Annotated in this window: 55 protein-coding genes (1 of these 55 running past the window's edge); 48 read left to right on the plus strand and 7 right to left on the minus strand. The window is 47.7% G+C overall.

Annotated elements, in window-relative coordinates; translation table 11 throughout:
• Positions 1 to 123: 123 nt before the first annotated feature.
• Positions 124 to 744, minus strand: coding sequence for a transcriptional repressor LexA (gene lexA / locus ACO9K6_RS17650; RefSeq protein WP_424768867.1), 621 nt, complete (start codon positions 742 to 744; stop codon positions 124 to 126).
• A 157-nt stretch (positions 745 to 901) separates the two neighbouring features.
• On the opposite strand from lexA, the gene ACO9K6_RS17655 reads away from it, so the two are divergent.
• The 5 genes from ACO9K6_RS17655 (at position 902) to ACO9K6_RS17675 (ending at position 4,049) form a co-directional block, all read left to right on the plus strand.
• Positions 902 to 1,276 (plus strand): LysM peptidoglycan-binding domain-containing protein, encoded by a 375-nt coding sequence (locus ACO9K6_RS17655; RefSeq protein ID WP_424768868.1) that lies wholly within the window; start codon positions 902 to 904, stop codon positions 1,274 to 1,276.
• Positions 1,277 to 1,477: 201 nt separating this feature from the next.
• Positions 1,478 to 1,669 carry a DUF896 domain-containing protein gene (locus tag ACO9K6_RS17660; protein WP_424768869.1) on the plus strand — a complete coding sequence of 64 codons (192 nt, stop codon included), beginning with the start codon at positions 1,478 to 1,480 and terminating at the stop codon, positions 1,667 to 1,669.
• 46 nt (positions 1,670 to 1,715) lie between these two features.
• Positions 1,716 to 2,705: an aldo/keto reductase gene (locus ACO9K6_RS17665; protein ID WP_424768870.1), complete on the plus strand. Its 990-nt coding sequence runs from the start codon at positions 1,716 to 1,718 to the stop codon at positions 2,703 to 2,705.
• A gap of 27 nt (positions 2,706 to 2,732) precedes the next feature.
• Positions 2,733 to 3,242 carry a hypothetical protein gene (locus ACO9K6_RS17670; RefSeq protein WP_424768871.1) on the plus strand — a complete coding sequence of 170 codons (510 nt, stop codon included), beginning with the start codon at positions 2,733 to 2,735 and terminating at the stop codon, positions 3,240 to 3,242.
• Positions 3,243 to 3,266: 24 nt separating this feature from the next.
• Entirely contained in the window at positions 3,267 to 4,049 is a 783-nt protein-coding gene (locus tag ACO9K6_RS17675; RefSeq protein ID WP_424768872.1) for an HAD family hydrolase, read from the plus strand.
• Positions 4,050 to 4,133: 84 nt separating this feature from the next.
• Here the strand turns inward: ACO9K6_RS17675 and ACO9K6_RS17680 are convergent, their stop codons facing one another.
• A complete protein-coding gene (locus ACO9K6_RS17680) occupies positions 4,134 to 4,682 on the minus strand; it encodes a 1,2-dihydroxy-3-keto-5-methylthiopentene dioxygenase (RefSeq protein ID WP_424768873.1) in 549 nt (182 codons plus the stop codon).
• Positions 4,683 to 4,826: 144 nt separating this feature from the next.
• On the opposite strand from ACO9K6_RS17680, the gene metH reads away from it, so the two are divergent.
• From metH to ACO9K6_RS17765, 17 genes are all read left to right on the plus strand, one after another.
• Positions 4,827 to 8,267, plus strand: coding sequence for a methionine synthase (gene metH, locus ACO9K6_RS17685; protein ID WP_424768874.1), 3,441 nt, complete (start codon positions 4,827 to 4,829; stop codon positions 8,265 to 8,267).
• A gap of 117 nt (positions 8,268 to 8,384) precedes the next feature.
• Positions 8,385 to 9,311, plus strand: coding sequence for a ribonuclease Z (rnz, locus tag ACO9K6_RS17690; protein WP_424768875.1), 927 nt, complete (start codon positions 8,385 to 8,387; stop codon positions 9,309 to 9,311).
• 403 nt (positions 9,312 to 9,714) lie between these two features.
• Positions 9,715 to 12,000, plus strand: coding sequence for a DEAD/DEAH box helicase (locus tag ACO9K6_RS17695; RefSeq protein WP_424768876.1), 2,286 nt, complete (start codon positions 9,715 to 9,717; stop codon positions 11,998 to 12,000).
• Positions 11,997 to 13,292, plus strand: a complete 1,296-nt coding sequence (locus ACO9K6_RS17700; protein ID WP_424768877.1) for a ribonuclease H-like domain-containing protein — start codon at positions 11,997 to 11,999, stop codon at positions 13,290 to 13,292. The genes ACO9K6_RS17695 and ACO9K6_RS17700 overlap by 4 nt, the downstream gene beginning before the upstream one ends.
• A 32-nt stretch (positions 13,293 to 13,324) precedes the next feature.
• On the plus strand, positions 13,325 to 14,137 hold the full coding sequence (locus ACO9K6_RS17705) for a TIGR01457 family HAD-type hydrolase (protein ID WP_424768878.1): 813 nt from the start codon (positions 13,325 to 13,327) through the stop codon (positions 14,135 to 14,137).
• A gap of 41 nt (positions 14,138 to 14,178) precedes the next feature.
• Positions 14,179 to 14,991 carry an Fpg/Nei family DNA glycosylase gene (locus ACO9K6_RS17710; protein WP_424768879.1) on the plus strand — a complete coding sequence of 271 codons (813 nt, stop codon included), beginning with the start codon at positions 14,179 to 14,181 and terminating at the stop codon, positions 14,989 to 14,991.
• Positions 14,992 to 15,034: 43 nt separating this feature from the next.
• Positions 15,035 to 15,376: a cyclic-phosphate processing receiver domain-containing protein gene (locus tag ACO9K6_RS17715; protein WP_424768880.1), complete on the plus strand. Its 342-nt coding sequence runs from the start codon at positions 15,035 to 15,037 to the stop codon at positions 15,374 to 15,376.
• Positions 15,377 to 15,692: 316 nt separating this feature from the next.
• The gene (locus ACO9K6_RS17720) at positions 15,693 to 16,709 is read left to right on the plus strand and encodes an SAM-dependent methyltransferase (RefSeq protein WP_424768881.1); all 1,017 of its coding nucleotides are present in this window, start codon (positions 15,693 to 15,695) and stop codon (positions 16,707 to 16,709) included.
• A gap of 266 nt (positions 16,710 to 16,975) precedes the next feature.
• Complete coding sequence (locus tag ACO9K6_RS17725) at positions 16,976 to 18,316, plus strand: serine/threonine-protein kinase (protein ID WP_424768882.1); 1,341 nt, start codon at positions 16,976 to 16,978, stop codon at positions 18,314 to 18,316.
• A 379-nt stretch (positions 18,317 to 18,695) separates the two neighbouring features.
• A complete protein-coding gene (locus ACO9K6_RS17730) occupies positions 18,696 to 20,252 on the plus strand; it encodes an ABC-F family ATP-binding cassette domain-containing protein (protein WP_424768883.1) in 1,557 nt (518 codons plus the stop codon).
• Positions 20,253 to 20,259: 7 nt separating this feature from the next.
• A complete protein-coding gene (gene chrA, locus ACO9K6_RS17735; protein WP_424768884.1) occupies positions 20,260 to 21,471 on the plus strand; it encodes a chromate efflux transporter in 1,212 nt (403 codons plus the stop codon).
• Between the two features lie 85 nt (positions 21,472 to 21,556).
• Positions 21,557 to 22,255 (plus strand): response regulator transcription factor, encoded by a 699-nt coding sequence (locus ACO9K6_RS17740; protein ID WP_424768885.1) that lies wholly within the window; start codon positions 21,557 to 21,559, stop codon positions 22,253 to 22,255.
• The gene (locus ACO9K6_RS17745) at positions 22,252 to 23,610 is read left to right on the plus strand and encodes a HAMP domain-containing sensor histidine kinase (RefSeq protein WP_424768886.1); all 1,359 of its coding nucleotides are present in this window, start codon (positions 22,252 to 22,254) and stop codon (positions 23,608 to 23,610) included. The genes ACO9K6_RS17740 and ACO9K6_RS17745 overlap by 4 nt, the downstream gene beginning before the upstream one ends.
• A gap of 26 nt (positions 23,611 to 23,636) precedes the next feature.
• On the plus strand, positions 23,637 to 24,497 hold the full coding sequence (locus ACO9K6_RS17750) for a carbon-nitrogen hydrolase family protein (RefSeq protein WP_424768887.1): 861 nt from the start codon (positions 23,637 to 23,639) through the stop codon (positions 24,495 to 24,497).
• Positions 24,498 to 24,539: 42 nt separating this feature from the next.
• A complete protein-coding gene (locus tag ACO9K6_RS17755) occupies positions 24,540 to 25,199 on the plus strand; it encodes a GNAT family N-acetyltransferase (protein WP_424768888.1) in 660 nt (219 codons plus the stop codon).
• A 17-nt stretch (positions 25,200 to 25,216) separates the two neighbouring features.
• Positions 25,217 to 25,891, plus strand: coding sequence for a GNAT family N-acetyltransferase (locus ACO9K6_RS17760; protein ID WP_424768889.1), 675 nt, complete (start codon positions 25,217 to 25,219; stop codon positions 25,889 to 25,891).
• Complete coding sequence (locus ACO9K6_RS17765; protein WP_424768890.1) at positions 25,888 to 26,664, plus strand: MBL fold metallo-hydrolase; 777 nt, start codon at positions 25,888 to 25,890, stop codon at positions 26,662 to 26,664. The genes ACO9K6_RS17760 and ACO9K6_RS17765 overlap by 4 nt, the downstream gene beginning before the upstream one ends.
• 114 nt (positions 26,665 to 26,778) lie before the next feature.
• Here ACO9K6_RS17765 and ACO9K6_RS17770 read toward each other — a convergent pair whose 3' ends face one another.
• A complete protein-coding gene (locus ACO9K6_RS17770; RefSeq protein WP_424768891.1) occupies positions 26,779 to 27,417 on the minus strand; it encodes a thiamine diphosphokinase in 639 nt (212 codons plus the stop codon).
• Positions 27,418 to 27,641: 224 nt separating this feature from the next.
• Between ACO9K6_RS17770 and ACO9K6_RS17775 the strand changes: the two genes are divergently transcribed.
• Together ACO9K6_RS17775 and ACO9K6_RS17780 are read left to right on the plus strand one after the other, a co-directional pair.
• Complete coding sequence (locus ACO9K6_RS17775) at positions 27,642 to 28,283, plus strand: trimeric intracellular cation channel family protein (RefSeq protein WP_424768935.1); 642 nt, start codon at positions 27,642 to 27,644, stop codon at positions 28,281 to 28,283.
• Positions 28,280 to 28,783: a low molecular weight protein-tyrosine-phosphatase gene (locus ACO9K6_RS17780; protein WP_424768892.1), complete on the plus strand. Its 504-nt coding sequence runs from the start codon at positions 28,280 to 28,282 to the stop codon at positions 28,781 to 28,783. Before ACO9K6_RS17775 ends, ACO9K6_RS17780 begins: the two co-directional genes overlap by 4 nt.
• 70 nt (positions 28,784 to 28,853) lie before the next feature.
• Here ACO9K6_RS17780 and ACO9K6_RS17785 read toward each other — a convergent pair whose 3' ends face one another.
• Positions 28,854 to 29,591, minus strand: coding sequence for an alpha/beta hydrolase (locus tag ACO9K6_RS17785; protein ID WP_424768893.1), 738 nt, complete (start codon positions 29,589 to 29,591; stop codon positions 28,854 to 28,856).
• A 291-nt stretch (positions 29,592 to 29,882) separates the two neighbouring features.
• On the opposite strand from ACO9K6_RS17785, the gene pdhA reads away from it, so the two are divergent.
• The 11 genes from pdhA to ACO9K6_RS17840 all read left to right on the plus strand — a co-directional run bounded on the left by pdhA (position 29,883) and on the right by ACO9K6_RS17840 (position 42,465).
• Entirely contained in the window at positions 29,883 to 30,950 is a 1,068-nt protein-coding gene (pdhA, locus tag ACO9K6_RS17790) for a pyruvate dehydrogenase (acetyl-transferring) E1 component subunit alpha (protein ID WP_424768894.1), read from the plus strand.
• A 20-nt stretch (positions 30,951 to 30,970) separates the two neighbouring features.
• Positions 30,971 to 31,948 (plus strand): alpha-ketoacid dehydrogenase subunit beta, encoded by a 978-nt coding sequence (locus ACO9K6_RS17795; RefSeq protein ID WP_424768895.1) that lies wholly within the window; start codon positions 30,971 to 30,973, stop codon positions 31,946 to 31,948.
• 15 nt (positions 31,949 to 31,963) lie between these two features.
• Positions 31,964 to 33,283, plus strand: coding sequence for a dihydrolipoamide acetyltransferase family protein (locus ACO9K6_RS17800; protein WP_424768896.1), 1,320 nt, complete (start codon positions 31,964 to 31,966; stop codon positions 33,281 to 33,283).
• Between the two features lie 3 nt (positions 33,284 to 33,286).
• Positions 33,287 to 34,702: a dihydrolipoyl dehydrogenase gene (gene lpdA / locus ACO9K6_RS17805; protein WP_424768897.1), complete on the plus strand. Its 1,416-nt coding sequence runs from the start codon at positions 33,287 to 33,289 to the stop codon at positions 34,700 to 34,702.
• A gap of 111 nt (positions 34,703 to 34,813) precedes the next feature.
• The gene (locus ACO9K6_RS17810; RefSeq protein WP_424768898.1) at positions 34,814 to 35,299 is read left to right on the plus strand and encodes an acyl-CoA thioesterase; all 486 of its coding nucleotides are present in this window, start codon (positions 34,814 to 34,816) and stop codon (positions 35,297 to 35,299) included.
• 54 nt (positions 35,300 to 35,353) lie between these two features.
• Complete coding sequence (locus tag ACO9K6_RS17815) at positions 35,354 to 36,316, plus strand: thymidylate synthase (RefSeq protein ID WP_424768899.1); 963 nt, start codon at positions 35,354 to 35,356, stop codon at positions 36,314 to 36,316.
• 36 nt (positions 36,317 to 36,352) lie between these two features.
• Positions 36,353 to 36,856 (plus strand): dihydrofolate reductase, encoded by a 504-nt coding sequence (locus ACO9K6_RS17820; protein ID WP_424768900.1) that lies wholly within the window; start codon positions 36,353 to 36,355, stop codon positions 36,854 to 36,856.
• A gap of 233 nt (positions 36,857 to 37,089) precedes the next feature.
• Entirely contained in the window at positions 37,090 to 38,577 is a 1,488-nt protein-coding gene (locus ACO9K6_RS17825) for a glutamate synthase subunit beta (protein ID WP_424768901.1), read from the plus strand.
• 96 nt (positions 38,578 to 38,673) lie between these two features.
• Positions 38,674 to 38,991, plus strand: a complete 318-nt coding sequence (locus tag ACO9K6_RS17830) for a hypothetical protein (RefSeq protein ID WP_424768902.1) — start codon at positions 38,674 to 38,676, stop codon at positions 38,989 to 38,991.
• A 53-nt stretch (positions 38,992 to 39,044) separates the two neighbouring features.
• Positions 39,045 to 40,172, plus strand: coding sequence for a hypothetical protein (locus tag ACO9K6_RS17835; protein ID WP_424768903.1), 1,128 nt, complete (start codon positions 39,045 to 39,047; stop codon positions 40,170 to 40,172).
• A 34-nt stretch (positions 40,173 to 40,206) separates the two neighbouring features.
• Entirely contained in the window at positions 40,207 to 42,465 is a 2,259-nt protein-coding gene (locus tag ACO9K6_RS17840) for a type IA DNA topoisomerase (RefSeq protein ID WP_424768904.1), read from the plus strand.
• Between the two features lie 87 nt (positions 42,466 to 42,552).
• Here ACO9K6_RS17840 and ACO9K6_RS17845 read toward each other — a convergent pair whose 3' ends face one another.
• Positions 42,553 to 43,287: an HAD family hydrolase gene (locus tag ACO9K6_RS17845; RefSeq protein WP_424768905.1), complete on the minus strand. Its 735-nt coding sequence runs from the start codon at positions 43,285 to 43,287 to the stop codon at positions 42,553 to 42,555.
• Between the two features lie 146 nt (positions 43,288 to 43,433).
• Between ACO9K6_RS17845 and ACO9K6_RS17850 the strand changes: the two genes are divergently transcribed.
• Positions 43,434 to 43,571 (plus strand): hypothetical protein, encoded by a 138-nt coding sequence (locus ACO9K6_RS17850; RefSeq protein WP_424768906.1) that lies wholly within the window; start codon positions 43,434 to 43,436, stop codon positions 43,569 to 43,571.
• Between the two features lie 61 nt (positions 43,572 to 43,632).
• Here ACO9K6_RS17850 and ACO9K6_RS17855 read toward each other — a convergent pair whose 3' ends face one another.
• Positions 43,633 to 43,857, minus strand: coding sequence for a hypothetical protein (locus tag ACO9K6_RS17855; RefSeq protein WP_424768907.1), 225 nt, complete (start codon positions 43,855 to 43,857; stop codon positions 43,633 to 43,635).
• 159 nt (positions 43,858 to 44,016) lie between these two features.
• Between ACO9K6_RS17855 and ACO9K6_RS17860 the strand changes: the two genes are divergently transcribed.
• The 9 genes from ACO9K6_RS17860 (at position 44,017) to ACO9K6_RS17900 (ending at position 52,200) form a co-directional block, all read left to right on the plus strand.
• Complete coding sequence (locus ACO9K6_RS17860; RefSeq protein ID WP_424768908.1) at positions 44,017 to 44,742, plus strand: phosphonate ABC transporter ATP-binding protein; 726 nt, start codon at positions 44,017 to 44,019, stop codon at positions 44,740 to 44,742.
• Positions 44,739 to 45,254, plus strand: a complete 516-nt coding sequence (locus tag ACO9K6_RS17865) for a GNAT family N-acetyltransferase (RefSeq protein ID WP_424768909.1) — start codon at positions 44,739 to 44,741, stop codon at positions 45,252 to 45,254. The genes ACO9K6_RS17860 and ACO9K6_RS17865 overlap by 4 nt, the downstream gene beginning before the upstream one ends.
• A 14-nt stretch (positions 45,255 to 45,268) precedes the next feature.
• Positions 45,269 to 45,880: a DUF3298 and DUF4163 domain-containing protein gene (locus ACO9K6_RS17870; RefSeq protein ID WP_424768910.1), complete on the plus strand. Its 612-nt coding sequence runs from the start codon at positions 45,269 to 45,271 to the stop codon at positions 45,878 to 45,880.
• Positions 45,881 to 46,148: 268 nt separating this feature from the next.
• A complete protein-coding gene (locus ACO9K6_RS17875; RefSeq protein WP_424768911.1) occupies positions 46,149 to 46,814 on the plus strand; it encodes an MOSC domain-containing protein in 666 nt (221 codons plus the stop codon).
• A gap of 22 nt (positions 46,815 to 46,836) precedes the next feature.
• Positions 46,837 to 47,814 carry a phosphotransferase gene (locus ACO9K6_RS17880; RefSeq protein WP_424768912.1) on the plus strand — a complete coding sequence of 326 codons (978 nt, stop codon included), beginning with the start codon at positions 46,837 to 46,839 and terminating at the stop codon, positions 47,812 to 47,814.
• A 2-nt stretch (positions 47,815 to 47,816) separates the two neighbouring features.
• The gene (locus tag ACO9K6_RS17885; RefSeq protein ID WP_424768913.1) at positions 47,817 to 48,740 is read left to right on the plus strand and encodes a polysaccharide deacetylase family protein; all 924 of its coding nucleotides are present in this window, start codon (positions 47,817 to 47,819) and stop codon (positions 48,738 to 48,740) included.
• A gap of 18 nt (positions 48,741 to 48,758) precedes the next feature.
• Positions 48,759 to 49,718, plus strand: a complete 960-nt coding sequence (locus ACO9K6_RS17890) for an AAA family ATPase (RefSeq protein ID WP_424768914.1) — start codon at positions 48,759 to 48,761, stop codon at positions 49,716 to 49,718.
• Positions 49,719 to 49,729: 11 nt separating this feature from the next.
• A complete protein-coding gene (locus ACO9K6_RS17895) occupies positions 49,730 to 50,866 on the plus strand; it encodes a DUF58 domain-containing protein (protein ID WP_424768915.1) in 1,137 nt (378 codons plus the stop codon).
• Positions 50,863 to 52,200 (plus strand): DUF4129 domain-containing protein, encoded by a 1,338-nt coding sequence (locus ACO9K6_RS17900; protein WP_424768916.1) that lies wholly within the window; start codon positions 50,863 to 50,865, stop codon positions 52,198 to 52,200. The genes ACO9K6_RS17895 and ACO9K6_RS17900 overlap by 4 nt, the downstream gene beginning before the upstream one ends.
• Before the next feature lie 58 nt (positions 52,201 to 52,258).
• Here ACO9K6_RS17900 and ACO9K6_RS17905 read toward each other — a convergent pair whose 3' ends face one another.
• Positions 52,259 to 53,248 carry a YpdA family putative bacillithiol disulfide reductase gene (locus ACO9K6_RS17905; protein ID WP_424768917.1) on the minus strand — a complete coding sequence of 330 codons (990 nt, stop codon included), beginning with the start codon at positions 53,246 to 53,248 and terminating at the stop codon, positions 52,259 to 52,261.
• 208 nt (positions 53,249 to 53,456) lie between these two features.
• Here ACO9K6_RS17905 and ACO9K6_RS17910 point away from each other — a divergent pair, with 208 nt between their 5' ends.
• The 3 genes from ACO9K6_RS17910 to ACO9K6_RS17920 form a co-directional block, all read left to right on the plus strand.
• Positions 53,457 to 53,999, plus strand: a complete 543-nt coding sequence (locus ACO9K6_RS17910; protein ID WP_424768918.1) for an ADP-heptose synthase — start codon at positions 53,457 to 53,459, stop codon at positions 53,997 to 53,999.
• 311 nt (positions 54,000 to 54,310) lie between these two features.
• Positions 54,311 to 56,056: an ABC transporter ATP-binding protein gene (locus ACO9K6_RS17915; protein WP_424768919.1), complete on the plus strand. Its 1,746-nt coding sequence runs from the start codon at positions 54,311 to 54,313 to the stop codon at positions 56,054 to 56,056.
• 14 nt (positions 56,057 to 56,070) lie between these two features.
• Positions 56,071 to 57,671: the 5' portion of an ABC transporter ATP-binding protein gene (locus ACO9K6_RS17920; RefSeq protein WP_424768920.1), read on the plus strand. The gene runs 205 nt beyond the window's last position; only the first 1,601 of its 1,806 coding nucleotides appear in the window; it begins with the start codon at positions 56,071 to 56,073; its stop codon lies beyond the right edge, outside the window.

Raw genomic sequence — 57,671 nt, forward strand, 5'->3', positions numbered from 1 at the left:
GTCCAATGGAATTCAGGACTAAGGCCGCATAACTGTTTTTTATTTTTTGTACTGTCTACTTGACGGGGTGCAGTTCACGATCCGTTCAGCCTCTTCTTATGTATGATGCTATAGCCGTTCAAATTAATGGATATCACGGAATAATCCGATGACTTTACCTAAGATGGTAACATTCGGAAGTAAAATCGGCTGCATGGTGGAGTTCTCCGGCTGCAAGCGAATGTGATTTTTCTCCTTGTAGAACGTCTTAATCGTTGCTTCATCATCCTCGGTCATAGCAACAACAATCTCTCCGTTATTAGCGGTCTGCTGCTGTCGAACGATTACATAGTCTCCGTCATGAATACCTGCTTCAATCATGCTGTCACCCGAGACGTTCAGCATAAATACGCTGTTGTCTCCGACAAAGTGGGTGGGAAGAGGGAAGTACTCCTCAATGTTCTCCGTTGCTGTAATCGGAATGCCGGCTGTAACCTTACCGACAATGGGCACGTTCGCTACAGCTGGCGTGATAATGCCGTCTACGCCCTCTTGATCTAATATTTCAATTGCACGAGGCTTGGTTGGATCACGACGGATAAGGCCCTTCTTCTCCAGCCGGTCCAAATGTCCGTGAACGGTTGAGCTTGATAATAATCCAACTGCTTCGCCGATTTCTCGAACGGAGGGCGGATAGCCTTTCTCCCGGACCTCATTCTTAATAAATTCAAGAATCGAATGCTGCCGGTTAGAAATCTTCGACAATGCGATCACTCCATTAATAGATTTGTAGAAAATTATAACATAGAACCGGAGTTCGTACAAACATAAGTTCTTAAGCACAAAAGTTCGCATTTTCAGTTGACACCAAACGCTTGTTCGTGTATTCTGAAAACAGAACAAACGTTTGGGGTGTTGATATATGATAACCAGTCCAAGTTTTTATAGAACCATCCATAAACCGCAAGTGAACAGCGCAAAGAAGCTTAGTCGACTTGCAGAGCGGGTAATGAGACGTCATGCTGCTAAGATAATAGTAAGTTTAATCGTATTCGTGCTCTTGTTCACAAGCTTTCTGATGATGGGTACAGAGGCTTCGACTCCACTGCCACTGCCTGCTTCTGCACAAGAACAGGTTGTTGCTGTTCATGCAGGCGATACACTTTGGTCTATTGCTAAGAAGTACGGAAGCGGCAGCGACGACCTCAGATATGTGATTTATATGATTCAAGAACGCAATGGTTTGGAAACGGCTGATCTAAAGCCAGGACAGAAATTGATTATTCCTTCTATATAAGAACGTCAAAGTTCATCCTATCAATGTTGTTATCATCGAACATAGCTCTCTGAACATTTGAAGCGCATAAAGCTTCCTGTTCATGAGAGCTTATTTACTTATGTCGCTAGTTTGACCATGCGTTTTCTTGACAACTCCGCCCTTGAAATGTAAAAGTAGAGAGTAGAGCTTTTGTCATCATGAGAGGGGTGGAATACAATTATGGAATTCGATAAATTAATTGAGCGTATTAACGAGCTATCTCGTAAAAATAAATCGGTAGGCTTAACCGATGCGGAATTAACCGAAAGAGACGAGCTGCGGAAGAAATACTTAAACAATTTCAAAAGTAATTTTCGTCAACAATTAGACAACATTACGATAGTTGACGGCGACGAGCAAGTTAAACATTAACCCGCGCAATAGTGAACTCATTTATTATCCTCGAAAGGGTGATTAGATGAAATATAATCTATTAGGCAAGAGCGGCCTCGCCGTATCAGAATTATGTTTGGGCACAATGACCTTCGGCAATACAACAAGTGAAGTGGACTCCATTGCAATGATCAACAGGTTTATCGATCTAGGCGGTAATTTTCTCGATACGGCAAACGTTTATGTTAGCGGTCGTTCGGAAGAAATCGTCGGCAAGGCTATGAAGAGTAAACGTTCGGATGTCATCCTTGCCACCAAGGTCCGGATGACTACCTCCAGCAATATTAACGGCGTAGGCTTATCCCGTAAGCATATTATGGATGCTGTGGATGCTAGTTTAAAGCGTCTCCAAACGGATTACATTGATTTGTACCAGGTGCATGTCTGGGATCAGGCTACACCGATTGAGGAAACCTTGCGCACGCTCGATGACCTAGTGTCCTCCGGCAAGGTCCGTTACATAGGGTGCTCGAATTTCAAAGCATGGCAGCTGATGAAGTCACTGGCTTACAGCGACGCAAGCCGTTATGTGCGCTTTGTATCGATTCAGCCGCAGTACAGCTTAGTCAGCAGGCAGATGGACCGGGAGATGATGTCGCTTTGCTTAGAGGAAAAGGTTGGCGTTATTCCTTGGGCGCCGCTCGGGGGAGGATTCTTAACTGGACGTTACAATCGTAATGAGCCAACAGAAGGACGGCTTACTTCTAAAGCAGGCGAGAGTTCTTGGATCAATCGCGCGCTGGATAAAAATTTTGTTATACTGGATGCGTTGCTTGAAGCAGCGGCGGAGCTTGGCAAAACGCCTGCACAAGTAGCGCTTAGATGGTTAATGCAGCGCGAAGGAATTACATCGCCTATTTTTGGGGCCAGCAGTCTGGAGCAATTCGAGGATAACATCGGCGCTCTCGGCTGGGAGCTTCCTGAAGAGGTATGGAGCCGGTTGAATGAAATTAGTGCTTTGCCTGAGGATTATCCGAATCGATTTATCGATAAGTTCCGCAGAACGTTCGAATAGCGATTAATAATTAGGAGGAATGTCAGCTTGTCAAGGTCCTGGGAGCGCAAAGTGCGCAAAAATATGAACGTTGTGAATAAGCAGCGCAAGAAGCAAGGCAATGGTCAGGTTGTTTTAAATGCAGAGAAATCAGAGAAAATTTTAGGACGCAATTTCATCGCTCCGATTCTGCTTATTTTGTTTATTGTGATGTATATTATGCTTATGCAAAGCTCCCCTGAATTTACGATGGATACGATGTTCTGGGTAACGGTCGCATGCTATTTTTTGCTTGCGGCGCTGTTTTTCTTTCGCAGACCTTACATTACAATTGGCAAAGACTATGTTCAAACTCGCCGAATGACTGGCGACAAGCGATTGTCGGCATCGGCTATTAAAGGGATAATCGTACAGCCTGGGCATGTCGTTATTCAACAGCAAAAAGGGGCTAACTGGATCTTCTCGAAGCTGACGAACCGTTTTCCGACAGAAGAAATTGGTGAGAAGCTAAAGTCATTTGCACAGGCTAACGGCATTGCGTTTGATCAAAAAAAATAAATAGGCAGGAGATTTCGAACGATAATGGCTAAACAAGCGGTATTATTTGATCTGGATGATACACTGTTATGGGATGATCGCAGTGTAAAGGAAGCATTTGAAGCAACCTGTCAAGCAGCGGCGGCGGCTACGGGCGTTGACCCTGATGCGCTGGAGGAGTCTGTTCGTCGCGAGGCTAGAGCACTCTATGAATCGTATGAGACTTTCCCGTTTACGAAAATGATCGGAATTAACCCTTTTGAAGGCTTGTGGGCTCCATTCCGCGAAGGTGAGCAGGAAGAGTTCCGCAAGCTTGAGAGCCTTGCTCCCGGCTACCGTAAGTCTGCATGGACACAAGGTCTGAAGGCGTTAGGTGTTGATGATGAAGCGCTGGGGGCTAAGCTGGCCGAGCAGTTTCCTGCTGAGAGACGCGCGCGTCCAATCGTGTACGAGGAGACCTTCCGCGTTCTGAATGCTCTAAAGGGCAAGTTCAAACTACTGCTCTTAACCAATGGATCGCCTGATTTGCAAAGAGAAAAGCTTGCCGGCGTACCGGAGCTGGCGCCTTATTTTGACCACATTATTATTTCTGGCGAGTTCGGTGAAGGAAAGCCTGCCGCAACGATCTTCAAGCATGCGCTTGAGCGTCTTGGTATCGAGCCCGATCATGGCATTATGGTAGGGGACAAGCTGACCACAGATATTCTCGGAGCGAATACAATTGGTATGACCTCGGTTTGGATTAATCGGCATGGTATGACCCGGAATGATGAGATTGTGCCTACGCACGAGATCAAGCATTTGGAGGAGCTGCTGAAGCTTCTGTAGGATTAATAGAATAGTAGAAGCAGCAAACCCCTCGCATACAGCATTTGCTGATAGCGAGGGGTTTGCATTGTGTTTATAAAAGAATTATGCTTTTTTCGAAGCGAAGGATTCATCTGCAAAAGGATGTGCGATCCATCCTTCGGTTTCGATAAATAGACGAACTGCCACGATTTGACGGTTATCCATTAAAGTAAAGAAATGCGGTTTGTATTCCGGTACGGAGATGACATCGCCAGCCTCAAGCTCTACGTCGAAATAGCCGACATCGTCCGTGCCTTTGATAATGAAAATGCCTTTGCCGGCTGTAATGGCGCGAACCTCATCCTCAGTGTGCGTGTGGACGTTCTCGAACTTTTTAAGCAGCTCATCTAGATTAGGCGTACTGTCGGACAAAGCGATGATATCCCATGTTTTATAGCCGCGACGCTCAGCAAGATCACGAATTTCTTCGTCGTAGGTCGCTAATATTTTCTGTTTGTCTTCATCAGAAAGAACAAACTTCTCTTGTAGGCCTTCTTCTAATTTTTTTGGATCCCAGTGCTCGTAGAGTACCTCTTGCTTCTCTAGAAATGCACGGACATTCTCTTCACCTTGAATCCGTTCCTCAGTACTGCGAATTCTTATTTCAGCCATGAACATTCCCTCTTTTCCTATAGAGATTAAATGATATAATTATTATAAATCAAAATAAATTGATTGTCGATGGATGGTCCTTTTCACTACAAGGGTATTCTGATAAACTATTGGTTAATGATTTTGGGGGAAGGGTGTAGTAATTTGTCGAAACCGAGCATACAAGAAATGCTGCAGCAACGTATACTCATTCTGGACGGCGCGATGGGTACGATGATTCAGCAAGCAGACTTAAATGAAAATGATTTTGGCGGACCTGAGCTGGACGGCTGTAACGAAATGCTTGTTCTGACTCGTCCTGACGTTATTCAATCGATACATGAGCAATACCTTGAGGCTGGCGCGGATATTTTGGAGACGAACACATTCGGTGCAACCAGTGTTGTGCTTGCCGATTATGATATTCCGGAAAAAGCAAGAGAAATTAACCTTGCAGCTGTTAAGCTTGCCCGTGCTGCCTGTGATAAATACAGTACGACTGATAAACCGCGATATGTGGCCGGTGCTCTTGGACCAACGACAAAAACATTATCTGTAACAGGCGGCGTGACGTTCGACGAGCTAGTGGACAGCTACTATGAACAAGCTCTTGCATTAGTTGAAGCAGGCGTAGATGTGCTGCTCTTAGAGACGTCGCAGGATACGCTTAACGTAAAGGCAGGCAGCATTGGTATTCGGAACGCATTCGATACGCTTGGCCGCGAGCTGCCGATTATGATATCTGGTACAATTGAGCCGATGGGCACGACGCTTGCAGGCCAAACGATAGAATCCTTCTATATTTCGCTTGAGCATTTGAAGCCGATTTCAATTGGGCTTAACTGTGCTACTGGACCGGAATTTATGCGTGACCATATCCGATCGCTCAGTGAAATTTCCAAGGCGGCAATCAGCTGCTACCCGAATGCAGGTTTGCCGGATGAGAACGGACACTATCATGAATCGCCGGAATCGCTCGCGAAGAAGATGGCAGCATTCGCAGAACAGGGCTGGCTTAATATAGCCGGGGGCTGCTGTGGTACAACGCCTGAGCATATTCGTGTCATGGCGGAAACGATGGCTACTTATGAGCCGCGGACGAAGCTTGGCGATCACCCAAATGCGGTGTCAGGTATTGAGACCGTCTATATTGAGCCAGAAAATCGTCCAATTATGATCGGGGAACGGACCAATATTTCGGGCTCGCGAAAGTTCAAGCGTCTTCTCAAGGAAGAGAAGTTTGATGAAGCTTCGGAAATTGCGAGAGCGCAGGTTAAAGGCGGAGCGCATGTTATCGACATCAACTTGCAGGACACGGATATTGATGAAGAATATGCCGTGCATCAGTTTTTGCCTCAAGTCGTAAAGAAAATAAAAGCACCGCTCATGCTCGATTCTACCTATGATCATATTATTGAGCTCGGTTTGAAATATTCGCAGGGTAAAGCTATTATTAACTCCATTAACTTGGAGGACGGCGAATCGAAGTTTGAAAAAATATTGCCGCTCATTCATCGTTATGGCGCCGCAGTCGTTATGATCCTGATTGATGAGCGCGGTCAAGCCGTTACGCGCGAAGCGAAGATGGAAGTAGCAGAACGCTCGTACGATCTGCTTGTTAATAAGTACGGTATGAATCCGGAGGATATTATCTTTGATCCGAACATGTTCCCGGTCGGCTCCGGCGATCCGCAATATATCGGCTCGGCTGTGGAGACGCTCGAAGGCATACGGATGATCAAGGAAAAGTTCCCGCTGGCAAAAACAATTCTCGGACTCAGCAATATTTCCTTTGGTTTGCCCGATGCAGGACGAGAGGTGCTGAATTCAGTCTACCTTTACCATGCCACCAAGGCAGGCCTTGACTATGCGATTGTCAATACGGAGAAGCTTGAGCGTTATGCGTCTATTCCTGAGGAAGAGCGCAAACTGGCCGAAGAGCTTATATACAATACGACTGATGATACGCTTGCAGCGTTCGTTGCTGCTTTCCGGAACAAGAAGGTCGAGAAGAAAGAGAAAATCTCGAATCTTTCTTTGGAAGAGCGTCTTGGCTCTTACGTGATTGAAGGGACGAAGGAAGGGCTGATTCCTGATCTGGATGAGGCGCTTAAAAAATATTCAGCGATGGATGTTATCAACGGCCCTCTCATGCGCGGCATGGAAGAGGTTGGACGATTATTCAACAATAACGAGCTTATTGTAGCCGAAGTGCTGCAAAGCGCGGAGGTCATGAAGGCTTCTGTAAACTATTTAGAGCAATTCATGGAGAAAAATGAATCCTCGGTAAAGGGTAAAATCATTTTGGCGACGGTCAAAGGCGATGTTCATGACATCGGTAAAAATCTCGTGGAAATTATTTTATCGAACAATGGCTATAAAATTATTAATCTCGGCATAAAAGTACCGCCTGAGCAACTGATTGAAGCCTACCGCAAGGAGAAGGTGGATGCGATCGGTCTGTCCGGCTTGCTCGTTAAATCTGCGCAGCAGATGGTTATTACCGCGCAGGATTTGAAGACAGCAGGTATCGACGCACCAATACTCGTAGGCGGAGCCGCGCTTACGCGTAAGTTTACGAAAACAAGAATTGGTCCAGAATATGATGGACTTGTGCTCTATGCCAAGGACGCCATGGATGGACTGGATATCGCGAACAAGCTGATGGATCCAAATCACCGAACACGTATGGAAGATGAAATGGAGGCATACAAAGCGTCGGGCGGAGCGGAAGAGGAAGAGAAGAAGCCTTTGCCGCAATTAACCCGTGCCGTTCGTTCGAATATTTCACCGGATGCGCCTGTATTCTCGCCGCCCGATCTCGAGCGTCATGTGTTGCGCGATGTGCCGATCCCGCATATCATTCCTTATGTTAATCCGCAGATGCTGCTTGGTCATCACCTCGGACTGAAGGGAAATGTCGACAACCTGCTTAAAGAAGGTAATGAGAAAGCTGTGCATCTAAAACAAACTGTAGATGACATTCTCCAAGAGGGCAGTGCAGAAGGCTATCTTCGCGCGCACGGTATGTATCGTTTCTTTCCTGCCCAGTCATCCGGCAACGATGTGATTATTTACAATCCAGAAGATCCGACGCAGGAGATCAAGCGATTTACTTTCCCTCGTCAGCATGTTGAACCCTATCTGTGCTTAGCAGATTTCCTGAAGTCCGTCGAGAGCGGGGTCATGGATTATGTCGGCTTCCTAGTTGTAACGGCAGGTCATGGTATACGTGATCTTGCGAACAAGTGGAAGGATAGCGGGGACTACTTGCGTTCACACGCGCTCCAATCCGTTGCGTTAGAGGTAGCGGAAGGACTTGCCGAGCGTGTTCATCATATGATGCGTGACGTTTGCGGTTATCCCGATCCGGCTGAAATGACAATGAAGCAGCGCCTAGGCGCGCGTTATCAAGGGATTCGGGTATCATTTGGTTATCCGGCTTGTCCAAATTTGGAGGATCAGGAGCCTTTATTCGATCTCATGAAGCCAGAGGATATTGGCGTCGAGCTGACGGAAGGCTTTATGATGGAACCAGAGGCTTCGGTATCCGCTATGGTGTTCGCGCATCCAGAGGCGCAGTATTTTAACGTCGAGAAAGTATAAACGATAAATAGTCATGACTTGGAGCCCTCAAACGTTCGGATTAACGAGCAAGAGAGGGCTCTTCGTTTCATAAAAGACGATAGCGCTGCGGATGCTAGAGACGAGGTGGACGAAACGATGAATATATGGTTTTTGGGCACAGGGGCAGGCAGGCCTGCCAAGCATCGAAATGTGACTGCGATAGCGCTTACGCATCCTGAGCCATGCGCCGGCTGGTGGTTATTCGATGCAGGAGAAGCGACTCAGCATCAGTTAATGCGAACGCCGCTCAAGCTAAGCAAGCTGGAGGCCGTATTTATTACCCATCTGCATGGAGATCATATCTACGGGCTTCCCGGCTTGCTGAGTAGCCGTTCCTTCGATGGGGGAGTGACGCCTGTTCAGCTTTATGGTCCGAAGGGTTTGAAGCAATATATTGAGACGGTGTTCGCGATCAGTGGTACCATGCTCGATTATGATCTGCTCATTCATGAGATAGCGGTTGATGGAGGCATCCTGATGGATGATGGATATTTTATGATAGAGGCAGGGGCTTTGGAGCACCGCGTACCTAGCTATGGCTATCGAATTACTGAGCATGATCAGCCGGGCAAGCTTCTTGTTGATAAGCTAGAGGAGCTTGGCATAAAGCCAGGACCGTTGTACGGCAAGCTGAAGCAGGGTCAGTCCGTTACATTGCCAGATGGCAGATTGATTCGCTCAGAGGATGTGACTGGTGAGATTCGTAAAGGCAGAATTGTGACGGTTCTCGGTGATACAAAGCCTTGCGATAATGCGGTGAGGCTTGCAAAGGATGCTGATTTGCTCGTACATGAGGCTACCTTTGCATCAGGGCTGGAGGAAAAAGCGCATGAGTTTGGCCACAGCACGACGATCGAGGCTGCGGAGGCTGCCAATGCAGCCGGAGCTAAGCGGCTGGTGATGACGCATTTCAGCGGCCGATACAGCAATGAGGATTTAGCCGCTTTGGAGGCTGAGGCTGCTGAACGCTTTGAAGCAGTAACAGCTGCGGTTGATTTCATGATGATCGAAATTAATCGGTAAAACGGACAGAGAGAATAGAAGGAAATATTAAAAGGCTTGGCTTATTGCCAAGCTTTTTATTATTGAGCTGTTTACCCATTTTCGTGACATTTTCCTCTATGGGACTGTTAGTTTCTTCATCCAAGAACATAGATATTCGGATTAATTTGTTTTCTTCCTCCTATTCTCCTATGAAATGACCGTTTCATTAACCATCTATATTCATTTTATTGTGCTCGCTCTTTAGGCTGTCACTCTTGCGACTTCGATCGTACTCTAATGGTTAGGAGAGGTTTAATATCTCGAAGCAAACAGCAGCTGTAAATCTATGCCATGCCTCATTTTACCTAAAAATAAAATTGCAGCCCGAACATATATTCTGTAAAATATAAAGCAGCATAGGTAAGATGGGAGTGGTACGGTCATGAACCGGTTTACGGGTAGAACCTCTGGCTTGGAGGAATGGTTGGAGCAAGTGCGGCAAAATACAGAAATTATGGACAATGTGACACACTGGCGAACCATTCCCCCGCGTGAGGCAAGATCCGCCCCGCTTCCTGAAGGATTGCATCATGCATGGAAGGAAGCGCTGCGTTCCCGCGGCATTAGCGAATTATATACGCATCAAGCAGAGGCATACCGCGCTGCGCGCGAGGGAAATCATGTCGTTGCTGTAACACCAACTGCCTCTGGCAAGACGCTGTGCTACAATTTGCCGGTCATGCAGTCGATGCTGGAGAACGATGAAGGGAGAGCGCTCTATTTGTTCCCGACAAAGGCGCTGGCTCAGGATCAGGTGGCAGAGCTGCAGGCTTTAGCTGATCTCATGGACTCGGGTATAAAAACGCACACCTATGATGGCGACACGCCGCCGACCGTAAGAACGGCGATCAGAAACGCTGGACATATTGTGGTGACAAACCCGGATATGCTTCATTCGGCGATTCTGCCGCATCATACGAAATGGGTAAAGCTTTTTGAAAATATTAAATTTATTGTCATAGATGAGGTGCACGCTTATCGAGGCGTATTCGGCAGTCACGTGGCGAATGTCATTCGTCGTCTAAAGCGAATTTGTCGGTTCTACGGCTCGAATCCGCAATTTATATGCGCTTCCGCAACAATCGATAATCCAAAGGAGCATGCTGAGCGGTTGATTGGCGAGAAAGTAACGCTTGTTGATAACAACGGAGCTCCAATGGGAGAGAAGCATTTTGTTTTTTATAATCCGCCAGTCGTAAATAAGCAGCTTGGCATTCGGCGAAGCAGCGTGCTTGAGACGCGTAAGCTGGCTGGCCTGCTTCTGAACCAGGGCGTACAGACGATTGTGTTCGCACGAAGCCGCGTTCGAGTAGAGCTGCTGCTTACTTATTTGCAGGAATTGATCCGCGACAAACTGAACGATAAATCCATTCGCGGCTACCGCGGTGGATATTTGCCGAAGCTTCGCCGGGAGATTGAACGCGGACTGCGTTCGGGAGAAATTCGCGGCGTCGTCAGTACCAATGCGCTGGAACTTGGGATTGATATCGGGCAGCTGCAGGCCTGCGTATTGAACGGCTATCCCGGTACGATTGCGAGCACCTGGCAGCAATCCGGCCGAGCGGGCAGACGGCAGGAAAGCTCCGTCACGTTTATGGTAGCCAGCAGCAATCCGCTTGATCAATACATGATTCAAAATCCGGATTTTTTCTTTAATCGGCCCCCGGAGAGGGCATTGATTCATCCCGATAATTTGCTTGTGCTGATTGATCACGTTAAATGCGCTGCTTATGAGCTTCCATTCGAGGCGGGAGAGCGTTTCGGCTCTGAATCACTTGAGGATATGATGGAGTTTCTTGTGGAGGAGAAGGTGCTTCATAAGGCGGGCAATCGCTGGTTTTGGATGGAGCAATCCTTTCCAGCTCACAACATATCACTGCGGACCGCTGCACAAGAGAACTTCATTATTGTTGATAATACGAACGGCAGCCGCGTGCTGGGCGAGGTTGACCGATTCAGCGCGCCAACCCTCATTCATGAGGAAGCGATCTATATTCATGAGGGCGTGCAGTATCAAGTCGAGAAGCTGGATTATCCGGAGAAAAAAGCCTATGTCCGCGAAGTTAACGTTGACTACTACACCGATGCGAACCTTGCTGTTGAACTAAAGGTGCTGCATGTGGATAAGGAACGCGAGTCAGGCGATCTCGTGCGGCAATATGGCGAGCTTACCGTCAACGCAAAGCCTACGATTTTTAAAAAGATCAAGCTGCGCACGCATGAAAATATCGGCTCCGGCCCGATTCACTTGCCGGAGGAGGAGCTGCATACGAGCGGCTATTGGTTCTCGTTCAGCGAGGAGGCGGCCGCCCGCAAAAGCAAAAACGAAATGCAGTTTGCTCTTCTGGGCATCGCAAATGTGCTCGTTCATATTGCTCCCCTTTATCTAATGTGCGACCCATTCGATATTAGAGTCGTGCCTCAGGTAAAGGCCGTTCATACGCAAAAGCCAACGATCTATTTCTACGACCGGTATCCAGGCGGAATCGGACTTAGTGAACGATTGTTCGAGGTTCATGATGAGCTTATCCGGCAAGCAAAATCACTCATTCACTCCTGCACCTGCTTAAGCGGATGTCCGGCATGCGTAGGTCCGATCGAAGAGGTAGGACTTCTCGGAAAGCAGCAAGCGCTGGAGCTTCTGAACGAAGCAGGGGGTATGCGATGAGCGGTCTGCGTGATCGGATGAAGCGGCTTCGCGGGGACAACGAGGAGAAGGACAAGCCGGCAACGGCGATCGATTTGCCAACGTCAGCAGAAGAGGAATGGCTTTCGCCCGTATGGGAGACATTTGCTGTAAAGCTGCATTCAAGTGAAGCCGGGAGCTTCCTGCTGCGGAAAATCACGTATCCGGCTAACTTTCGTCATGGGCTGCATGCAATCGATGAGCTTCATGCAGCAGCAGCAGGCTTTTCCGCATTCCATCCGGCCGCTGAGGCCGCTGCCGCTGAGCAGGTGCTGTTTCTTGACCTTGAGACTACCGGCCTTGGTGTTGGAGCGGGTAATGTTCCTTTTATGATTGGTATTGCTTATATGTCCAATGAACAATTCATTGTGGAGCAGACGTTAATCAGACATCCGGCTGAGGAAAGAGCGATGCTCGTTTATTTGGCGGAAAAGCTAAAAGACTTCACTTATCTTGCCACTTATAACGGAAAAACCTTCGACTGGCCGCTTGTGCAGAACCGGTTCATTCTGAACGGTCTCGGTCGTCAAATTTGGGAGCCGAAACATCTCGATTTCCTTCATCCGGCACGCTCCATTTGGAGAAATACACTTGTCTCCTGCAAGTTGAGCCATGTCGAGGAGGAAAGACTTGGCATCCACCGCGAGGACGATGTACCAGGGGCGCTGGCGCCGCAGCTTTATTTTCAGTTTTTGGCGGATGGGAACCCAGCTCCGCTTGCAGGCGTATTTCTTCATAATGAAAAGGATATGCTGTCACTCGCGTGCTTGGCGATCCGTTTCGGTCATCTATTAAATGGAGATATCAGCGAATATATTCCGCTGCCAGATCAGCCCGAGGAGATGGTTCGTACCGGACTGTGGCTGGAGAAAATGGGCAAGGGAGCACTTTCAGAGCTATTGTTCGAACGGGCTGTGGTCGTCGAAGCGGTTAGTCCATCTACGCTTCTAATGCTGGCGGCACGTGACAAGAAGGCTGGAAATTGGGGACGGGCTGTGTTATTGTGGCAGAAGGCTATTATTCAATCCTCCTCTCATTTTGGAGCGGCAGCACAAGAAGCTAGCATAGAGCTTGCCATGTATTATGAGCATAAGCAGAAGGATTACACTTCAGCCCTTGGACATGCTAATCTCGCATTCGAGCACGCATCAAATCATTCGTTGCTCGCTCGCAGGGATGCCAAGAAACGAGCAGAGCTAGACGCATTGCGCAATCGTATAAGCCGGCTGCGCAGAAAGGCTGATAAGCAATTACAATCGTGCAGCAGCACTTAACCATAATAGAGAAGAAGCGCAGGGGGACAGCAATGATGGAGAAACTGCCTAAGATGCGCGGTTTACTAATAGATTTAGACGGAACCTTATATCATGGCACACATCGAATTAATGGAGCGGACAAGCTCATTACTTATTTACGAGATATCGGACTTCCCTTTCGTTTTGTCACGAATAATTCTTCCGCTTCACCTGGAGAAGTGGCAGCGCGTCTATTAAAGATGGGGATTGCTGCGGCAGCAGAAGAGGTGTGTACATCGGCGCAGGCTGCGGCTGAGCATATGGCTGGAATTCAACCAGGTGCATCAGTATTCGTGGTCGGCGAGGCGGGGCTAAAAGATGCTGTTCGGGAAAAGGGTCTGCTTCTGACGGAGGAGCAGCCTGATTTTGTAGTGCAAGGAATTGACCGGTCATTTACTTATAAACGTTTGGCGAAGGCGGTCCGATACATTCATGGCGGAGCGACTTATGTGCTGACCAATCCTGATTTACTGCTGCCATCCGGAGACGGACTAATACCGGGCGCAGGTTCAATTGGTGCTATGCTAACCGCGGCAGGCGGGAAAGAGCCTGTGTTAATTGGCAAACCTTCGTCTGTATTGATGGACTATTCCTTAAAAAGCATCGGACTTACGGCAGATGAGACATGGGTAATTGGCGATAATATGGCGACAGACATCGCTTTTGGCAAAAAAGCCGGGTGTGGAACTGTGCTGGTCCTTACGGGACTTACAACGGAGAAAAATATGGATGACTATATGGAACAAGCCGGCTGTAAGCCGGATGTGGTATGCAAAGATTTAGAAGAACTTCGTTCGTATATTTCTGGACAACGAGAGATATAGGAGAAACTAAACGAAGGACTATAGGAAGGAAGAATGCTTTTATGCAGGAGTTACCAGAGCTTCATATTTATCGGTCTCAATTAGCGGAGCAGTTCGCCGGAGCTCAAATTACCGGTATTGAAGTTGTAAATACGAAATCATTTCAAGAAAATAAGGAGCTGCTGAGCGAGCTTGTAGGCAAGGTGGTATTGTTCATTGAACGCCGTGGCAAGCATCTTCTTTTCCATTTGGATAACGGGAGAAGACTTGTGCTTCAATTCGGTAAAGAATCTTATTTGTACAAAGGCACTGCATTAGATCAAACAAGTCGCGCTGCTCAAGTTAAACTCTTTTTTGAAGATCGGATTCTATTTCTAGTTGGGCTTCGAGCCGATGACATACAGGTAATGAAGGTGAAGGAAATTGAGGAGCAGCTGAGAGCACTCGGACCGGATGCTCTTGATAAAAAATTGACGTTGGATCGTTTCATTGAACGATTTGCTAAGAAGCGAGGTTCGATTAAGTCCGCGTTAATGGATCAAAATGTAATATCGGGTATTGGTCCTGTATACTCGGATGAAATTTGCTTTGCTGCAGCTGTGCGTCCTGATGCGAAAATTCCTGTATTCGAAAGCGAAACATGGGAACGATTGTATGATGCGATGCATAGTGTGTTAGAGAAAGCGATTTCAGAGGGCGGCGCAGGAGTGCAAACTTTTGAAGAAGGGGATTCACTAACGGGAGGCTACCGAGAGTATTTCCTTGTTTACGGGCGTGAAGATCAAACTTGTTCGCGTTGTGGCGGAAATATAAGAAAAATCGATATTTCCAGCCGCAAAGCTTATGTATGTCCTGGATGTCAAAAGGATCAATGAATAAGCAGATTTAGAATCTAATTGGTGAATGGAGGCTTCATTCATGATTCATGTTTATTTAGATGATTTTCGGGCATGTCCAAAGGGCTTTGTGTTAGCAAGCAATGCCGAAGAGTGCAAGCAGCTGCTTGATCTCGAGACGGTTGACATATTATCATTGGACTTTGACCTTGGCTGGGCGCAGCCAACGGGCTACGAAGTTGTCCGTCATATCGTTGAAACCGGTCGCTATCCTGAGAAAATCTACTTGCATACTTCCAGTGTAGCGGGCCGTATGCAAATGTACCATATGCTCTCAACGAATATGCCCCCTCATGTCAAGCTCCATAACGGTCCCATGCCGGATGAGCTAATCAATAAGATTGCGGGAAACCCCATTCTTTAAAGAGGCTTCGACCCATCCAAAAGCCCTCCTTTGCTAAGGAGGGTCCTAGGGCTGGACTCTCGAATGTTTAAATGAAACGAACGAAAGCTAAAATGATTTAATAAAGTAAATTACATAACAAACTATTTATTGATTTCCAAAGAAAGCGTGTCCCGCAGGGACAAAAGCGAGCACTAAGCAAATACAAATCACAACCGTCTCAATAAATCCTACGTTACTCCAATTGCGGGTTTGGGAGGGGTCGAAATGCCTTTGAAGGTTTGGTAGAAGCCTTTGAAGGGTTGGGTGTAATTCACAATGGAAGAGGTATGTAGAAGTGAGTCAATGGATCGGAACGGCTAATCAGGGTTATGCCTCTTATGCAATGGAGGAGCTGCGGCGCCTTGTGGAAGGTGCGGCGTTTACACAGCTTGCTGCTGGAGAAGTATTTATGATAAGCAGCGCGAATGGCCGCGAGGATACGCTGCAGATGATTCGTCAGCAGGAGCCTATATTTTTGAGGCATATACAGCCGGTAGACCGGGTGATCGAGATTAATGGCAATGCGAATGATTTAGAGCAGCTATCCAATATGGTCAGGAATGCAGTGCTTCTATTTGAAAATAAACGAACAGCCGTCCACATTAGACGCACCACGAAATCGGAGTTTCATTACTCGGCCGCCGATACAAAAGCTGTGCTGGATGCCGTGTTGGAAGAGATCGGAGCTGAGCCTGTCGTGCAGGAGCCTGAGGTGATTATTGCCATCTATGCAGCGGTGAATCAGCTGTATGTAGGCTTTGGAACGCCGTCGGATATGCTGTCCGACTGGCCGGGCGGCGCTGTTCGGTTCCAGCGTGAGGAGGGGCAGATTTCCCGCGCGAAGTTTAAGCTTCTGGAAGCGGAACGCGCCTTTCATTTAAATTATGCCAAATTTCAGCATGCGCTTGATATTGGCGCTGCGCCAGGAGGCTGGACATCGCTGCTGCTCGAGAGAGGCTTGCGCGTAACCGCGATCGATCCGGCTGACCTGCATCCATCACTCATGGCTTATCCAACGTTAACGTACATGAAACGCAATGCGTCGGAAGTAAAGCTGCAGCCAGGCGCTTATGATCTGCTCGTATGTGATATGAGCTGGAGCCCGATGCTGATGTGCAAGCTTGTGCTTGATCTCGATCCGGCGCTCAGCAAGGGAGGGACGGCGATCATAACCGTGAAGCTTATGCACAAGAAGCCGCTTCAGACCATCCGGGACGTGATTTCAAGACTCTCAACTGAATTCGTGCTTCTTAAAGCGAAGCAGTTGTTCCATAACCGAGAGGAAATTACATTGTATTTGCAGAAAAAATAAAGCGAGCGCCCTTTTCATAGGGCGCTCTTTTCTTTATGCTCATAGTCATATATCTTTTAATAAAGAATACATGAGTTGGCGAGGATGGCTCCGTGATATATTAACTCTTTTGTTTGCTTATTTATCGTTTAGAGTTGTGCTGAAATAGACCTCTATGCTACATTAGCAATAATCATAATTATTCAGGAAAGCATCCTGACACCGCATGCAGAGCAGCAATCGGTGTCTGGGTGCTTTTTGTATGTGCAGAAGAGGGAGAGGGTTGAATGAGCAATTCAGAAATTTCCTTCTCGCCGTTTGCGAGAGGTGATCGGATTGACGGCCGATATCGGATTGTCGGTATAATTGGCCGCGGGGGAATGGGTGTAGTCTATGCAGTCGAGGATTTAAAGCTTGACGGTATGCTAAGAGCGGTGAAAGTAACGAGGGCGGAGGATGGCGCATTCGACAGCTATTCCGATGAGGCGTTCATGCTCATGAAGCTGAATCATCCGCATTTGCCGCATATGATCGATTATTTGAAGTTAGAAGAATTAGGGTGTGAAGCACTTGTAATGGATTATTTCAATGGTATGACCATTGCGGCCTGTAGGAAAGAGATGCTTAACGGCTTTACTTACCGCCAAATCGTTCATATTGGACTACAGCTCTGCTCGGCTTTACGCTATTTGCATCAGCAGAGCCCGCCGATCGTACATCGTGATTTGAAGCCCTCTAATGTGATGATCGACAACAAAGGTTATGTGAAGCTTATTGATTTTGGCATTTCCAGGCAGTACAAGTCGGATCAGCTCCATGATACGGTTCAGCTCGGCACGTTAGGCTTTGCTGCGCCTGAGCAAGAGGGACTTAGCCAAAGCGATGCAAGAACAGATGTGTACGGCTTGGGAGCTTTACTCTATTATTTAGCATCTGACGGAGTCACTTTTAATCGCAATCAAGTCGGCGGCATTCGTACAGTCCCTTTTGGCGGCTTTAGATCAAATATTCCATATCGTTTTAAAGCCATACTTGAACGTATGCTGCAGCAAGACCCTTCCGATCGTTACCAATCAATGGATGAAGTAGAGTATGAGCTTACTCAACTAGAGTTTCAAATGGTTAGAGGGTATGAGGAAGATAGTCTGGAAATGAGCATGCATTATCAATTTCAGCTCTATCGCGAGAAGCGGCTGCTGGTTAGTGTTATTTCATTGTCGCCAGGAGCGGGAGCTACTTTCCTGACGTTTGCTCTAGCCTATTTAATAGGGGCTAATCACGTCACGGTATCCGCTTTCGAATATAGTGAGCTGAGACCGGAATGGCATGCTTTGTTGGAGCAGCGAGAACAGCCGAGTCATGCGGGCACTCTCGACAGTCTTGCCTTCGATGAACGATATCTGCATATAACACCGGGACATGATTTAGTGAGCTGGTACCCCTTGGCTCCGGATCGCAGATTATCGTCGGATCAAGACAGGTTCAAGTTCGAACAAATGCTGCGCCAATCGAGCAGCAGCTGCAATCTGATTGATCTCTCTGGAAAATGGCAAGACAAGGGAGCGGAATCTCTTTTACAGCAATCGCGCTTTGTATTTGTTGTCGGTGATCCATCGGTTTACAAATGACAGTTTGAAGAGCTTCAAAAACTGGCAAGATTAAACGAAGATCTCCGTAAGAGAGAAGGCTCCGTCATATGGATCGCAAACAAGGATGTTCGCTTTCGCGGCAGAAGCGATTGGCTGGGGCTGTTCCCAGGGAAGCCACTTACTGCGATCCCTCATCTAGCGCCTGAAGTCATTCTGAACAGTCAATGGTATGGCCGTGGGCGCTTGGGTGATGCGCGTATTAGAAAACAGCTGGACCGCGCATTACAACCTCTTGTCAACTTGCTTTTTGAGGAATTAGACACAAATTAGCGGAGTTTATGGTACAATAGTACGGGCGAAATCGGGAAAAACCGAGAGTCATTATTATTGATGTTGCATGAATGGAGCTAATTATAAAATGAGTTTGTTAACCGTAGAAAATTTATCACATACGTTTGGCGATCGCGTGCTGTTTAAGAACGTATCCTTCCGTTTGCTTGCAGGCGAACATGTTGGTCTTGTCGGCGCTAACGGAACAGGAAAATCGACGCTGATGAACATTTTGACTGGAAAGCTGCTGAAGGATGAAGGAAAGGCAGAATGGACGCCTCGCGTTCGTTACGGCTACTTGGATCAGCACACGAAGCTTGAAGCGGGCAAAACGATACGCGACGTGCTGAAGGATGCATTTGCACCGCTGCTAGTAATGGAGCAGGAGCTGAATGAGATCGCGCTGCAAATGGCAGTTGCAGATCCCGATACGCTTGATCTGCTGCTTACTCGTATGGGAGAAATTCAAGAAGAGCTGGAGATCGGCGACTTCTATTTGATTGATGTAAAGGTAGACGAGATGGCTAACGGGTTAGGCCTGAATGCTGTAGGCCTCGATCGTGACGTTACGGCGCTTAGCGGGGGGCAGCGGACGAAAGTTCTTCTTGCTAAGCTATTGCTTGAGAAACCTACAGTACTGCTGCTCGATGAGCCAACGAACTATTTGGATGAGGAGCATATTAACTGGTTGACCAATTATTTGAAAAATTATCCTTACGCATTCGTCCTCATATCGCATGAAACGGGTTTTATGAACCAGGTAGTTGACGTTATTTATCATCTGGAATTTACGAAGCTGACCCGTTATTCGGCTAATTATGAGAAGTTCCTCGAAATGGCGGATTTGAATAAGGCGCAGCATATCGATGCGTATGAGAAGCAGCAGGAGTATATTAAGAAGCAGGAAGACTTTATTCAACGGAATAAAGCGCGGGCTTCCACATCGGGACGCGCGAAAAGCCGCGAGAAACAGCTTGATCGCATCGACCGCATCGATCGTCCCGACGAAGCGGCAAAACCTACGTTCAACTTCAAAGAATCTCGAACAAGCGGCAAGACCGTCTTTGAAGCTGAGGGGATGGTTATCGGATACAACAAGCCGCTCCTGCCGAAGATGAACATGATTATCGAACGCGGGGATAAAATTGCGATTGTCGGCTGTAATGGGGTAGGTAAATCAACACTGCTAAAAACGATTCTTGGCGTTATTCCGCCGCTTGACGGTACCGTATACCTCGGCGATTATCTGAATCCAGCTTATTTCGAGCAGGAAGCTAAAGCGCCGACCATGACACCGCTTGACGATGTTTGGAATGAGTTTTCATTCATGAATCAGCATGAGGTCCGTGCCGCACTAGCACGCTGCGGTTTGAAGAATGAGCATATAACGCGTTCGCTTAATCAATTGAGCGGCGGTGAACAAGCTAAAGTACGTCTTTGCAAGTTAATGATGCACGAGAGCAATTGGATCTTATTCGATGAGCCGACAAATCACTTGGACATTGTGGCCAAAGCCGAATTAAAGCGTGCCTTGCAAGCGTACAAGGGTACTGTGGTTCTCGTATCCCACGAGCCTGACTTTTATGAGGATTGGGTAACTAAAACATGGGATGTTGAGGCCTGGTCCATGCAAAGCCAGGAGTGATCCAAGGATGACGAAACGGAGCTTTAGTCTCGGAGCGCTGTGGGAAGTTTTCTTGACGGCATTGAAGCTTGGGCTCACCTCCTTTGGAGGGCCTGCTGCTCACATTGGCTATTTCCGCGAGGAATATGTAGCACGCAGAAAATGGCTTACCGATCGTTCCTTTGCTGAACTTGTCGCTCTATGTCAGTTTCTTCCAGGACCTGCGAGCAGTCAGCTCGGCATGGCGATTGGGGTAAGGAGAGCAGGGGCGTTAGGGGCAATTGCGGCTTGGCTTGGCTTTACGCTGCCATCTGCGCTTCTTATGATTGTTTTTGCTTATAGCGCACATTCGTTGTCTGTGACAGAGGCCGGATGGCTGCAGGGGTTAAAGCTCGCTGCTGTTGCGATTGTCGCCCAGGCCGTATGGAATATGGCGCGTTCCTTAGCGCCTGATCCAACGCGGGCGACAATGGCGCTCGGCACTGCAAGCGTCGCAATTTTTATGCCTGCCCTATGGGGACAACTTCTTCCCCTTATCATTTGCGCCGTTATCGGTCTTATATGGTTAAAGCCGCAGGAAGCTAAAGCTGACAGTAACGAAAATGATGACGTTAACCATTTCATTGGTCGCGGCTTTGCCGCAAGTATGCTTGTTTTGTTTTTTTTATTGCTAGTTTGCTTGCCCCTCGCGAGTGGAATGACGGGCTCATCGTTATTATCTTTAGCAGACGGTATGTATCGTGCAGGTTCTCTCGTATTTGGCGGTGGTCATGTTGTCCTTCCAATGCTCGAAGCCCAGCTTCTGGGTCAGGAAGGGCAGGGGCTCAGCCATGATCAATTCATGGCGGGGTATGGCGCGGTACAAGCTGTGCCGGGACCGCTGTTCACCTTTGCCGCATACATTGGTGCAGCCTTGCAAGCCGGTCCGATGCGTATTGTTTATGCGTTTATTGCGATTATCGCTATTTTCCTTCCTGCGTTTTTGCTTCTAATCGGAACGCTGCCATTTTGGGAAACGTTAAAGCGCAATCGGTTCGCCCAAGCTGGATTGAAGGGCATTAATGCGGGGATCGTCGGCGTTCTGCTTGCGGCGCTCTACGACCCTATATTTATAGATACGGTTTTGACACCATTGCATTTTGCAATTGTTCTAGCTTTATTTGCAGTTCTGCACATTTGGAAGCTCCCTCCATGGGCAGCCGTGCTGCTCGCGGCAATCGCCGGTCTACTTTTCTTGTAGGCCGGCTTGCTTGCATTTGCAAACAAGCTTCATTAATATAAAATGGAACAGAAAATCGACAATTGGAAGCAGGTGAACCTCTAAGATGAAAGAGCGAATTCTTGTCGTAGAAGATGAAGCCGGCATTTCCCGAATATTGCAGCTTGAGCTTGAGCATGAGGGCTATACGGTTGGCACGGCAGCTGACGGAAGAACCGGTTATGAGATGGCAGCCAGCGGCGAATGGCAGCTCGTTCTGCTGGATGTCATGCTGCCGGAAATGAGCGGAATTGAAGTGCTGCGATTACTGCGTCAGGCAGGCAATCCTGTACCGATTATATTATTAACGGCTAGAGACACAGTGCCAGATAAAGTTAGCGGCTTCGAGCACGGTGCTAACGATTATATTACGAAACCGTTCGCAATGGAGGAGCTGCTTGCCAGGGTGCGTAATATTTTGCGTATCTTCCAGCAGAATCCGCGTGAAGCGGAAGGCTCGGACATGATTAAGGTAGGCGATCTAACCATTGAGCTTCGTACACGCAAAGTGTACCGAAAAGATATTCTCATTGAGCTGACGCCTCGCGAATTTGAACTGCTGGTCTATCTCGTAGAAAACAAAAATATCGAAAAGTCGCGTGAGGATATTTTATCGGAAGTATGGGGCTATGATTTTATTGGCGAAACAAATCTAGTCGATGTTTATATCCGTTATTTGCGGCAAAAGCTGGACAAAGGCTACCGTCATAAGCTGATACACACTGTTCGCGGCGTAGGCTATATGATTAAGGAGCCCGATGCATGACGCTGCGCAAACGGTTTACGCTGTTTACGATCTTTTGGCTCATTTTTATATTGATCCTATTTAATATTTTTGTCTATTTCTACGTGATCAAAATCACGACGGAAAGCGAAGAAGAAGTAATTGCTAATAAGGTCAATCTCATGCTGGAGAATCCTAGAATTCAGAGCGGCCGGGGACTCAACACGCCGGAGCTGCTGAATGAGTACTACAATGTTAATGAAATGATTCGTATCATTGTACCAAACAATCGTGTTGTTAATATTACAGGCTCGGACCCTTTTCTGCTGGAGCTGCCTGCAGCATTCGAGACACACCATCACACAGGAATGATCACGAAGAGCGGAGAACGCATTTTGTTTATGCGGGTTCCGATCTATGAGGGAAATCGTGTCATTGCCATGCTGGAAGTCAATCGAATATTGGATGAGCTGGATAATTATTTGCAGGTGCTTGTCGCTGCCTTGAGCGTAACAAGCGGAGGCGCTATTTTGTTTGCGATATTTGGTACCTATTGGTTTACCTCGCGATTAACGGCCCCTATCCAGCAAATGGTCAATACGATGCGGGAAATCGATCGAAGCGGAAAGCTGCGGCAAATCGAGCTGAATAGCCGGGAAGAATCCGCAGAGCTTTTACAGCTTGTTCGCGCTTTTAATCAAATGATTGAACGACTCGATCGCACGTTCGCTAAACAAAAGCAATTCGTTGCGGATGCCTCGCATGAACTGAAAACACCGCTTACCGTTATAAGCAGCTACGCAGGTATGTTGAAGCGTTGGGGCAAAGATGATGAAAGCTTGCGCAACGAGGCCATTGAGGCGATTGATAAAGAAGCCAATCGATTGCAAAATTTAACGAAATCGATGCTGATGCTTGCCGAGGCCGAACAAGAGGATTGGTTGAAGCTGGAACTGTTTGATGTCGTTCAAATGGTAGATGAGCTGGCTACGATGCTGCAAACGACTTTTGGCAGGCCGATTCGCGTGAAGGCGTTATCCAAGGTCATTCGCATGGTGGGCGACAAGGATAAAATAAGACAGCTTTTGGTTATTCTATTAGACAATGCGATTAAATATTCGAAGGAGCCTATTGATGTAACCCTTGTGCTTAATAGACATATCGTGAAAATTGAGGTCAAGGATAAAGGAATAGGCATACCGGAGAATGAAATTCCTCATTTGTTCGAACGGTTTTATCGCGTTGATGGCGCGAGGAGTCGCGCAACAGGTGGAGTCGGGCTTGGCTTGTCGATAGCAAAGCGAATCATCGATTTGCATGAAGGTAAGGTTGATGTATTCAGCTTGCCGGATTTGGGAACAACGATAACCCTTCAGTTTAAACAAAGAAAGCAATAGCAACTCGCAGATGGAGGTTAATTCTAATGAAGTTTCGCACGGCGGCGGTACAATATAAACTGACAGATATCACATCTTTTGAGCAATTTTCCGACCAGGTAACTCATTACGTACGCAATGCGTCGGAGTATGATACCCAATTTGTTTTATTCCCGGAATTTATGACGACACAGCTGCTTTCCATTGGAGACGAACAAGGTACAGCGCTGCCAATTGAGCGCCTTCCTGATTTTACGGAAGCGTATTTGGATTTATTCCGTTCTTTAGCCAAACAATATAATATGTATATCGTCGGCGGCACGCATGTTATCGAAGTTGCGGATGGAAAATTGCGGAATGCTGCTCATTTGTTCCATCCCGATGGCAAAATTGATGTTCAGCATAAAATTCACTTGACTCCGACCGAGATCAGCGAGTGGAATATGTCGCCTGGTGAGGGTATTGAAGTGTTTGAGACTGCATTCGGCATCATTGCGATGTTAACCTGCTATGATATCGAATTTCCGGAAATTGTCCGCATGGCTCGGGCGAAAGGGGCCGACGTTATATTCTGTCCTTCCTGCACGGATGACCGACATGGCTTCTATCGCGTAAGATACTGCTGTCATGCAAGAACGATTGAGAATCAAATCTATATCGTTACTACGGGTACGGTAGGGGCGCTTCGCAAAGTTGATTTCATGCGCGCCAACTTTGGCCAGGCTGCGATTCTATCACCTAATGATATCCCGTTCCCTCCAGCAGGCATTATTAGTGAGGGGATCATCAATGATGATATGCTCGTAGTAGCAGATCTGGATTTAGCGCTGCTAGAAGAAGTTAGAGCAAAGGGATCCGTGACGACATGGCGCGATCGTCGGACCGATCTGTATCCGGACTGGAGCTAGCTGAATTAGGAGGATCCGACAGGATCAGAAGGGGGACCGGCAATGCGCAAGGAGCTATACTTGTTTGTTGATGGCAAACCGCAAAAAACAGTCATTCGCAATTACACTGAGGATGACCTTGGGGCACTGATTGATGTCCAACGGGCAAGCTTTCCGCCTCCTTTTCCCGAAGAGCTGTTATGGAATACGGAGCAGCTGCATGAGCATATCACTCGTTTTCCTGAAGGTGCTTTGTGTGCTGAGGCGGATGGCCGTTTAATCGGCTCAATGACAGGCCTGATCGTGAATATGGACAATTACGGCCGCGCACATGATTGGGAGACCATTACTGGGAACGGTTATATTCGTAATCATGATCGTGATGGAGAGACCTTGTATGTCGTTGATATTTGCGTCATACCCGAATATCGCAAATCAGGCATTGGCAAATGGCTCATGCAGTCGATGTATGAAACAGTGGTCCAATTAGGGTTGAGCAGGCTGCTCGGGGGAGGGCGCATGCCGGGGTATGCTGAGCATGCGAGCGAAGTAACGCCAGAAGCTTATTTGGACAAAGTTATTCAAGGCGTTTGGAAGGACCCTGTTATTACCTTCCTGCTGCGCTGCGGACGTATGCCAGTAGGCGTTGCCCGTAACTATTTAGAGGACGAGCAGTCTCACAACAATGCGGCCATTATGGAATGGCGCAATCCATTTAAATAAAGGAGATTGAATTGCACATGCTAACCTACCATCGTATCACATCAATTGAAGATCAATATTTTGGGGCATTACATAAGCTTCTGCAATCGATTTTCCCGCCAGAGGAAGTGTTGGCTTATGAGCTTTGGAAGGAGCCGCTTGAGGATCCCTCCATTCACGTCTATGTGGCTATCCTTGAAGGCGAAGTCGTAGGCTCAACGGAATACCGTTATTATCCCAAGCTGTGCGTCGCGATGACCGATTTCACCATTATTGGAAAGCCATCACTCGGTATTGGCAGATTTCTGCTCCGCAATCGTGAGCGTGATCTGCAAAAACTGGCTGAGCAATCGGGTACAACGCCGATCGGCATGTTCGCTGAGGTCTACGATCCTTACCGCGCAGAAGAGCATGAATTTGGCGGTGTTTCTCCGATGAATCCGTATGTCCGACGTGAGGTGTTGTCGCATATCGGCTACAAACGTCTTAATATGCCTTATGTACATCCATCATGGGACCATGAGGGCCAGGCGGTATCGGAGCTTGATCTATGCTTCCTGCCGCAGGATGAAGAGCGGCAGTCGATAGAGGCTTCACTAGTTGCGTCATTCCTTGAAGGCTATTACGCGGCACTGCCTAATAAGCCGAAAGAGTGGCTGGAGATGATGGATCGCATTCGTGCTGCGGAGAAGATTGAGCTGCTTCCAATATGACGAAGCTGATTTTTCGAGGCACTGGTGATTCAATGGGGGTTCCTCGTGTATATTGCAATTGTGAAGTATGCGCGGAAGCTAGAGAAAGCGGGATTAACCGGCGTCTGAGATCCTCGATGCAAATCGAGGATCCGGTTGCCGGCTCGTTATGGATTGATTGCGGTCCGGATTGGGGCAAGCAGATGGAAGCGGCATCGCTGCGTTCTGTCGATACGTTATTGGTCACGCATGCGCATTTTGATCATATCGGCGGTTTGGTAGAATGGGCGGATGCCTGCAGATGGCAGAAAAAGAAGGGTACCGCAATCGCTCCCTCTGAAGTCATTGAGGAAATATTAGCCCGTTTCCCATGGCTCGGGAAGCAAATCGATTTTCAATCCTTCGATCAGCCTGTAACATTGGGGAATTGGCTTGCACGCAGCTGGCGCGTCAATCATGGCAAGAACGGCTATGCTTACGCATTCCGGTTTGAGAATGAGTCAAATGGATATAAATGGGTATATTGCTCGGATGCGATCGGCTTAACGGAGAAGCAGCAGGAGCCGTTATACGGACTTGATCTGCTTGTACTGGGCACCAGCTTTTATGAAGAACCGTTCGAGTATCCTACTCGCTCGGTATATGATGTGGTTGAAGCGATTGAGCTGACGAAAAAGTGGGGCGCTAAGCGCACGCTGCTTACGCATATGTCTCATGATATTGATCTTAGAAGCTCCTATGCGCTGCCGCCAAATATGCAATTTGCACTAACGGATATGATCATAACGATATAGCAGTTAATGAATAGCAAGTTTATTGAGGGAAAAACGATCATTATACCGAAGGAAGACAGCTAGTTGATATAAGGGGAAGGAAGCCAAGATCTAATTGTCTTGGCTTTTTGTCTGTTAATCCCGGCTCTGAATAACGAGAAGCAACCCCTCGCGAATATGTATGGTGCCTGTGTCGACGGTCAATACATTACTGATTCCAAGCGACTGGCCTATTGTTAATACGGCATCCGTCAACGGATACTTAAAACCGGTTAATGTAATTCCTTTCACCTGCATGGATAACGGGAGCAAGGAAACATTGGGATAGCCCTGCTGAGTGATCGCAAGCGAATTTGCAGCGAGTGAAATTTTGTTGTGATCGTCAATAATGACAGCGTGAACTTTCTGTATGGCAGCAAGTGCCAGCAGGTGGACATTGGCAAGCGAATGGTCAAACCTTGTGCCAAGCGCTCCAAGCAATATCAGCTCTGTCGGCTGCATATCGAGAGCGAGTCGCAAGGCCATCTCGGTGTCGGTATAATCCTTGTCAACCGGATCACATGCAATCGTCTGTCCGCTGCGTTCCCGGATAAGAAGCAGCTCCTCCTCCGTTACGGAGTCGAAGTCACCGATGGCAATATCCGGCCGTAATCCTTGCGAAATAAGGAAACGGGCTCCGCTGTCAGCCCCTATTAGAAAATCTTCTGATTGTATATGATTCATAGCCCAGACGCCAAGCTGGCCGCCCGTACATATGACGATGCGTTTTTTCATTACGAATGTCCTTTCTAAATGGCAGGTATAGTATGGTTGCCATACAAGTATAAATCCTTTTATTCCATAAAAACTAGTATAAAGCTTTATGGTTGCGTAATTGTTCCATTTAGCGCGAAATTTGTCGTTGCGAAACCGCATGACCCCAGCTAAAATGGGGAAGGTAAGCACCGATGTAGAAGGTCGATGCATGGGACGGGAAGCGAGGAGTATTTGAAGTGAGCATGGATATTTTTGCCGTATTCAGTATTATTGGCACGATTGCTTTCGCGGTAAGCGGCGCGATCGTGGCGATGGAGGAGGAATACGATATTTTAGGCGTATTCGTACTCGGCCTAGTCACAGCGTTTGGAGGCGGAGTCGTGCGCAATCTGTTGATCGGGATGCCGGTTACGATGCTCTGGAGTCAGGGCCATTTATTCAAGATTGCAATGTTTGCAATGACTATTGCGTTTTTTCTTCCGGTCGATTGGATTCATAAGTGGCGGCGCAGCGAGGCGTTTTTCGATGCGATCGGCTTATCTGCCTTTGCGATCCAAGGAGCGCTATACGCCACACAAATGAAGCATCCGTTAAGCGCAGTGCTCGTTGCAGCCATGCTGACTGGTATTGGTGGAGGTATTATTAGGGACTTACTCGCTGGACGCAAGCCGCTGGTTTTGAAGGATGAGATTTATGCGGTATGGGCAATGCTGGCTGGACTTGCAATTGGGCTGGGTTGGTTTAAGTCGACGCTGGAGCTGCTGTTGTTGTTTGCCCTGGTTATTACATTTCGAATGCTTTCGGTTTATTTCAAGTGGAAGCTGCCGCGTCGCTCGCTAAGTTCGGCACCGATTGATGCTCAGCAGAAAGGGGTAGCAAAATGAAGGCTCGCATATTGTTCGTATGCCTAGGCAATATTTGCCGTTCTCCAATGGCGGAAGCTGTCATGCGCCATCAGGTCGAGCAGGCTGGACTTGATGGCCAAATCGAGGTGGATTCCGCAGGAACGGGAGACTGGCATTTAGGCCACCCTCCCCATGAAGGCACACGTAAGCTGTTGGATCAGCATCGTATTTCATATCAAGGCATGAAAGCCCGTTTAGTCAGGGCCGATGATTTCCAGACATTTGATTATATCGTCTGCATGGATACGAATAACTTGCGCGATGTCCGTATGCTGATGGAGACTGCAGGTGGAGAGACCAGCCAAGCTGAAGGTGCGTATAGAAGGCTGTTTACCTTTATGGAGCTTTTGCCTGATAAAGGAATAAAGGATGTGCCAGATCCTTATTATGATGGTAATTTCTCATTCGTGTATGAGCTGGTAGAGAACGGCTGCACGGTACTGCTTGAACGTGTAAGAGCGGATATAGGCCTCGCGTAAAAGGAAAAAAAAGAAGCTGTCCATGGATTCTGCTATGAATCTGCCGGACAGCTTCTCCTTATTCACTCCGTTATTCCACCTCAATGAAGTAGGAGAGTGCTTTATCCAGCTCTTTCTGCCAAAAGCCCCATTGATGCTTGCCGTCCTTTTCTTCATAAAAGACAGCAGCCTGCTTCAGCTCCAGCAATGCTTTGGCGTTACGATTCAGTGCGACAAAATCAAATACGCCCCGATCGGTCTCGTAAGCATCCTCCTGCAGACCGACAATCATGTAGACCGTTAGCCAGCTTAGGTCGCTTTGTTCAGAAATGATGTTTTGCGATACGCCGTAAAAGGCGCCGGATAGAGACATGACCCGAGTAAACAATTGCGGATAAGCCAGTGCAAGATGAAGGGAAACGGAGCCGCCCAACGAGTCGCCTGCAACTATTCTATGCTCAGGCTCTCGTCTGACCGAGTATCGGTCCTCGACGAATGGAATGAGCTCCTCCGCAAAAAAACGGATATATCCCTCATGTCGATTGCCGTCCGGTGTATATTCTTCTGTACGCAGCTTCTTATCTACATCTACGCCTACTATAATGAAGGGCTCAAGTCCCTCATCAAGGATCAGCTTTGTAGCGGTAGTCGCAATACGGCCGAAGTTAAAGAAATCCTCGCCATCCTGGCAATAAACAACAGGATAGCTTAGCACTTCATTGTAGCCCGGCGGCAAAAAAATACGTAAATTTCTTTCTCCCTCAGGCAGATAGCGGCTTGGAACATTCTCCTTGACAATCGTCCTCTTTAAATATCTTTCATCTGTCATTTTGTTTATCTCCTTACGATTTGAATGATTGAATGGAATGTTCCTGTTGTGGGAAAACAATAGAAAGGTGTGATACGGATTTCCATCTCATCCGTATGTATTGTATTATGCTGTTACAGCCGAAAAATAAGTCTGTAGCATATACAATTTCATAAGAGAATGATGAGAATCGGCGAAAAAACAAAGGTTTTTTTGTTTTTTGCTTTGACCATTTTCGTTAAACAGGTTTATAATAATTCTATAACAGAGGTAAACGTTTTTCAAATATTTCGATTGAGGTGAGCGTTCAAAATGAGCAAATTGCCATATGAAGTTCAAACGGAACCGGTTACACCGCTATCCGTCTTGTCGCTTGAAGGCGAAGTGGTTAATCCGGACTTAATGCCTGAATTAACGGACGATCAATTAAAAGAAGTAATGTATCGCATGGTATTTACCCGTACGTGGGACGAGCGCGCGGTAAATCTTGGACGACAAGGCAGACTCGGTTTCTATGCGCCTGTATCTGGACAAGAAGCATCGATGATCGGAAGCGAATTCGCGCTAAATAAAGATGATTTCATTTGCCCTGGCTACCGTGATATGCCTCAGCTTGTATGGCACGGATTGCCGCTTTACCAAGCATTCCTATATTCCCGCGGACATCAGCACGGCGGACAAATTCCTGAAGATGTGCATGTTCTTATGCCGCAAATTATTATCGGCGCGCAAATTTTGCATGCAACAGGTGTTGCTATGGCTTTCAAGAAAAAGAACGAAAAGCGTGTAGCGATTACGTATACAGGTGATGGCGGTTCCTCAGAGGGCGACTTCTACGAGGGCATGAACTTTGCCGGCGTTTATAAGCTGCCGGTTATTTATGCCGTACAAAATAACGGATATGCGATTACGACACCTTTCGCTAAACAGACAGCTGCACTTTCCATTGCTCACAAAGCTGTGGCAGCTGGTATCAAAGGCGTTCAAGTAGACGGAATGGACGTGCTTGCCGTTATTAAAGCGGTTCAAGAAGCGGCAGAACGCGGACGCAACGGCGAAGGCGCTACTCTGATCGAGATTTTAACCTATCGTTTCCGTCCGCATTCGATGGCGGATGACGCAACGAAATATCGTACAAAAGAAGAAGAAGCAGAATGGGCACTCAAGGATCCGCTTATTCGTTTCGGCAAGTTTTTGGAGAAAAAAGGCCTCTGGACGGAAGAGGATACGAACCGCGTGAAAGAAGAAGCGAAAGCGACAGTTAACGAGCACATCAAAAAAGCTGAAGCGGTTGAGAAAATGACAGTGGCAGGCTTGATCGATACAATGTTTGAAACAACACCGCAATATCTGGAAGAGCAAAAGGCCGATTTTCAATAGTAGAGGAGGATCAGACGATCATGGCTCAAATGAATATGTTGGAAGCAATTCGCGATGCGATGCGCGTAGAACTTAAACGTGATTCAAACGTTGTCATCTTCGGTGAGGACGTAGGTAAGGTCGGCGGAGTATTCCGTGTGACAGAAGGTTTGCAGGAAGAGTTTGGTGAAGAGCGCGTATTCGATACGCCACTTGCTGAATCGGCTCTTGCAGGCATGGCAGTAGGGATGGGTTTGCAGGGCTTCCGTCCAATCGCTGAAATTCAATTCGTAGGTTTTATATATGAAGCACTTGACCAAATGTTTGTTCAAGCAGCGCGTATGCGTTACCGTTCCGGCGGACGCTATAACTCGCCAATCGTATTCCGTACGCCTTTTGGCGGCGGCGTGAAGGCAGCCGAGCTGCACACGGATTCCCTTGAAGGCCTTGCAATTCAAACGCCTGGTATTAAAGTCATCATCCCTTCAAATCCTTACGATGCTAAAGGCTTGATGATTTCCGCAATTCGTGACAATGACCCTGTATTTTTCATGGAGCATTTGAACCTGTACCGCGCGTTCAAGGCAGATGTGCCAGAAGGCGAATACACGGTTGAGATCGGTAAAGCTAACGTTGTTCGCGAAGGTAAAGACGTTACGATCATCTCCTACGGCCTGATGGTTCACACAGCTGTAAAAGCGGCTGAGGAACTTGAAAAAACAGGCGTAAGCGCTGAGGTTATCGACCTTCGCACCTTGCTTCCGCTTGATATTGATACGATTGTAGCTTCCATTCAGAAAACAAACCGAGCGATCGTGGTGCAAGAGGCACAAAAAACTTCCGGCGTTGCAGCCGAGGTTATCGCTCAAATCAATGAAAAAGCAATTTTGCACTTAGAAGCGCCGGTACTTCGCGTTGCAGGTCCGGATACGGTATATCCGTTTGCTCAAGTTGAGGATGCGTGGCTTCCTTCCGTAGCTCGTATCTCTGCAGCGGTACAAAAAGTACTGAACTTTTAAAGGAGGTTACAAGCGGTGGCTAAATTCGAATATCGTTTCCCAGAGCTGGGCGAAGGATTGCACGAAGGCGAAATTATTAAAGTGCATATCAAGGTCGGCGACACGGTTACAGATGATGATATTATTATGGAAGTACAAAACGACAAAGCAATCGTTGAGGTTCCTTGCCCGGTAAACGGTAAAGTGCTTGAAGTGCTTGTTAAGGACGGTCAGGTATGCCACGTTGGCGAGGTTGTAGCGATTATTGATGCTGAAGGCGAATTGCCTGAGGGAGCGGCACCTGCTGCTGAAGCTCCAAAAGCGGACGCGCCTGCAGCGGCTCAAGAAGCGCCGGCAGCTCCGAAGGCTGAAGCTGCACCAACAGCTGCAGCAGCTCCAAAGTCTTCTGGCGGCCCAGTGCTTGCGACGCCTAGCGTACGTAAATTCGCACGCGAGAAGGGCGTTGATTTGACGCAGGTTAGCGGCACAGGCAAGAATGGCCGTATTACTCGCGACGATGTTAACGGATTTGGCGGCGCGCCAGCAGCGGCTGACACAGCAGCTCCAGCGGCTGAACAGAAGGATAATGCTGAGGTTGCTGCTAAAGGCGCAGGCGAAGCGAAGCCGGCTCATACAGATGCAGGAACAGCTTATCGTCCGGAAGAGCGCGTTCCGTTCAAAGGAATTCGCAAGGTTATCGCTAACGCGATGTCCAAGTCGGTCTACACGGCTCCTCATGTTACCATCATGGATGAGGTTGATGTTACCGAGCTTGTGGCGCTGCGTACGAAATATAAGCCTTATGCAGAGAAAAAAGGCTCCAAGCTTACCTACTTGCCATTCATCGTGAAGGCGCTCGTGGCAGCTTGCCGCCAGTTCCCAATTATGAACTCTACGCTTGATGAAGCTAATCAAGAAATCGTATTGCGCAAGTACTACAACATCGGTATTGCTACTGATACGGATAACGGTCTAATCGTTCCGGTAATCGAGGACGCTGACCGCAAAAATATTTTCATGGTTGCTGATGCTATTCGTGATCTTGCCGTTCGCGGTCGCGACGGAAAGCTATCGGGCAGCGAGTTGAAGGGGAGCACGATCACGATCTCGAACATCGGTTCCGCTGGCGGTATGTTCTTCACACCGGTTATCAACTTCCCTGAGGTTGCTATCTTGGGAACTGGACGCATTTCGGAGAAAGCGATTGTTCGTAATGGTGAAATTGTAGCAGCACCTGTTATGGCACTTTCACTCAGCTTTGACCACCGTCTGATTGACGGTGCAACTGCACAAAACTTTATGAACTACATCAAACAGCTTCTGGCGCAGCCTGAACTGTTCATAATGGAGGTTTAAGACATGGTCGTAGGTGATGCTTCCCTAGATATTGATACTCTAGTCATTGGTGCGGGTCCAGGCGGTTATGTAGCAGCTATTCGTGCTGCACAGCTTGGTCAAAACGTACTTATCGTGGATAAAGAATATGTTGGCGGCGTATGCTTGAACGTAGGCTGTATCCCGTCGAAGGCGCTCATTTCCGCGTCGCATCAATATGAGTCGATCAGTCATGCTTCCGCTTTCGGTATTGAGGTTGGCGAAGCAAAGGTTGACTTCAGCAAGGTGCAGGAATTCAAGAACGGCATCGTTAAGAAATTGACAGGCGGCGTTGCTTCCCTTCTGAAAGCAAACAAAGTCCAATATTTCCAAGGCGAAGTGATGTTCATCAATGAAAACGAAGCACGCGTATTCAATGATCAAGAAGCGCCGCGCTACCGTTTCAAAAACTGTATCATCGCAACCGGCTCACGTCCGATCGAGCTTAAGGCATTCCCTTACGGCGGCCGTATCGTATCGTCTACTGGCGCTTTATCCTTGCCTGAAATTCCAAAGAGCCTCGTTGTTATCGGCGGCGGCTACATTGGTATCGAGCTTGGCCAAATGTATTCGAAGTTCGGCACAAAGGTAACGGTAATCGAAGGTTCTGACGCGATTTTGCCAGGCTTCGATAAAGATATGTCCTCGATCGTCGCGAAGAAGCTGAAAAGCACAAACGTTGACATCGTAACCGGCGCGCAAGCGAAGAGCGCTGAACAGACAGATAAAGACGTTACAGTCACTTATACTGTCGGCGACAAAGAAGAAAAAGTAACGGCAGACTACTTGCTCGTAACGGTTGGACGTCGTCCGAATACCGATGGTGAGCTTGGTCTTGATTTGATCAACGTCAAAATGTCCGATCGCGGTCTGGTTGAGGTTGATGAGCAGTGCCGTACGAACATTCCGCATATCTATGCTATTGGTGATATTATTGCCGGACCTGCGCTTGCTCACAAAGCAATGTATGAAGGCCGTGTAGCTGCTGAAGCGATTTCCGGTCAGTCCAGCGTTATTGATTACAAATGTGTGCCGGCTGTCTGCTTCTCCGATCCTGAGTGCGCTAGCGTAGGCTTCAGCGAGAAGGAAGCGAAGGACAAAGGCCACAATGTTAAGATCGGTAAATTCCCATTCGCGATCAATGGACGCGCAATGTCGCTTAACGCTAACGAAGGCTTCGTCAAGCTCGTTTCCGATGCAGATTCCGGTCTTGTGCTTGGCGCACAAATTATCGGTCTTGAAGCGTCCAACATGATTGCAGAGCTTGCTCTTGCTATCGAGATGGGTGCAACGCTTGAGGATATCGCGCTTACGATTCATGCGCATCCGACTCTAGGCGAGATTGTTCTTGATGCGGCTGAGGTTGCGCTTGGTCACCCGATTCACACCTTTATTAAATAATCGATTCCTATAAATGTATTTAGCAATTCATGAGGTCACGCGGCTTTCCAGCCACGGGGCCTCTTTGCGCATCATCGCTTCGATACTTGACGAAAAGGGGCGTACAATAAGATGGAGAATCGGACTAAATCTGCAAAAGAATCCCGTACGTTAATGACACAGCTTATTTTCCCGCTGGATACAAACCATTATGAAACGATGTTCGGCGGAAAGCTGATGGAATATATGGACAAGGTTGCTGCAATTGCTGCCATGAGACATGCCAGAATGCAGGTCGTTACAGCCTCTACCGACAGCTTGGATTTTCTCGCGCCTATTCGTGTCGGAGAAGTTATTGAAGTAGAAGCCTTTGTGACATGGACGAAACGCAGCTCCATGGAAATATACGTGACGGTAGTATCTGAGAATTTACATACCGGTGACCGGAAGAAAACGGTAACGGCTTTTTTTACTTTCGTAGCACTGGGTCACGACGGCAAGCCTGCAGAGGTGCCAACGATTGTTCCGGAGACGGAGGAAGAAAAAAACCTGCATGAGTCCGCTCCCGAACGTCATCAATTAAGAAAAAAACGAAAGCAGGACAGATTAAGTAATTAATAGTATAATAAAGCTTACTTTGTCGAATTTTTAGGTTTCGTGCTAGGAGGCGGTATGAAGGTGAGCAACAGCGAGCATTCCTATTTGCAATTGTTGAAATATGTACTTCAAAACGGAACAAAGAAGGAGGATCGTACCGGAACGGGCACGATTTCCACCTTTGGCTATCAGATGCGATTTGATTTAAACGAAGGTTTTCCGTTGCTGACAACAAAACGGGTTCCGTTTCGACTAATTGCGAGCGAGCTCATATGGTTTATAAAAGGAGATACGAACATTCGTTATCTTCTCCAGTACAACAATAATATTTGGAATGAATGGGCGTTTAAACGATGGGTAGAAAGCGATTCCTACAACGGCCCCGATATGGCGAATTTCGGCCTCCGGTCGCAAACCGATGCTATATTCGAAGCACAGTATAACGAGCAGATGGCTGTGTTTAAGCAGCGTATTCTTAACGATGATGAATTCGCGTCGGCGTTTGGAGAGCTTGGTGATGTATACGGCAAGCAGTGGAGAGCATGGAAGACCTCCCAAGGCGACAGCATTGATCAGCTTAAGGATGTCATAGACACGATAAAGCGTAATCCGGACTCGAGAAGATTGATTGTCTCGGCGTGGAATCCGGAGGATATTCCGAGTATGGCGCTTCCGCCATGTCATACGATGTTCCAATTCTATGTCTCAAACGGCAAACTATCGTGCCAGTTGTACCAACGAAGCGCGGATATTTTTCTTGGAATCCCTTTCAATATTGCGAGCTACTCACTGCTTACGCACTTGATTGCTCATGAATGCGGTTTGGAGACTGGTGAATTTATTCATACGCTTGGTGACGCCCATATTTATACAAACCATCTTGACCAAATTCAAACGCAGCTAAGCAGAGAGCCTAGGCCGCTGCCTGTCTTGAAGATGAATGACGATAAAAAGTCGATCTTTGATTTTGAGGTAGAGGATCTAGCGATCGAAAATTACGAGCCTCATCCTTCTATTAAAGCACCCGTTGCGGTATAGAAGCAGTGGCTTGTTCATAGGAAGGTGCGGATTTAGATGTCTATTACATTAATTTCTGCAATGGATCGTAACCGTACGATCGGGATGGATAACCAATTGCCATGGCGGCTGCCGGCAGAAATGGCTTATTTCACTAAAATGACCGTAGGTAAAACGGTATTAATGGGGCGCAAAACGTTCGAATCGCTGCCGAAGCCGCTTAAGGATCGGAGAAATGTCGTGTTAACAAGGCAGCTCGATTACAAGCCTGAAGGCTGCGAGGCTGTCCATTCCTTGGATGAAGCTATTGCGTTAAGCAAGGAAGACGAGGTTATGATAATCGGCGGTGCTGAGATTTATAAGCAGTTTCTTCCTTACGCGGATACGATATTGTTGACGGCAGTTGAAGCAGAGATAGAGGGCGGCGACGCTTTTTTTCCTTTATTCCTTGAATCTGAATGGGAGCTTGTGGAAAGTGAAAGAAGAGAAAACGATGCTCGAAACAAATATGCTTTTACCTTTCAGACCTTTAAACGCCGTTCGGACATCGGTGATCTATAAAATAGAAGTATATGACGAACAATGTGTCATAAAGTGCAAATGATTATGCGGATAATCCATTAACGCGTTCAGGACATGAATGCTAGGATGTTGTAAAATAGTAAACGAGTAACCCGAACATTTTATTGGTTTTGTATAAAGTTTGTTATTGAATATTGAATGGATTCCCGATATAGTTTGGTAAGAGAATTTTTTAACGGTAAACGGGAAATATGGATGGAGGAAATGCGATCATGTCTACACCTACAGGTTTTATGGAATATCAACGCGAGCTGCCCGCCGATCGCGATCCGCTGGAGCGCATTAAAGATTGGCAAGAATTTCATAAGCATTTTTCAGATGAGCAGTTGAAGACGCAGGGCGCGCGCTGCATGGATTGCGGTACGCCTTATTGTCATACAGGTATTGAGCTTGGAGGCTCTGTCTCAGGTTGTCCGGTTAACAATTTAATCCCAGAGTGGAATAACCTGATCTATCGCGGATTGTGGCGCGAAGCGCTGGACCGTCTGCATAAAACGAATAATTTCCCTGAATTTACGGGTCGTGTATGTCCTGCTCCATGCGAAGGCTCTTGTACGGTTGGGTTGATTGGCGATGCAGTTACAATTAAAACGATCGAACAAGCTATTATCGACCGCGGTTTCGATGAGGGCTGGGTTGTTCCTCAACCTCCTAAGGTGCGTACAGGCAAACGTGTAGCCGTTGTAGGCTCAGGGCCTGCCGGTATGGCGACTGCTGCACAATTGAACAAGGCCGGCCATACGGTAACGGTATATGAGCGTGCAGACCGTCTCGGCGGATTGCTTACTTACGGCATTCCTACAATGAAGCTGGAGAAGCATGTCGTACAGCGCCGCGTGGACTTGATGGAAGCAGAAGGCGTTGAATTTATTACAAATACAGAAATTGGCAAGGATATTTCGGCGAAAGAGCTCGTCGAGAAATTTGATGCTGTAGTTCTGTGCGGCGGTGCAACAAGAGCGCGTGACGTTGAGATCGAAGGACGTCATTTGAATGGCGTTCATATGGCTATGGATTATTTGAATGGTACAATTAAGAGTTATCTGGACTCCAATCTGGAGGATGGCAATTATATTTCGGCGAAGGACAAAGATGTCATCGTTATTGGCGGCGGCGACACAGGTACAGACTGCGTAGCAACTGCGCTTCGTCACGGCTGCAAATCGGTTACCCAATTCGGTACGCATGCGAAAGCGCCGCTTGAGCGTGATCAGATCAATAATCCATGGCCGCAATTCCCTAACGTATATACACTTGATTATGCGCAAGAGGAAGCAAAAGCACTATTTGGTGAAGATCCACGCGCGTTCTCTGTCCTTACCAAGAAATTTGTAGGTGATGAGAATGGCAACCTGAAGGAACTTCATACCGTACAAATTGAGCGTACAGTGGATGAAACTGGACGTAAAATTTATAAAGAAATTCCAGGCACGGAGAAAGTATGGCCGGCGGATCTTGTATTTATCGCGGTAGGCTTTGAAGGGCCGGAAATGCCGATTATTGAGCAGCTGGGTCTTGCACAGGACCGCCGTACGAATGTGAAAGCGGCATACGGCAAATATACGACAAGCGTAGACAAAGTTTTCGCTGCAGGCGATATGAGACGTGGTCAAAGCTTGGTTGTATGGGCGATTAATGAAGGCCGTGAGGCTGCTCGTGAAGTGGATAAATATTTGATGGGCACCTCGATGCTGCCATAATAGTAGAATACAGCAAGTCATAATTAATTTAGAGAAGCGCCTCCGGGCGCTTTTCTTGCTGAGGTAGCTTAGTATCATGAAAAGGAGAGAACGGATATGATTAAATATGGATTAGATCGTATAACGGAGCTGAAATTCCAATCCTTTCAGCCTGTAATTGAACGAAGAGATGACCAATGGGTAGACATTGTACTTCGTTTCGAACTTTCCCCTGCAGCGGAGGCGCCGTCGGATCTGATTGATTTCACAGCACTTGTCATCTGTACGTTGGACGGTGCAATTGCACAGATGATTCCGCAGGATGAAGGCTGTGACTGCGAATATCAGTTCACAGTAGGCGAGAAGGAGCAAATAACTGCCATTATCATGCAGCCGGACATTCAAGCTGAGATTCAAAAACAAAGCTCCCTATAATTAGGAAAGCTGTGGTAGAATCGGTGTGAGATGACGTAAAGGGGAGATTCGTCATGGCAGCTGAGCAAGCCTATGTACTATCACCGACAGACGTTCGCAATATACGAAGCTATGTGCAGCATAAATACGCTGAATTGACGCAGGATAAACGGGCGGAAATCGTAGCGGATGCGGTGCATCGGATTATTTATAAACAATTACCGAGTTTTGATGAGAAGATGAAGCGATCCTTGACGACAGACCTTATTCGAACATCAGTGCTGGAGCAGCAGAGACCGGTTAGAGCGGATGATATTTTTTTGGCTTGCTTACGTCTGGATCGATCGGGACCTCGTATTTCTGAGCCACTGCATGCTTGGGTGGAAGGCCAGCTTGGTATTCGTTGCGAGAGGCCGCTGCTGAAGCATTTGCTGGACGAGCTGGCATTAGAGGCGCAGCCGTCAGCCGATGCAGCCAGCAGCCTATGGGGGCGGCTAAGAGCATTAGTAGTGGTTGAGAGCGCAAACCTCAAAGCCGAATCATCGTCTCTCATGCAAGCCGAGGTTATCCGACTGCCTATACCGCGATCGGCTCCTTTGCAACAAAGAAGAAGAACAAAAATGATAACTTACGCTGCGTTGTGTATGTTTTTAATTGCGGCTTCTTTCTTATATGCTTGGTCGCTAAGCGAGCCAACGTCAAATGTACAGCAGACCATCGGGGTACCTAAGCCTGTTCAGCCTATGGCGATTGCTGTTCCGAAGAATGGACTGCCTGCAGAGCTTCGTTATCAGGAAATTAATGAAGCTAAGCTTATTGCTTATTTGAAAACCAGAGATTCCGTTCTAGAGGAGAAGCCTTATTTTGATGCGATTATGAAGGCGGCCTATGAATTTAATATTCATCCTGGGCTATTATTTGCCATTACAGGTCAGGAGCAGGGCTTCGTTCCGAGGTCGAACGAAAACTACAAGGAAATTGCCAATAATCCGTTTAATGTTTTTCATAGCTGGCTCGATTTCAATACGAATATTGCTCAATCCGCAGAGATCGCGGCAAGAACGGTTGTGAACGCCAGCAAGGACAGGCCTGTTGATGTTGACCCCATCACTTGGATTAATCGGACCTATGCGGAAGATCCAAATTGGTCCAATGGCGTGCGTTCCATTTTCGCGAAGATCACGCATGAATTGGAGAAATAGCAGGTATACGTTTTGATGAAGGGGCGATTTTCTTTTGAAGACATTAATCATTGCGGAAAAACCGGATATGGGACGTAATATTGCGGCCGCAATCGATCCGAAAGCCAAAAATCACCGTTCCTACATAGAAGGCGAACAATACATTATAACTTGGGCTATAGGCCATTTGATCGGGCTTGCGGAACCTGATGCTTATGATGACCGTTATAAGAAGTGGAACATCAATGATTTACCGATCATTCCAGCACAGTTCAAGCTCGTTCCGAACAAGAAAACGGTGGATCAGCTTAAAGTGATTGGCGACTTGGCCAAACGGAGTAATTTGCTGATCAATTCCTGCGATGCGGGACGTGAAGGGCAATATATTTTCTCTCTGATTCAACGGCATCTGAAGCTTAGCCAGCCTGTTAAGCGATTATGGATATCCGACCTTACGCCAGAGACGATACGTAAGGGCTTCGCTGAACTCAAGGAAGGGGCTGAGTATGAGAATCTGACCCGCGCCGCAACAGCCCGAAGCGAAGCAGACTGGCTTATTGGCATGAATGGCTCGCGCGCGTTTACGACAAAGCATAATGTGCTGCTGTCAGTAGGGAGAGTGCAGACACCAGTTCTGGCTCTTATTTATGATCGGCAGAAGCAGATCGAAGCCTTTTCTTCACTGAAGTTTTTCGAGCTTGAGGGCCATTTCTCACAAAATGAGATGACCTACCGGGCAATGTGGCAGGGTGAACGGATGACCGATCAAGGGAAGGTCGAAGAGCTTGCTGCGAAGGTGAAAGGAAAGCAGGGAGGAGTTGCTTCATACGAGGTAAAGGATACGAAGGAATATCCTTTCAAGCTGTATGATTTGACGCTGCTGCAGCGGGAGGCGAACGGCAAGTTCGGCTTTTCAGCGAAAAAAACATTGGACACCGCTCAGGCGCTTTACGAGAAGCATAAGGTGATCTCGTATCCAAGAACGAATTCAAATTATGTAACGGAGCAAAACATTCCGGACATGCACAAAACGTTGAATGCGTTGCAGGGCATGGGATATGACGAGCTCGTCAAAGGCGCGAATCGCGGCCTCGTTCACAAAGGGAATAAGTTTATATGCAATCCTGCCAAGGTAGAGGATCATCACGCGATATTACCTACGAATCGCAGAGCGAACGGACTTAGTCCTGATGAGCAGAAGCTGTACGATCTGGTCGTCAGAAGGTTCTTGTCCCAATTTTATCCTGCTGCCGAGTACAAGGTGCACACAGTGATGACCGAAGTGGAGAATGAACTATTCAAGACGACAGTTAAAGAGCTTCTAAGCTTGGGCTGGAAGGTTATCTACGCTGATCAGAAGAAGGATAAGGCAAAATCGAGCGCAAAGGCCAAGGACAAGGATGAGCCCGAGGAAGATGAGATTGAGGTTAGTGAGCCTTTCTTCATCAATGCGAATGAGGCCGTTATTTGCGAGGATGCGATCGTAAAAGAAAAGGATACGCAGCCGCCAAAGCATTATACAGAGGGTACGCTGCTCAAAGCGATGGAAAGCGCGGGAAAGCAAATTGAAGACGAGGAATTGCGCGATGCCATGAAGGATTCAGGGCTAGGTACACCAGCAACTCGCGCTGCGACGATTGAACGGCTCAAAAATGTAGGCTACGTAGAAATGCAAGGCAAAAAAATAATGGTTACGCAAAAGGGACGTACAGCGATCGAATTAATTCGCGGCGCGGGCATCGACCTGTTGACATCGCCTGAAATGACTGGACTATGGGAGCGGCGGTTAACCGAAATTTCGAGAGGAACGGCTTCCAATGAGCAGTTTATGGCAAATGTGAAGAAGTTCGCTACGATGATCGTAGAGAAGGTCCGCGTGCAAACACGTGCTGAGAAAACGTCATTTGAGAGTGAAGCTCCTGCAAAAGGGAAAGGAACCGCTGGCAAATCAGCGACAGCTGCGCGAAGCCGCGTTTCCAAAGCAAAGCCAGATGCTGCCATACCGAAGGGAATCAGTGCCAAGTCCTCAACTGATAATGGACCATCACTCATTACTGCATGCCCGCGAGCAGGCTGCGGAGGATCGATCTTCATGGGACGTAAAGGCTATGGTTGCTCCCATTACAAGGAAGGCTGTACATTCGTAATCTGGAAGCAAAGCTACGGGCGAAGCCTAACGGATGCTCAGGTTAAAGCTTTAGTTGAGAAGGGGAGGACAGCAAAGCTGAAGTTGGCCTTAGCGGACGGCACACCGGTTGAAGGAAAAATTATCATGAAAGATGCAGAAACGGGTGAGCTGGCTTTAGAGTTGTAATGGAGCTTGTAAGCAAAAAAGAGGGGCAGTGTAGAAGGTCAATTGACCTTAACACTGCCCCTCTTTCGCAATCTTGAGCATACTGTCTCAGCGGTTAACATACTGGTATATAGCGTCCGGTACCTCGATCAGTTGGTCAAGAGTCAGGAAGGCTCCCTTTGGCTCTACATCGATTTGAATGACGTTATATTCCCATTCGGACTGCGCCCGCATATGAATGGCGTGAATGCCTGCGGTTAAGGCTGGCACAACATCGGTCCGGATCGAATTGCCAATCATCCAGGTCATGCTCCGGTCAAACACTCCCGTTGATAAAATATCCTCCAAAGCCTCATTGTTCTTTAATCGCCGAATATAGATGCGAGTGTCAAAGTAGCGCTCTAAATGCAGCTTCTCGATCTTGCGCCGTTGAATAGGCTGCTCACCGCCCGTGTAGAGATGAAGCTCATGCCCTGCTTCGGCCAGCGCGAAGAGCGTCTGCTCCATGTTCGGATATGGTTCTGTATCATGCTCATAAACGCTCAGCCCCAGCTTCCACAACAGGTTTTCTTCGGAGATGGAGTGCTTGCGGCCTGTTAGATGGGAGAAATAGATATAGGCATCGACAAATGATTGCGGGAAGTGCTCGCTCTTAAAGCCGAAAGCAGCTACGCCTGCAATGTCGATTTCCATTTGTTTATCTCTGATGGCCTGTGCAGTGACATGCGGGTAGCCGTTAAACCAAGTCGTCATCACATCAATATACTGATCGATAACCATATAGAAATATTTATTACAATGAATGAGGGTGTCGTCTAAATCAAACATGATCTGCTGCTTCATCTAAAATGTCTCCTTTGCAGAAGTTGAATCTGTATGAACAATCTACCGCAAAAGGTGGGGACGAGTCAATGAGGGCATACGGTGTTGTGATATTTTTACATAGTTAACCAATTATTGTAGCATAATGATAGTGGAGGTGATGAGTTATGGCATATAGCAAAGGCGAAAATCCAAATGGGAATCGCATTCATAGCAGCGTGCGCGAACATACAAGAACCGTGAAAACAGAGAAATTCGCGAAGCTGCCGCCGAGCTTGAACAGAATTAACAAGCAGCTTCCTTAGCCGTGAGCTGTAGTGAACATGAAAAAGGAGAGGGTATCCATGCCTCTCCTTAATTTGTATGCTAAGCGTATTTAAGCTGTGTGTCAGTCAGCTTATTCTTAATAAACGAGATGCGCTTGCGAATGTAGAAGTCTTTGCTGTCGCCCTTCAAATCCTTTGGGGTGATCACCTCCTCTGCTGTATTATCAATAATGACGAGTCGACCGTCAGCGTAAAACTTAAAGGTTAAGTCGCGCCAAGGCCGTACTTTCTCTACATAACGGAAATTTTCACAGATGTTATTCATGGGTGATCAAGCCTCCTTCAAAATATTGAATTCGTACACTATAGGAACGTTTGTTCTTGTAATTATTATAGCAAACATTTGTTCGTATGGAAACTGTTTTTTGTTTCACGTAAACTAGATTAATAGATGCGATAGTTGCTAACAGAAGGAGCGCGGAAAATGATTAGAATAAAAAATCTAACCAAACGAATTCCTGGGGGACCGAAGGTGCTCGACGATATTAACTTCGAAGCCTATCCAGGTGACTTTATTGCGATTAAGGGCGGAAGCGGAAGCGGAAAGTCGACACTGCTGCGCTGCCTTGCTTTGCAGGAAAAATGGAGCTCCGGCTCTTATCATTTTGGCGGCAAGGACGTATTTAAGGAAGGGCTGTCAGGCAGATTCAAGATTAAGCGCGAGGTAGCTTACTTGGAGGAGAAGCCGTTTCTATTCCCGGCTAAAACAGGTTTGAAAAATGTCATTATCGGCTCGGTCACGCAAACGCCGGCCTGGCGCAGATGGACAGGCATGGTCCGCAATGACGATTATATGGGCGCAATGGATATGATCGAGAAACGGGGACTGATCGATAAAGCACATCAGAAGGCCAGTACGCTAAGCGGCGGTGAGAAGCAGCGTATGGCGATCGCAAGAGCGCTCGTGCACGGAGCGAAGGTTATATGCGCTGACGAGCCAGTATCGGGCTTGGATCCTCATACGGCTGATCAGGTTTTAAGCGATCTGAAAGCGCTTTGCCGCGAACAGGATGTAATTGTAATTGCGGTCATGCATCAAGGAGACTGGGCTGAACGTTATGCAGACCGGATCATCGGATTAAATAAAGGTAATATTGTGCTCGATGTTCGAGGCAGACGTTTGACAGAACGTGAGAAGGCTATGCTGTGAGCCGTGCGGTCGTGCTTCGAATCATAGAAGAAAAAGATCTGGATGAAGCGATAAAGCTTGAGCAGCGCTGCTACATTCCGGAGGCGGCAGCAACGTTTAGCGGCTTTCAGTTCCGCTATCAGTACTACAGGCCTTTCTTTTTGACTGCTTGGTCAGGGTCAGAGCTTGTTGGCATTACGAATGGTATACGAACGTCGCAATCATCTTGCGGCGACGAGATGAAGGGTGAACAAGCGGATGATAGAAACGGTCCCCATCTTTGTGTGCTGACGGTCGCGGTTGCGCCCGAATATCGCCGGCGGGGGATTGGAGCCCTACTGCTTAGAGCGCTTATAAAACAATGCACAGCAGCAGGCATTCACAAAATGATACTGATGTGCGAGCAGCATTTGATCCCCTTCTATGAAGCGGAGCAATTTATGCTGCATGGAGTTTCAAGCTCAAAGCACGGAGGAATCACTTGGTATGAGATGAGCCGGACTTTGCATACAATGGAGCATCTTACCGAATAGGAAGGTGTCCTCCCATGTCATTTCAGTCGCCTGTTGTTGTTCAAACGGCTAAAGCCGCTTATCCGAAAGCAGAGCTGGCTATTCCTCATGTAAGCGGGGGACCGAGCGCAGCCGCTGATATGAAAATAAACCAAACGATTCACCACGCTGTTCAGCAGCTGGTTCACAGTCAAGGCTCCCTGGATGATCCAAGAGCTCAAATGCTTGGCTATTACGAGCAGAAGAACAACCAAAAGGACTATCTCAGCTTGTCGTTGTTTAATTATGCTTATACAGGCGGGGCTCACGGGCTAACGCTCGAGAAGTCATTGACCTTCAAGCAATCGACGGGACAAACCTATTCGCTTGCGCAGCTGTTTAAGCCGGGAGCAGATTATGTGACGCGCCTCAGCGCGATCATCAGTGCCCAAATCAGGGCAAGAGACATCGATACGCTTGAGCCGTTCAAAGCAATAAGACCTGATCAAGATTATTATGTGGCGGATCGCTCGCTTGTCATCTACTTTCAGCTATATGAGCTGTCTGCCTATGTGTATGGCTTTATTTACTTTCCTATTTCAGTATATGAGCTTCAGTCTATTATTAACGAAGATGGCCCTTTAGGTCCGATGCTTGTGAATGATTAATTTCGAAATTTGCTTGGGAAATGTATAATGTGAAAATAGGAAATATTCAATCTATTTATAAAATCATTTCCCGGGTATGCGCAATATGCAACAGAAAAGAGAAAATTTCGACAAATGCTAAATCGGTTTGGAAAGCTATGATGTCGAAAGCAAAATAAATAAATTAATTGCATTAATTATTAATGCAGTTATTTTATTTTGCCAACTTCTCCCTTCCAAGCTTATAATAGTAAAATAAGAGATGGCAGTTTGGGAGGATGACGCACAAATGGAAAGAAATGCTGGTCCTGCTCGACTTGTATCTTTGAATGTCGGTGAGCCTGCTGTAGTATCGTATGGCACTCAAGAGGTCCTAACCGGAATCTATAAGCAGGCTTCGCCGCTATCGCACACACTAGGCTTTACGGGGCTGCAGGGAGACGGTCAAGGGGACACCGTTCATCACGGCGGTCCGGATAAGGCGGTCTGCGTCTATTTCGAACAACGTTATCCATATTGGCAGGAACAGCTTCCGCTCCCCTTCGAGTACGGTGCTTTTGGCGAAAACTTTACTTTATCGAATTGGACAGAAGAGGATTTGTGCATTGGCGATATTGTCGAAGCGGGAGATGTCCTTTTGCAGGTGAGTCAGCCGCGGCAGCCCTGTTTTAAGCTTGGGATTCGCCATCAGCTTCCGGAACTGCCGGAACGAGTGCAGAAGCTGGGCTATACGGGATTTTATTTCCGAGTGCTTCGTGAGGGAACGGTGAAAGCGGGATTAGCTTTTCAAGTGGTTGAAAGGCATGCCGCAGGAAAAACGCTTGCCGAGGCCAATCGCATTATGTATATCGACAAAGAGGATACATTGGCCATTCGTGAGCTTCTTGAGGTAAAGGAGCTCGCGCAGAGCTGGCAGGATCAGCTTGGCAAAAGACTTATGCGCTTTCAGACATAGATGAAAGGAGGCTTGTATTTTTTTGATAGGCACCATCAATTTTTCCGTGTTTTTGGATGAGTATGCGTTTCAAGCCCCTTATCAGATCGAGCATCGTGAGAGCGGGATGAATAATACGACGCGTATGATTACCGCAGGAGCCGACCGATTTGTGCTGAGGGTATATAACAATCACAAGGACGCGGATATCGTGAGGCTCGAGCACGAGGTGCTATCAGAGCTGAGTAGTAAAAGTCCTCCTTTTCGCGTTCCTGTTCCAGTTCGCAATAAGCATGACGATACCGTATGCAGCGCGGCCGACGGAACATTAGCGGCATTATTTTATTATATAGACGGTGAACGTACGACAGCTGCGAATAATCAGCATGTTTTTGCGCTTGGGAAGACGTCAGGGCTGCTTACGAGAGCATTAAGCGAAATCAAGCCTGACCGTACACCTTTATATAGTCCCTATTATTCCTTGGAAGATACTTATTCGGCTATGGAGGAAATGGCGTTCCTTGCTTTGCCTGAGCAATGCGAGGGGCTTGCAGCAAGGCGCGACAGCTTTATTCTGCTTCAATCGGAACGGGACAAATTGAAACCCGAGTGCGAGATCATCGCTCAGCTGCCAAAGCAATGGATTCATGGCGACCTCGTATTTAATAACACGGTTTCGCAGGGTGACGAGATAGTCGGCGTGCTGGATTTTGAGTTTACTACAGTGGATGTGCGGGCGATGGAGCTTGCCGTTATTGCGGCGGATTTAATTAAAGCGAGTGATCCCGAATTTCCTGACAAGCTGAAGCTTCTGCTCAATGGGTATAGCGAAGCGTTCCAATTGTCGGAAATAGAGCTCGGCAAGCTGCCGGTTTTGATGAAGCTGAGGCTGCTTGACGTAGCGCTGCATTTTGCTTTGCGTTATCGGGATGGCTTGGACCGCGACGATGTGCTGTGCGGTATCATCGATCAATCCGCATTTGGCTGCAAATGGATAAATGAGCATTGGGAGGATAGGTAGCTATGAGCTTGGCTAAAGCGCTAGGGTATAAGGATGATGAGAAGCTGCTGCTTATTAATGCCGATGACTTCGGCGTATGCCATTCGGTGAATGAAGGCATTCAGCAGCTGCTGCTGGAGAAAACGGTAAGCTCTGCAACATTAATGCTGCCTTGCGGCTGGGCCAGAGAAGCGGCGCAATGGAGCGCCCGGCATCCGCAGGTGGATGTAGGGGTTCATTTTACGTTAACGAGCGAATGGGATGCTTACCGCTGGGGGCCTGTTCATCGCAAGGGTAGCACTTCTTCGCTAGTGACTAGTGAGGGTTATTTCCCGAAGGACTGCAAGACATTCGAGCAGCAGGCTGATCCCGAGCAGGTGAAGGCGGAGCTCATTGCACAAGTCGAGATGGCGCTTGCCATGGGGATGAAGCCGTCGCATGCCGATAATCATATGGGCAGCTTATATGGTTTGGAAACAGGACGTCACTTTTTGCCTATCGTGCTTGATGTATGCGCTTCCTATGGCTTGCCGTTTCGTTTACCTCGCTACCTGCTCCAGGACAGTGGGCAAATTGCGCCGCCGGAGATGGCAGATCAGGCGAAGCAGCTTGCTCAGCTTGCGGATTCGAAGGGTGTCGTGATTCTTGATTATTTGGTTGGCCTTCCTTTCCAGCTGCAGGCGGGAGAAACGTTCGCTTCCTTAATGGCGGACATGCAGCAATTATTAAAGGGGCTTCGCCCTGGCGTTACAGAGCTGATTATTCACCCTTCGCTCGTAACGGATGAGCTTCGTGCCTTTCATAGACAGCCGGAGAAGCGAGGTATGGAGCTCGAGCTGTTCCGTGATGCTGAAGTGAAGAAGACGCTTGCGGAGGAAGGCATTCGCATAATCCGCTGGCGCGAGCTGCAGAAGCTGCAGCGTGATCGCAACGGTTATTCGATCTAGTTAAAGGAGCTGCTCTACATGTCATTTCAAGCTGTAACACAGCTGGCAGAACAGATTAAAGCCAATATCGGACGAGTTATCATAGGCAAAGAAGAGGTAGTCGAGCTGCTATTCATCGGACTCATTACTTCCGGTCACGTATTGCTTGAGGATGTTCCTGGAACAGGGAAGACGCTGCTTGCCAAATCGCTTGCCAGATCGCTTAAGCTATCCTTCAAGCGCATTCAATTTACACCAGATCTGCTGCCATCCGATTTGAGCGGCATCCATTTCTATAATCAGAAAGTCAGTGAATTTGAATTTCGCGCGGGACCGTTGTTCACCAATCTGCTGCTTGCCGATGAAATTAACCGAGCTACGCCGCGAACGCAATCCAGCTTGCTAGAGTGCATGGAGGAGCGGCAAATTAGTATAGACGGAGAAACCATGCAATTGGAGCGTCCATTTATGGTTATTGCAACTCAAAACCCTGTGGAGCATCAAGGCACATTCCCGCTCCCTGAGGCTCAGCTCGATCGATTTCTTGTTAAAATTAAAATGGGCTATCCGACAACCGAGGAGGGCTTGCAGCTTCTGAAGCGCTTCAAAGACAATGATCCTCTGGCGTCGCTAGCGCCCATTGCGGATACTAGTGCGATTCTGCAAGCGCAGCAAGCCTATACCGGTGTAAAAGTGACGGACGATGTTCTGCATTATTTACTGCAAATTGTGGAGCAGACGAGAAAGCGCGACGAGGTTTCCGTTGGCGTCAGCCCTCGCGGCAGTCAAGCGCTGCTGCGCGCTGCTCAGGTTCATGCGATATTGCGAGGCCGCGACTTCGTAACGCCTGATGATGTGAAGGCTATGGCGAAGCCTGTTCTCTCGCACCGATTAGCCATTCGCGGGATGCATCGAACAGCAGGCAATGCAGATGCGATTATCGAGGATATTATTCGACAGACGGCCGTCCCTGCTGAAGCCGGCCTGTCGATCCGATAGGCGGCAATAAGATGATATTGTTTTGGTTTATCATCGCTGCCATCGGTATTTTGTATGTGCAGAACCGATTGTTTCAAAGCTTCGTGCTCCGGCACATCAAGTACAAGCGGCACTTTCAGACCAAGTCGTGCTACCGGGGCGAACAGGTGGAGCTAATCGAGCAAATTTCCAATGCAAAATGGCTGCCGGTGCCATGGCTTCGCGTCGAATCGCTATTATCCACACATTTGCATTTTCAACGGCAAGACAATTTTTCTGTAAGCAGCGGTCAGCTTTATCAAAATCATAAAAGCTTCTTCACCTTGAAGCCCTATACGAAAATAACGCGAACGCATCGCATAACGTGTACAAAGCGAGGCTGGTATCAGCTGCAGACTGTTACGGTAACAGGCGGAGATCTGCTTGGTTTTACAAATGTTTCGACGTCCATTCCGCTCAGCGGTCAGCTTCTCGTCTATCCGAAGCCAGCACAGGTACCTGTTCATGAGCTGCCTTATCATAGCTGGCAGGGAGATCAGTCGGTTCAGCGCTGGATTATAAGCGATCCATTTGTCATTGCAGGTGTGCGAAATTATCAGGCTGGAGATACGTTTAAGCAGGTCAATTGGAAAGCAACGGCAAAGACAGGTCGTCTCCAAGTGCATCAGCATGATTATACGGCGAACCGCCGGCTTATGATTTATTTGAATGTGGATGACGCGGAGGGTATGTGGCGCTCGGTTAACGATGAAGCGCTGATTGAGCGAGGGATAGAGTGGGCTGCCGGTGCGGCTGAAGCCGTAATCGAACAGGGGATGGATGTTGGCTTCGCAGCGAACATGCCGCTAATTGGTTCAATAGATAGTGTTCATGTCGAGCCGCTCGGCGGTCATGAGCATTTATTGGAGCTGTATGAATGGATGGCCAAGCTGCAAATTAAACGAACGGAGCTGTTTCACCATTTGCTGGAGCGTGAGGCGCTAAGCGGCTTTAGAGAAAGAGATGTCCTGATTATCTCATCCTATTGGAATGATACGCTTGATCAGCATGCGGAGAGACTTCAGTACAACGGTAACGCGGTAGCGGTCTGGACACTTACGAAACAAGCGTTTGCGGAGAGCAGCGCTGCTGCGGAGAAAGCCATGAGCAGGGAAGAGGTGAGCGCGTGAGACCTTCGATGAAGCAGAGCCATCCTTTGGCTGCGCTAGGACAAGGCACAATCGAGCTGTTTTTTTATTTGCCTGTGCTGCTTATTGCTGCCGTCTATCTGCTTCCAGTCTCTGTGATTTGGTGGTGGATAGCAACACTCCCGCTCTGCTATTGGCTAGCATCTGAAACGGTTAAGAGGCTGCCAAAGCTGCGTCGTATCGTAACCTTTTTTGTAGCAGCAGCGATTGGAGCTGTTCATGCGTATCTATGCATAAACCTATGGGGAGCAGAGCTGCAGGCTATCGCTTTCCTGGTGTTCGCATTCATAGGCGGGATTACGGCCTCAAGAGGCATGTCTTCAATCCAGCGGGGCTGGGCGGAGTCCTTCCCCAACTCTTTATTGCTCATCGGCGTAATGACCTATGTAGCAGCACAGCCTCTGAAGCTTTTTTTATTCAAGAAGCTCGTTGACTATAATGGTGTTTTAATCATTTGCGGGATAACATCAATGATTCTATTATTTTTCTTTGCGAATGAGAGACATGTCAGTCATGAAACGATTTATTCCGCCAAGACGCCCGCGACATTGGCCTACAAGAGACAGAATCGATTTCTGATGCTCATTATCGTCTCCAGTATTGTGATATTGGCATTGTTCAAACAAATCCATCAAGCGGTTGAAAGCTTCCTGCGCAGCTTGATGGAGAAGCTGATGAGCTGGCTTAATCGACCGCAGAAGGAACAGCCAAACGAGGAGTTGCCTATTGCTCAGCCTCTGCCGGAAATGATTGGCGGGGAGGAAGTAAAGCCGCCGGCGGATTGGGTCTTGCTGCTTGAGCAAATATTAAAATATGTTGGAATCAGTTTTATCATCTTTGGTGCGGCTATCTTACTGTTTATTTTACTGCGGAAGCTTAATATGTTAGTTAAGCGAATCGCAGCCAAGCTTATGGAGCGCGGAGCTGAAAACCGCAAGAATGAAGCCGACTTTACGGATGAAGAAGAAAATTTAATGTCATTAAGCAGCTTGAGGAAGCAAATGGGCGGGCGGCTGCAAAACCTGCTGCCAAAGAAGCGGGGTCAGGACTGGCATGATCTGAATACGAATGCGGAAAAAATAAGATTTCTTTACGCTTGGCTGGTTCATTCGGATCGAATGAATGCTTCAGTCTACCAGGCTCATTTAACGCCTCAGGAAACGGCAGAGCGATTAAAGGAGTGGCGAGACGAAGGGCAGCGTGACGGGCTGCAGCATTTTATCAAAGCTTATGAGCAGGTTCGTTATGGGGAGAAAATGATCAAGGATGAGCAGGTAGCTGCTTTCAAAGCTGAGCTATATAAAGAAAATAAGTAGACCCATTGATTCTGCTTGCTGGAAAACGATTCAGCAATGAAAAAAAAGACATACCGGCTTAATGAGCCGATATGTCTTTTTTCTGTTGGATATGCTCAGCGATTTTACGACCGTGATACCGGCCGGATTCAATGAAAATCTCATTTGCTTCGTGCCTGGAAGCGACAACCCCTGCAAGGTAGATGCCTGAAACGTTGGTTTCCATCGAGTCTTCATTGAAAGTGGGGTAGCCCTCGGATTCCATCGTCACTCCGGTTAAGGTTAGGAAATTTCTGTCGGGATGAAAGCCGGTTAATGCGAGTACAAAATCATTTGCAATTTGGCTTTCGCCCTCTGGTCCGCGCACAGTAATTTCATTATTGCCGATAGCGGTAACGGTGGTGCCGAAGAGCATATTGATAGAGCCTTTGGCGACTCTGCTTTCAAAGGTCGGCTTCACCCATGGCTTAATGCTTGAGGAATATTGGTCACCGCGATAAACGACGGTAACCTGCGCGCCGACACGCTCCAGCTCAAGCGCTGCATCGATCGCGGAATTGCTGCCGCCAATGATGGCTACCTTCATGCCCACGTAGGGATGTGATTCGCGGAAAAAATGGCTTACCTTATCAAGCTGCTCACCCGGAATGCCAAGCTCATTTGGATGGTCGAAATAGCCTGTTGCAATAATAACATATCGGCTGCTGAAGGAGCAGCTTTGACCGAAACGGTCTTCACCCTGCAGAAGAAAACTTTCATTCTCCTTCTGAATGCTTGTAATCCCTGTGTAGGGCTGAATTCGAACCTGATGCCGCTGAGCTGCCATCCGGTAATAATTGAGCGCTTCGAGTCGAGACGGCTTCTCATTTGCGGTAGTGAAGGGTATGCCGCCGATTTCCAGCATCTCGGGTGAGCTGAAAAAGTGCATGTAGGTCGGGTATTGCGATATGGAGTGAACAATATTCCGTTTCTCTATAACGAGCGGATGAAGGCCGATTCGCTGCAGCTCAATCGCTGCAGCTATCCCGCAAGGACCTGCTCCGATGATGATAGCTTCTTCGTTTTGCATAGGTAGATCCCTCCTGAGAATATGACTAAAACAATGGATTTTATGTAATATAGTCTAATGCTCATTTTACTGCTTGACGGGAAGCAAGTGCAAATTTGGTTTTTTGTCTCTCTTGTACAGGCCAAGTAATATTGTATAATAATGTGGAATCATTTTTATAGCCATGCTTATCTTATTCGTCAGAATATTTTATTTAGGAGGAGATCACATGCGTCGGCGTTTTGTAATTGAAGCAGTAATGGTGGCAACGTATGGACATCTTCTCGTACCTAGCCGTCCCATTGATTATGTCGTACCTTATTCATCCATAGCAGAATTGTATGAAATGAGAGATGGTGCTGATCCCGTTATGGACGATCCAGATGATGATGGGCATGTCAAAACGAAAATAAACGAACTCATTGCGTTTTTTGAGGATTCGCTTAATCGCAAAAAAATTACGAAGGCGATGCAGGTGCCATGGAGAGAAAGCTCGCCGTTGCTACTCAATGAAAAGATACAATTTACAGTCGTGCATGCCATCGATAACGCGCATTACGGAGAAATGTTCGATCCGATAGAAACCGAGCTGCTGCTAACCGGGCTGAAGCTGGGCGTACCGCTGTTATCTGATCAGTTTGAGTTTCAGGATAAGCTGATCGAGGCTGAGGTGCCGGTTCAAGTATATGATATCGAGGATTTTGAGTTTGCGGTGGAGGAAGGCATTTCTACAAGCGATTTGGATCAAAACAACGAATTCGACCGGTTTTAATTTTTTTGCTAAAGCCTCTTGCGCAATCGCCGGATCAGGTGTTAAGATTTGGTAGGGTTAGGAAAAGATTGCGAATCGGAATGAAAAAGGGGGGCTCTCGGATGTGGATCAATCAGATTGGAATGAATGTCGGCGGCGGAAATGTCCAGCATTATTTTCAATATGTTTCATCCAATAAACCGACTGGCCTGCCTTCTTGTAGGGGTTGCGATTCAGCTTTATAGCTGCATTGCTGCCCATTTATACGAGGATCTCAAGCCTTCTGCGGCTTGAGATCTTTTTTTGTTTCCAAAGGGGAAAGGAGTTGTCATGTGAAAACGCTTTTACGATTATTGGTTTATGTCAGGCCCAGCACGAAATGGGTAGTTATTGCGATTGTTATTATGATTTTGGCGACGATTTTTGACTTGGTCGCACCGTGGATTTTACGTGAAATTTTCGATGAAGGCATCGCCAAGCGGAATATGGGCATCGTGCTATGGCTGACGCTGTCCTTGGCCGGCATTCAAGCGTTGAAGAGCGCAGGAATGTTTGTGCAAGGCTATTCGCAGGAGCTCGTCGGTCAAAATGTAGTATTTCAGCTGAGGAAGGAGCTGTACGCGCATCTGCAGCGGCTGTCCTTTTCCTATTATGATCGTGCGCAAACAGGGCAATTGATGTCCAGGATGACAGGCGATATTGATGCCGTGAAAAATTTCATCGGATTTGGGGCGATGAATCTGATTACCGGGATGCTAACGTTTCTTGGGACGATCATTTTCATGATGACGATGCAGTGGAAGGTTACATTGATAAGCCTGATAACGATTCCTTTCATTTTGTTCGTATTATGGCGGTTTAATCAAAAGGTTGGCCCTGCTTGGTCAAACATTCGCGAGCAGATGGGGCGTTTGACAACGACATTGCAGGAAAACATTTCGGGTATTCGAGTTGTAAAGTCGTTTGCAACCGAGAACGTGGAGCAGCAAAAATTCGCGGAGCGGAATGAGCAAAACTTTGAGACGAATATGGAGCGCGCCAAGCTTGAGGCGAAGGCCTTTCCGCTGATGGGCTTCTACGGCGGGCTAACGTTCGTGCTCATGATCTGGATCGGAGCCATCTTTGTCGCCCGTGATGAAATGTCACTCGGAACGTTCATGGCGTTCCAGTGGTACACGTGGGGAATTATTTGGCCGCTGAATATGCTTGGCTGGCAAATTAATATTTTGCAGCAGGCGGTGAAGGCTGCACCGCGCGTCTTTGAGGTGCTGGATACGCCGAGTGACATCGTCTCCCGGGAGGATGGAACGAATGCTGACGGCATGCGGGGCAATGTCGTGTTCGATCGTGTAACCTTTCATTTCGCGGATCAGGATGCTGAGAAGGATAAGCCGATATTAGATCAAGTTTCTTTCCAAGTGAAGCAGGGTGAAGTTATCGGCGTGCTTGGCGCTACGGGCTCAGGAAAGAGCAGTCTCATTGGATTGCTGTCACGGTTCTACGATGTATCCGGCGGTCGTGTATTGATTGACGGCGTGGATGTGCGTGATTATGAGCTGGATGGCTTGCGCCGCAGCATAGGGATCGTCCCGCAGGAAACCTTCTTATTTTCTGCATCGATACGGGAAAATATCGCATACGGCTACCCAGATGCGACGCAGGAGCAAATCGAGCTTGCAGCGCGCAAATCACAAATCCATTCTTTTATAGGAAGCATGCCTGATGGCTATGATACGCGGATAGGGGAGCGCGGCGTCGGTTTGTCCGGCGGACAACGGCAACGCGTGGCGCTGGCGAGAGCGATTTTGATGGATCCTCCAATTCTGGTGCTCGATGAAGCGACCGCAAGTGTGGATACGGCGACAGAGTCAGCCATTCATGAAGCACTGCTGGAAGTTATGAAGGGACGGACCACCTTTATTATTGCGCAGCGGCTTTCTTCCATCCAACACGCGGACCGCATCATTGTACTTGAGGATGGACGATTAACTGAGCAGGGAACGCATAAGGAATTGAACGAAAGGGGCGGCTTCTTCCGTCAATTGTTCGAAAGACAGAAGCAAATCGCAAACCATTAGGAAGGGGGAAACAAATGAGTCAGGTCGAATGGGATATGGACGATGAGGTGGATGAGAAGCCGTTTAATTCGAATTATATGCGGCGAATGCTCCGCTACCTGATTCCATATCGCAAATTAATGATCGGAGTTGTCGTCATCGTTCTGATCAATATGCTGCTCAGTTTGTCCGAGCCTATTATTTTGGCTTACATTATCGATAAAGGAATAATGGATAAGGACATGGCGCTCATTCATGTGCTCGGCTTCGCGCTGCTTGGCATTAGACTAATCAGCTGGCTGTTCAGCTGGATGCATACGAGATGGATCAACTTTACCGGCCAGCGCATATTGTTTGATTTGCGCCAGCAATTATTTAATCACTTACAGACCTTATCGTTTCGCTTCTTCGATGGTCGGCCGGCTGGAAAGATCATGTCGCGGATTACAAATGATACGAACGCCATCGGTGAGTTGATCAACGGCGGATTGATTACGATGGTGATGGAAGTAACCCACTTGCTGGGGATCGTCATCATTTTATTCTGGATGGATTGGCAGCTGGCTCTGCTTTCATTTATTATGCTGCCGCTGCTGTATATTATCATTGCGAGAATTCGTCCGAAAATTGAAAGCTCATGGTCGCGTTCGCGTGCTACGATGTCGGCAATTAACGGAAATTTGAATGAAACGATTCAAGGGATTCGCGTGATTCAAGCATTCTCGCGGCAGCGAATAAACAACGAAAAATTTGAAGGCATCAATACGCGGAATAAGAAAGCCTTTATGAGAGCCATCACGCTGGAGTCTACCGTGTATCCGTTGGTAGAGATGATTGGGATGATCGGAACGTGTATCGTGATCTGGTTCGGCGCTATGCGGGTAATGGATGATGCGCTTACGTTGGGCTTCATTATGGCGTTCATTAACTACTTATGGCGATTCTGGGGACCGCTCAGCGCTCTATCGAAGGTATACAGCCAACTTCTGTCAGCAATGGCTTCAGCAGAGCGGATTTTTGAAATTCTCGATACGGATCCTGAAGTGAAAAACAACAACCGTGCTAAGGTGCTGCCGTCCATTCGTGGAGATGTATCCTTCCATAACGTATCGTTCCGTTATGAGGTCAGCAAACCTGATGTCCTTCATAATGTTTCCTTTCAAGTAAAGGCCGGGCAGCGCGTTGCGCTTGTAGGACCAACAGGCGCTGGCAAAAGCACGATCGTGAATTTGCTCATGCGCTTTTATGATGCCACCGATGGTACCGTAAGGATTGACGGGGTAGATGTAAAGGATGTCACGCTGGAGTCCCTCCGGAAGCAAATGGGTATCGTGCTTCAGGATTCGTTTATTTTTGCCGGTACGGTAGAGCAGAATATGCGGTACGGCAATGAAGAGGCAACCGACGAGCAGCTGCGCAAAGCGGGGGAAAGTGTCAGACTTGACCGTGTTGTTGCCCAGCTGGCTAATGGCTACCAGACTGAGTTGGAGGAGCGCGGCTCCAAGCTGTCTGTCGGGCAGCGGCAGCTGCTGGCGTTCGGGAGGGTGCTGCTATCGGATCCAAGCATTCTAATCCTAGACGAGGCGACCTCAAGTGTCGATACCGAGACAGAGCAGCACATACAGGAAGCGCTACA

Origin of the sequence: Paenibacillus praedii (assembly GCF_049725345.1) — a bacterium.
Classification (GTDB): Bacteria; Bacillota; Bacilli; order Paenibacillales; family Paenibacillaceae; genus Pristimantibacillus.

Excerpts from the sequence above, each read along its gene's own strand:
- ACO9K6_RS17730 (WP_424768883.1), top strand. The coding sequence starts at position 18,696 with ATGAGTTTGTTAACCGTAGAAAATTTATCACATACGTTTGGCGATCGC.
- rnz (WP_424768875.1), top strand. The coding sequence starts at position 8,385 with ATGAATATATGGTTTTTGGGCACAGGGGCAGGCAGGCCTGCCAAGCAT.
- ACO9K6_RS17850 (WP_424768906.1), top strand. The coding sequence starts at position 43,434 with ATGGCATATAGCAAAGGCGAAAATCCAAATGGGAATCGCATTCATAGC.
- ACO9K6_RS17825 (WP_424768901.1), top strand. The coding sequence starts at position 37,090 with ATGTCTACACCTACAGGTTTTATGGAATATCAACGCGAGCTGCCCGCC.
- ACO9K6_RS17830 (WP_424768902.1), top strand. The coding sequence starts at position 38,674 with ATGATTAAATATGGATTAGATCGTATAACGGAGCTGAAATTCCAATCC.
- ACO9K6_RS17905 (WP_424768917.1), bottom strand. The coding sequence starts at position 53,248 with ATGCAAAACGAAGAAGCTATCATCATCGGAGCAGGTCCTTGCGGGATA.
- ACO9K6_RS17680 (WP_424768873.1), bottom strand. The coding sequence starts at position 4,682 with ATGGCTGAAATAAGAATTCGCAGTACTGAGGAACGGATTCAAGGTGAA.
- ACO9K6_RS17795 (WP_424768895.1), top strand. The coding sequence starts at position 30,971 with ATGGCTCAAATGAATATGTTGGAAGCAATTCGCGATGCGATGCGCGTA.
- ACO9K6_RS17695 (WP_424768876.1), top strand. The coding sequence starts at position 9,715 with ATGAACCGGTTTACGGGTAGAACCTCTGGCTTGGAGGAATGGTTGGAG.
- ACO9K6_RS17705 (WP_424768878.1), top strand. The coding sequence starts at position 13,325 with ATGATGGAGAAACTGCCTAAGATGCGCGGTTTACTAATAGATTTAGAC.
- ACO9K6_RS17665 (WP_424768870.1), top strand. The coding sequence starts at position 1,716 with ATGAAATATAATCTATTAGGCAAGAGCGGCCTCGCCGTATCAGAATTA.
- ACO9K6_RS17710 (WP_424768879.1), top strand. The coding sequence starts at position 14,179 with ATGCAGGAGTTACCAGAGCTTCATATTTATCGGTCTCAATTAGCGGAG.
- ACO9K6_RS17675 (WP_424768872.1), top strand. The coding sequence starts at position 3,267 with ATGGCTAAACAAGCGGTATTATTTGATCTGGATGATACACTGTTATGG.
- lpdA (WP_424768897.1), top strand. The coding sequence starts at position 33,287 with ATGGTCGTAGGTGATGCTTCCCTAGATATTGATACTCTAGTCATTGGT.
- ACO9K6_RS17815 (WP_424768899.1), top strand. The coding sequence starts at position 35,354 with ATGAAGGTGAGCAACAGCGAGCATTCCTATTTGCAATTGTTGAAATAT.
- ACO9K6_RS17845 (WP_424768905.1), bottom strand. The coding sequence starts at position 43,287 with ATGAAGCAGCAGATCATGTTTGATTTAGACGACACCCTCATTCATTGT.
- ACO9K6_RS17885 (WP_424768913.1), top strand. The coding sequence starts at position 47,817 with ATGAGCTTGGCTAAAGCGCTAGGGTATAAGGATGATGAGAAGCTGCTG.
- ACO9K6_RS17660 (WP_424768869.1), top strand. The coding sequence starts at position 1,478 with ATGGAATTCGATAAATTAATTGAGCGTATTAACGAGCTATCTCGTAAA.
- ACO9K6_RS17810 (WP_424768898.1), top strand. The coding sequence starts at position 34,814 with ATGGAGAATCGGACTAAATCTGCAAAAGAATCCCGTACGTTAATGACA.
- ACO9K6_RS17770 (WP_424768891.1), bottom strand. The coding sequence starts at position 27,417 with ATGAAAAAACGCATCGTCATATGTACGGGCGGCCAGCTTGGCGTCTGG.
- ACO9K6_RS17745 (WP_424768886.1), top strand. The coding sequence starts at position 22,252 with ATGACGCTGCGCAAACGGTTTACGCTGTTTACGATCTTTTGGCTCATT.
- ACO9K6_RS17740 (WP_424768885.1), top strand. The coding sequence starts at position 21,557 with ATGAAAGAGCGAATTCTTGTCGTAGAAGATGAAGCCGGCATTTCCCGA.
- ACO9K6_RS17855 (WP_424768907.1), bottom strand. The coding sequence starts at position 43,857 with ATGAATAACATCTGTGAAAATTTCCGTTATGTAGAGAAAGTACGGCCT.
- ACO9K6_RS17875 (WP_424768911.1), top strand. The coding sequence starts at position 46,149 with ATGGAAAGAAATGCTGGTCCTGCTCGACTTGTATCTTTGAATGTCGGT.
- ACO9K6_RS17895 (WP_424768915.1), top strand. The coding sequence starts at position 49,730 with ATGATATTGTTTTGGTTTATCATCGCTGCCATCGGTATTTTGTATGTG.
- ACO9K6_RS17655 (WP_424768868.1), top strand. The coding sequence starts at position 902 with ATGATAACCAGTCCAAGTTTTTATAGAACCATCCATAAACCGCAAGTG.
- ACO9K6_RS17780 (WP_424768892.1), top strand. The coding sequence starts at position 28,280 with ATGAAGGCTCGCATATTGTTCGTATGCCTAGGCAATATTTGCCGTTCT.
- ACO9K6_RS17890 (WP_424768914.1), top strand. The coding sequence starts at position 48,759 with ATGTCATTTCAAGCTGTAACACAGCTGGCAGAACAGATTAAAGCCAAT.
- ACO9K6_RS17715 (WP_424768880.1), top strand. The coding sequence starts at position 15,035 with ATGATTCATGTTTATTTAGATGATTTTCGGGCATGTCCAAAGGGCTTT.
- ACO9K6_RS17755 (WP_424768888.1), top strand. The coding sequence starts at position 24,540 with ATGCGCAAGGAGCTATACTTGTTTGTTGATGGCAAACCGCAAAAAACA.
- ACO9K6_RS17835 (WP_424768903.1), top strand. The coding sequence starts at position 39,045 with ATGGCAGCTGAGCAAGCCTATGTACTATCACCGACAGACGTTCGCAAT.
- ACO9K6_RS17765 (WP_424768890.1), top strand. The coding sequence starts at position 25,888 with ATGACGAAGCTGATTTTTCGAGGCACTGGTGATTCAATGGGGGTTCCT.
- chrA (WP_424768884.1), top strand. The coding sequence starts at position 20,260 with ATGACGAAACGGAGCTTTAGTCTCGGAGCGCTGTGGGAAGTTTTCTTG.
- ACO9K6_RS17820 (WP_424768900.1), top strand. The coding sequence starts at position 36,353 with ATGTCTATTACATTAATTTCTGCAATGGATCGTAACCGTACGATCGGG.
- ACO9K6_RS17860 (WP_424768908.1), top strand. The coding sequence starts at position 44,017 with ATGATTAGAATAAAAAATCTAACCAAACGAATTCCTGGGGGACCGAAG.
- ACO9K6_RS17775 (WP_424768935.1), top strand. The coding sequence starts at position 27,642 with ATGGATATTTTTGCCGTATTCAGTATTATTGGCACGATTGCTTTCGCG.
- ACO9K6_RS17910 (WP_424768918.1), top strand. The coding sequence starts at position 53,457 with ATGCGTCGGCGTTTTGTAATTGAAGCAGTAATGGTGGCAACGTATGGA.
- pdhA (WP_424768894.1), top strand. The coding sequence starts at position 29,883 with ATGAGCAAATTGCCATATGAAGTTCAAACGGAACCGGTTACACCGCTA.
- ACO9K6_RS17725 (WP_424768882.1), top strand. The coding sequence starts at position 16,976 with ATGAGCAATTCAGAAATTTCCTTCTCGCCGTTTGCGAGAGGTGATCGG.
- ACO9K6_RS17870 (WP_424768910.1), top strand. The coding sequence starts at position 45,269 with ATGTCATTTCAGTCGCCTGTTGTTGTTCAAACGGCTAAAGCCGCTTAT.
- ACO9K6_RS17750 (WP_424768887.1), top strand. The coding sequence starts at position 23,637 with ATGAAGTTTCGCACGGCGGCGGTACAATATAAACTGACAGATATCACA.
- ACO9K6_RS17785 (WP_424768893.1), bottom strand. The coding sequence starts at position 29,591 with ATGACAGATGAAAGATATTTAAAGAGGACGATTGTCAAGGAGAATGTT.
- ACO9K6_RS17760 (WP_424768889.1), top strand. The coding sequence starts at position 25,217 with ATGCTAACCTACCATCGTATCACATCAATTGAAGATCAATATTTTGGG.
- ACO9K6_RS17700 (WP_424768877.1), top strand. The coding sequence starts at position 11,997 with ATGAGCGGTCTGCGTGATCGGATGAAGCGGCTTCGCGGGGACAACGAG.